This is a genomic window from Pseudoalteromonas sp. SR44-5 (assembly GCF_014163675.1).
In the GTDB taxonomy this organism is placed as follows: Bacteria; Pseudomonadota; Gammaproteobacteria; order Enterobacterales; family Alteromonadaceae; genus Pseudoalteromonas; species Pseudoalteromonas rhizosphaerae.
Window position 1 is genome coordinate 1 of the sequence record NZ_JACJDT010000011.1, and the last position, 57,671, is coordinate 57,671.

The window sequence follows — 57,671 nt, forward strand, 5'->3', positions numbered from 1 at the left end:
ACATCATCACATTGAGATAATGCTTTTTCAACCGCTTGAACTTTAAATTCTTGTGTAAATCGACGTCTCATTTTTATCTGCCTCTATTAAAAGTTAGAGACGACAACTATCCTGACACAGGGGGCCACTCAAACACCTGCAATACCTTCCAAAACGCCATTAAAGCAACAGCAAATCCTCTTTTTATATTTCACATGAAATAGAAGTAAACGATTGAATCAAAATAGGAACTCGGCTATGGTTAATGCATCAATAAAAATAAATTAAAAACGAGTAATTCTACAGGCTCGTTAGTTCTTCGTGAGAAATCGTATGAAATTAGCGATCGGAAACATAGTTTTTACTAAAGTGAAAAGTGAATACGATGAAGACTGGTATGATTGGCTTTCTTCGGAATTATCGATCCCTTTTCTGAACAACTCAAAGCTTCAGATAAGACTTGATTTCAATGATCAAGAATTAGATGAATTCAAATCTGAATTAGAGAAAACACTAAATAATACATTGGCTCTGGACAAAGATGACAGAGAATATCTCAAGGAGCACCTATTCGCATACTATAGAGACTTTGTCTTAGACGTCGGAGAAGAGTGCCTTGAAGATATGCCAGCTCAGGAGAATGAAGATGATATATTTGAGTTCGTACATATATCATCTTTATCAATTAGCAGAAGCTCTATAACTGAGGAATTTTTCTGTCAATTTACAGGTGGATGCGATTGGGAGATTGAACATGGGATTTCTATATCTTTTAAGGACGGGAAGAATCTAGCTAAAGTTGGGGGTTGTGGACACATAAATAACTCTGATGCTTACGCGGATAAATCCATGGATAAGTATATTTATTATGGCAATATCGTCAAAACATATGCAGCGGAATAGCACTAACAAGCGGTTGTAATCTGACCTCGGCAGTTGAGCCGGGAGTTGGTATGACTCCTACTTTTAAGTTAAACACACTGATCCTGTACTAGATCGAGTCAATATTAGCCCTGAGAACTGGTTAAAACTGATAACGCAGTTTACTCGTGTATTCCATGGTGCAGTCGGTCGACTATCTTCACAGACGAGCTATTGTGAAAGCTTAGGCTGGAAACGACGAGCGAACCTTAGTAACAGTGAAAGTTATTAGCCTAGCGCTGAATATCATTAATTAAACATTCACACCGCAACAATGCAATTATTTGGCTGTCTGTAATTAAAATTTTGATTCCGATAATCAGTTTTTATAAGTATTTTAAGCGTGGAAATATTTAGGTTTTTAGCTACACGGCAAGTTTTGTGGTTCAATTTTGAGAGATAAATTAAAGTGGGTATCTACATAAAATACTTCCTAAAACACCTGTAATACCTTTCAAAACGGCAATTAAAGCAACAGTAAATCCTCTTTTTATATTTCACATGAAATAGAAGTAAACGATTGAATCAATATAGGAGCTCAGCTATGGTTTAACCATCAATAAACATAAATTAAAAACGAGTTAAGCTAAAGGCTCGTTGGATATTACAGTGGGATAAACTATGGCTACACATTTGGTTTCAGAAGTGCAGCATCTTGATAGAAACCCACCAGAAATTCACTACCTAATGTTGGAAGAAAGTGATAATAAATATTATTTTCGAGCAGGTGAAGTCATTGGCAGAGGTGTCGCAAGTGGAGGAGGAGAAGCTAAATTCGATATAAGCTCACTTTTGAAAATGAATGGTTATGAAACGTTTTTAAGAGATACTGATTGCGAATGGATGCACGAAATTCTAATAAACGAAAACACAACAGAAAACGAAAAATACTTAAAAGTATTAAATCGGTGCAAATTGAAAAATATTAATATTTAACAAATTGCTCCACTCCAAAAATGCAGCTGAGCAAGGCGTTGAGGCTTTTTGAGAACGATATGACATCCACTGCATTCAAAAAATTAGATGATTTCCTTAACAAGAGCGATCACGAATCAATGGATTGGTGTGATGGCGGGGAGTCCGAAATGGCTGAAAAGCTTATCGAAAAATTTGACGAGCAAGATTGGAAAACACTTAGCGAAGTATCGCAAAACAGAAGTCTTCAATGGCAGGGCTGCTTGGTCAGTATTTTATGTCCTCAGTACGGAGCAGTTGCTCAATATATTCTCGTTAAAATGACAGGTAGCAAAAATCCCGACATTGCGTTTGCAGCGATGTATGCGATCTCATTTTACTGCGGTATAAACGCAAATTCTGCAGGGCCTTTTATAGATGACTGTATTGTACATGAAGAGTTTAGAGCCAAGCTTAGATTGAACTCAGAGTTTTTGGCATCCATTCCCCAAGTAGGTAATTTGGTGGGGCGTAATTATGAACTGTTACAAAGCATTCTACGCGGCAAGCCATAACAAAGAGCTGCTAACAAGGGGTATGAGGTAGCATCTTGCTTTTTGCTACTTTTTGTTTGAATGACCGAAATGACGCATATGCGACTGTCAGATTTGATTGAATCCCACTAACCAAATCTGACAGTTCAAGGTAAGGTTTATTCATATAACGATTTTGAACATTACCTCTTAAACCCCAGCTGTGGTTTAAATTTGCTGGTTTATACACTCTCTAATTTCATTCAAGGTGGTTTCTTTTACTAATTTACCGTCTTGAAAAACAACCTCTAGCAGTCCTTGTGCTTCTTCTTGCTCGGTTACGTCATCAAACAAGGTGAGCTCGCCATTGACTCGCTCTATTTTTAAGAGCCCTTTTGCTGATTTTTTCTTTGCATCAGTTTTAGGATCTTTAAAAATAGCTAAGCGTTCACCAGCTTTGACTACGCTCGTTGCTTTTACTGCTGAGCCATGTGTATCGCGAGTCACATATTGGTAGCTGTAAGAGCCAATACCTAATACGACTTTTGATGCAAAGCCTTTATCCATCAACCTTTGTAAAATTTGGCGTTGACGGGTTAGCGTTATAGCATCACCATAAATAGCGCCAATGTGTTCATCAAGTAGCTTGTAGCCTTTTGGTGTTGTTGTGCCACCAAATATATCCCATAAACATTCAATAAGCCCTTTTACTTCACATTCCATCAATTCAACGGTGTTGTTACCTTCAAAGCCAAAATATTGGCCATTAAAACGATATGCCTCAAAACCTTTTTGTAAGACATCTTTTTCAGCTTCATCTTGAGTGGCGAATAATTCACGGTAATCAGATATCGGTGAAATAGTGTAGCCTGTGAGTACTTTTACTGGATCACCTGAGTCTGGACGTATAACTAAGGTACCGTCGCGGGTCATAATTTCGTTTTTTAATTGCGGTAGGTAATCAGTTACTAATGTCCAAAAGTCCCACGTGTCGGAAACAACACTTAAAATTCCTTTTGGCGATTGCTCTTGCATCAAATATTTGAAGAACTCAACTTCACCTTCCATGATCCACGAACACGTAACCGAGTGTTCTGTTGCATCAACAGAGCAGCCAACAAGCTCATTATCAACATTAGCGCCGTAATATTTTTCGGCAAATAAAACAGCAGGAATGGTGTCTGTGCCTACCAGTCCTGATGCTAAATGACCAAAACCACTCATAGCGGCAGCATGTTTGCCGAACATCCCTCTAAAGCTAAAGTCATGCCCTTGGAAAGGTACAAACTCCATAGGCATTGCTGTTTTTTTTGCAAATTCTTTAAATACTTTTAAATAGGCAACAGAGGTTGTGGTACTTGTTTGGATTGGCCAGTTTTCGCAGCTTAGTACCGTTTCAATCATATTGGTTAACCATTGAAAACCGGCTTTAGTATTGACGATTGTCATAGGTGGAACTAAATAAGGGACTAGCGTTCCCTCTGGTAATGCTTTTATTTTCAATGGTAAATAACCTAAGTCATGTAAGTCTTCTAAATACTTTACATCAACGGTATAACCAAGCATTGAGCTCATAATACGTTTGTGATTAGCAACTGCTGTTGCCTTATCCTCTTTGAAAAACTCATTCCATTCTTCTAAAAGGTAGCTTTTAATAAAGTACTGTAGACCAACAAACGCCACTTTATCGTTATTTTCTATGTTACTAAGCTTTCCGCTTCTTGATGTGAAGTTTGCATATACTTCACTTACGTCAGGGTGATAAGCGCGGCTATGGAATTCTTTATAAACATCTTTTTGCATACTTGCAGCTATAATAGTCATGGTGTTTTCCTTACATCTCAATAATTTCTAAATTAATGTTGTTACTATGTTTAAATTCATTAGCGGGTTTAAATGAGTCAGTCGTGTAAATTTTGTCTATTAGTCCTTCAAAAACATCAAGCCCTTTTGAAAAAATACCATGGGTAATAAAAAGAGATACTTCAACTGCACCATTATTTTTTAGCACTTTGGCAAGCTCGATAAATGTTCTGCCGCCATCACAAATATCATCAGCAATTAGTACACTTTTACCTTTTACATCGCCAACAATTTCGGTTTTAATTATTTCGCCTGTTCTTAAGTTTCTGACTTTTTGCGCTTGGATGACTTCAGGTACTCCATTGAATTTTTCTGAAATCTTAATGGTTTTTTTGCTCGCCCCTGCATCTGGAGAAATAAGAGTCAGTTCGCCTCGCGATAAACGTTGGCTTAGCACTTCGCATCGAGTGAGCAGCGAAATTTGTTCAATATTGTTCACTTTATTTATTAAAGCTGGAGATACATCGCTATGGGCATCCCAAATAGTAACCTTTGCAAAGTTTAAGTTATTAATAAACTTTGCCATAACAGCAGCACCTAAAGCTTCTCCTTCAACGCATACTCTATCTTGGCGAGCATAAGGAAAGTAAGGAATAACAAGTTCAATAGGTGTGCTTTCATTTGTTAATCTTTTTAACGCATCGACAGCAATCATTAATCTAACCATGTTTGAAGAGTTGGTTAGCCGTTCAAAAATCTCTATTTTTTTAGAGTCTGAAAAATTAGCGGTATTAAATCTGACATGTTCTTCACCACCAGAAAAAGTGAAATTATCATAATCGATTAACGATTTACTTCCTGCTGAGTCATAGCTAAATACTTTCATTTTTTTGTCCTTTGAATGTTTGTGTCCTAACGACACAAATAAGTTATCAAATGTACTCATTACATTCAAGCTATTTTTTAAACTAAATTACTGAACTTATGATAGGTGTATGATTGTACTATAGGTTGAAATTGAGAAGTGTTTGATTTATTGTGTCATTAAGACATTAACTTAGCGTGAGCATATTGTGGCTAATCATTACGATATTACTGAATATAAAAACCCTTTATTTACAGTCGACAGTGTACTGTTCACAGTTAAAGAGGGCGCTTTAAAGGTTTTAATGGTAAAGCGTGCAAGCGAGCCTTTTGCTGGTAGATGGGGTCTCCCTGGCGGATTTGTAAATGTTGATATTGATGACAATGTTGGCATGACTGCGCTGCGTAAACTTAAAGAAAAAACCAGTGTTGCCCCTCAGTATTTAGAGCAATTACAAACGTATTCAGGAGTTAACCGAGATCCTAGAGGTTTTAGTGTTACTTTGGTTTATTTTGCATTAATTGCAGAGGCGCAAGTATCAACTCATATAGCAACTGTTGATGATGCAAAATGGATAGATCTAAATAAACTAACTGAATTACCTGTCGCTTTTGATCATAAGTTTATAATTGAACAAGCAAAAGAGCGGTTAAAACAGAAAGCGCTTTATTCAATGATCCCCGTATATTGTTTACCAGAGCACTTTACTGTTGGACAGTTTAAGTTAGTGATTGAAACTATTCTTGGTAAACCAGTACAGCGAAAGAGTATTATTAGGCGTATTGAAGCAGCTGATATGTTTGAAAAAGTCGATGAAAAAGTGAAGTCTGGTGGTCGCTTAGCGCAGCTATATAAAGTAAAACCTGATGTAGATATTGTGAACTTTGAACGTAACTTGAGTGTTTAATGTATAAGGTGAAGCGCTCCTAGACTCATTTATAAGAGCGCTAGTTTATTCCTGCTTATATGAGTATGTACTAGCTCAGACTAGATTATATTGAAGTATTTTAAAATCGAGTTAGACTGCACAACCATCTTGGCTATCAGTCCCCCCCGAAGAGTTTAAAACTAGGTATAAATCGGCAAGCTAGGTGTCTTGAGTTTCAAGGGAAGATCATTTACCTGATTTAATAGTGTAGTAAATCAAAGTCTTTCAGACAACATTGAAAGGTTATTCAATTCGGAGAAATAAAATGACAATGAAATTTAATATAGAGCATATAGCTTCTTACTACAAGTACCTTCAAGAAAGCAGTAACTATCCGAAGGATAGTCTTTATGAGCTTTTTCTAATTGGTAAACTCTACAGAGATAAAGACGTTGTAAAAGAAATTTCAGAAATCTTAGAAAAATACGCGGGTAAAGCTCAGTTAAAAGCTTTTAAAACCCGTAATAAGCTTCCTGAAAAATTAGATGATACCGGAAAACTCATCAGTACGCTTGTGCATTTTGCAGCTATAGATCCAGATTTTCCTATTGGCAAGCTATACAATATGCTGGGCTATACACGCTTCTTTTTAAGTGAAGAAAGCGTGGCTAAAAAAATAAGTAAAGACCCTTCTATTATTTTAAGACTTCAAGGCATAACTGGTTTGTACATAACTAATGTATTTGCAAGTGGTATTCCAGAAGAATTAGGAACATTAAGTGGAATAAATACGCTTGACATTAAAGGGCCGTATACAGTACTCCCTGATTCTTTCAGTAACTTTAAGGACTTAGAAGTCATATCGCTAAAAACCCCATATTTACAACAGTTTCCAGAATATTTCAGTCAATTAAAGCAACTTAAGGAGCTCACTATTGATCAGACTAAAGAAGGAGAAACGGTAACCTTAGAAATGCCAACCGACTTGCAGCAACTGAGCAACCTTGAAACCTTAAAATTAGAAGGCTTAACCACCACAAGTATTGATCAATTAAAACTTCCAACTTCTATTAAAATATTGGAATTGGAGGATTTAGAAAATTTAAAAACCTTACCGGATCTTTCTTCCTTGAAAGAATTAGAAGAAATAGAAGTTTTTGATTGTCCTAATCTTACCAAAATTCCCGATAACCTCCATCACTTAAAAACACTAAAAAAAGTACAGTTTAGGTATTTGCCAAAAATTAAAGAAGTTGATGATACCTGTGTATTTATGCCAAATATAGGTGTTATCCAATTAGATGGTTCTATACAAATCATAAATACTGGTGCAGCTCTACAAGTTTCTAAATTGATGCTTTATCGAGCAAGCTACCTGGCTTATATACTACAACATCCTGAAAGCTTTCCACATTTAAAGGAAATAGAACTCTATCGTATTGAAGAATTTTCTAACTATCCTTCAGGTTTTGAAAGTTTACCAGCGTTAGAAACTATTGCGTGTTTTGGAGTGAACGAATATGGTTCATTATTGACAAATATTGGTGCTTGCCCGAACTTATCTACTCTAAAAATATGGAATTCTGATATAGAAAAGTTGCCTGAAAATCTAAAAAATATGGACCTGCTAGACTCTTTAGAAATTCAACGATGTCCTAACTTAGTCATTGAAAGTGATAAACTTCCTCAAAAGATCAATAACCTCTACATTCTAAGTATTAAGGAGCTTGTTCCTGGAGAAAAATTAATACAAACTGAAAAAGCTTTATTTCAAACGTTGAGCATCTCTAATATGGTGGGATTTTTTAGTAAGATTGTTGCCGCTAGCTTAGATATATCTTTATATAATGAAACATCAGCCCCTACAACAGATTATTCGTCCTATTTTCCTAAGCCAGAATACTTAAAAAAACTACAGGTTATTTGGTCAACAGCGGCTATAAAAGATGTTTTAAAATACTGTCCTCAATTAGAAAAACTGTTTATAGAAAATCAAAAAGAAAGCGAAGCTGCACTTAATGTGCACCCTGCTGCTCAATTAAAAGGATTAGAATTAGGCTATTATAAAGCGCAAAATGTAAAAGAATTGCTTCAGCAGATGCCTAATTTACAAGCGCTCTCAATTGAAAATAACCAGGTTATAGAAGATTTTCCTGCAGTACAGCTTCCTCATTTAGAAAAGCTTTCCCTATCGCGTACAGAGGTATCATCGTTAACAGCCTTAGAGGCTCCCAAACTAAAAGATTTAGAGATTACGTTATGCTACTCTTTTGATAAAAAGGCTTATGCTCAGCTTAATCAATTTACAGCTTTACAGCGCCTTCATTTAATGGGCGTAGGCAACGATATTACAACCATACCAGAAAGTTTAATCAGCTTGGATCTTATCGATTTTAACCCAAAACATAAAATTGAGAAACTCCCAGAGTATGTTAAAGAGTTTTCTAATTTAGAAACCCTCTATTTGGAAAGGATACATTTTGTCGATTTCCCTAAATGGATTGCTGATTTAAAACATCTACAGTATTTAGGAATTAATGGTTGTACGTTTGAACATGCTATTCCTGAATATTTTCAGAAACTAAAGTTGAAAGAGGTGAAATACTTCATTTCTAAATTTAGTGGTAGTAACATATCATCTAAAACCTATCAAAATTTGATCACACCCAATTACACGAAACTTAAAGATGAGTTCAGTCATGAAAAGTTTTCTTTTCTTTTTAGTGCCGATTACTACTAAGATGAAAAAAGAGTTAGCTGAGTTAATATACAAAGCTTAACCGTTCGGTAATAGCCAAATTTAAAAACTGACGTTACTTCTGCATGGTGTTCTTTTTCTAAGGAGAACACCAGAGCACAAAAGTGACACCCATCTTAACGCTTTGCGCATCTTTAGCTGCTTTATTTTCTTGCATTTATAAATCGTTTTTTTCAACAATGCGCGGGGGTATTTCTTGTATTTTACAACAACAAAAAACAACAAATATAAATCTCTTGATTTACATTTAGATACAGAGTTAGACTGAAAGTATCAAAAAAATCAAAGGGTTTTCTGTCTGCAACTCGCGGGTTTAGATCCTTTGAATAAGTTGTTATGTTCTTGGGGGACATTGATGATCATCAGGAAGGTGGAAGAGAAGGACCTTGAAGCTGTAAGTGCAATTTGCATGGACTCTTTTTTGCAGTCTGTTGCAAGCACATTGTCTGATGAGGGGATTACAACCTTTTCGAATATCGCTGCGCGCGATGCATTCCTCGATAGGATGAGAGGCGATAACTTGATGCTGGTTGCTGAGAACAACGAAAATGTCGAGGGCGTCATTGAGCTTAAGGAAGGTCGCCATGTTGCGATGCTTTTTATTCGGCCGGAATCACAGAAAAGTGGTATTGGAAGAAAGCTGCTTATATCCGCCTTGAATCATGCTAAGGTTGAAACTGTTACCGTTAGCGCGTCGCTATCTTCAGTGACCGCTTATGAAAATTATGGGTTTGAGCGTAGTGGCGAAATCGGCGAATCGGCAGGCTTGGTTTATCAGCCTATGGAGCTCAAACTTAACAAGCCAATGCACGCGTGATTGCGACGTTATGTGACGATAGGGCTCTATGGAAACTGAAGCAATGAAAGATAACATGGAAAAGGTTTTAACACACCTTGAAAGTTTTCTGTGTGACTCAGAAGAATCAATGTTCAGTAGTAAAACACCTGAAGAGCTACTTGTTGTCGTTTCAGCAAACCTTGCCTCTGTTAAGTCTACTGGGTATCTTTCTAGCCCAGAGCAAATGGTCAACATGTTCTTACCTACTGCCTCCTTGCAAGAAATTGCAATGGATAATGGCTGGGGTAGCCAATACGTTGAGCTAGCAGATCATTTCGAGCAGGCTCTAGAATCGTGCAGTTAAAAGCACATAACAGCTTAGATTATGGCTGTGCAATCGAAAAGGCTTAACAAAACGTTGCAATTGACTTCGTATTGTCACGAAATGTAGTTTCCAACACGTTAAGACCAAATTTATCTTAATTATCTCGATGCTTACGGTATTAAAAAGTAATATCTTCTAAATGGAATAAAATTTTGAGTAGTAAAAATGTACTTTCGTATTACCGCGATTGCTATAAAGAAGATAGCACGGATTTAAACCTATGGGATTTGAGTAAATTAAAAAAACAAGACTGCTTTGTGCTTGAAGGAAGGGATGATGTAGGCTCAGGTTTTTTACCGCGAATGCCTATTCCTCAAGAGTTTGCTGAGCCAATAATAAAGCGTGTTGAGGTATATCAACGTGAACGTGTTTTGTTGTATGTGCGTTTTATATTAGTCGGCAAGCTTGAGATAAAAGGTGAGATAAAACAAGTTGTTTCACCTATCTTATTTAATGAAGCCGTGATAGAAAAAGATGATGATTATTACTTTTCGGTTATCGACTCTCAACCTGAAATTAATGAATCGCTCACCCAACTGTTAATGCCAGAAGCAGAACCTCTTGATGAAACTGCCGATATTCAATCAGCTTATTTTTGGACTTCATTATTAAAACAAAGCCCATTAGCGCTAAACGTATTTGAACTTTTAAATTATCCTGAGCTTGTTAATTATGCCAAAATAAAAAAAGCCTTAAAAAGTAAAAATTTGACACTTTTACCTGCCTCTATGCTGGTGTTTGTTGAACGTTCAAGCAGCAGTCGAGGGGTGATCCATGAGCTCGAAGAAATAATAGCCTCAAAGATGCTTTCGCCCCCTATAGATGCTTTAATTTCAAATGATTTGCCGCCGAACACGGCTAAGTCGTTAAAGTATGACTACTTACCAGGCTTATTGTCAGCACCACAAAAGAAAGTTATTTCGATTGCTGCTAATGCGCATTTAGGCTGTGTGTCAGGGCCGCCAGGTACAGGGAAAAGTTATACCATTGCCGCAGTTGCTGCAGAGCACATGGCGCGAGGTGAGTCAGTACTTATTGTCGCGAATAATGACCCGGCACTTGATGTGATTGCCGATAAATTGAATGAGAATTTTGCGTTAAGTGAAGTATCAATCAGGGCTGGGCAAAAAGAGTTTTTAAAAAATCTAAAAGCGTATATTGCAGACTTATTGTCTGGTTATTTAGCGGATGAGCAGGAAAAAGCCCCTGCTATTTTTGAATCAGAGCTAAAAGCACAAAATGTGTTACTTAATGATTTAGAGCAACGGTTTGATAAGTTTTGTCGCAAAGCGATAATCCGAGGTCAACGCCTTAAAAGGCTTGAAGATAAAGACATTCAATGGTTAAGCAATTTATATCTCAAGTGGGCTCAGCGCAGTATTAAAAAGCTTGCAAAACAGTGGTCTGCTTTAGATGAAATTAACGATCAACAAACAAAAAGAGAGCTGCTGGCTAGTCGTTATTTAACCGTGTTAAAGAATACTAATTTGCGAACGTTAGTTAACACTCAGCGTAAATCGCTGCAGGCGTTTAATCAGGCTATTCGCAGTCGTACTTCTAAAAGGCAGTTTGAGCTGTTTGATAATATAGAATACTCATCATTGCTAGCGGCGTTTCCTGTGTGGTTAGTGAGTTTGAATTCGCTGTATAGGGTATTACCCTTAAAGCCGCAAATGTTTGATTTAGTTATTATCGATGAAGCAACACAGTGCAATATTAGCAGTTGTTTACCAGCACTTTATCGTGCAAAACGAGCGCTTGTAGTTGGCGATACAAAGCAATTAAGGCATTACTCTTTTTTAGCAAAATCAAAAGAGGCTCAGCTTCGCACTAAGAATCAACTATCACTCTCGAGTGAGGGGGTTGTTAGTTATCGTGATAATTCAATTTTAGATTTGACATTAAATACACTCAATAGCGATCAGCAATTAGCCTTTTTAGATGAGCATTTTAGAAGTAAACCTGAGTTAATTCATTTTAGTAACCGCTATTTTTATCAATCAAAATTAAAAGTAATGCAGCATCGCCCTTGTACAAGCAGTGGGCATTTATTTATCCATCGCGTTAATGGTGAAAGAGATAAAAATGGCGTTAATCAGCTCGAAGCCAACGCTGTAATCGCGAGCATAAAACAGCAAATGAGTGATGATCGAGAAGCGGGTGTTTATCACAGTATCGGAATTGTTTCGCCATTTCGAAGCCAAGCAGATTTTATAGCAAAGCAAATAGACGCTAATTTTAGTGACGCTGAAATAATTAAACATAAGCTCAGAGCCGCCACTCCTTTTGGTTTTCAGGGGGAGGAACGCGATGTTATGTTGATCTCTTTTGCCGTCGATAATGATGCAAAACGTGCGGCAGTATATTTAAATAAAGCAGATGTTTTTAACGTGACTATAACGCGGGCAAGACAAGCACAGCATTTATTTTTATCCATTGATGAAACACAGTTACCAGAACATTATTTATTAAGACGTTACTTAGGCTCGGTAAGTGAGTTTGCAGCCGCTCATACGTGTTTGTCTGATGTCGATGATTTTCAACGCGATGTAATACAAGAGCTGATGAAATTGCAGATAGAAACATGGCCTGGGTATGCTGTTGCGGGGACCGAGGTTGATATTTTATGCCGCTACCATGGTCGCTACTTAGCAGTCGATCTGATTGGTTACCCTGGACCTTGGGCTGATTTCTTTGAACTGGATACCTATAAGCTATTTAGTCGTGCCAATATTGAAATGCTACCCATAAGCTATGGCTTATGGGTTGTCGATAGAGATACCTGTATGCAAGCAATTGTTAGTCGGTTGAAGATGAGTAACAACAAGACTTAATATTTATTTAGGCTTGTTGTGTACTGGCATCTTTAACTTCTTCAGTTTCGAACAAGTTTACTTCGGCACTTGATTGGCTGACACTGTTTTTTTGTAAGGCGATATAGAGATCTGAATGCACGTAGATGCCTTCTTTACCGGATGTCATACCAGCAATTTCAAACCATGATAGTAATTGCCGCTTTCTGCCAGCAAGTTCTAATCGAATACCACGTTTTTTAAATATCACGTCTAAATCGGCGAGCATGGCCATGACACTTAAATCTAAATGGGTGAAGCAGGGGACTGCGTCGATAATAACGCATTGCGTGTCGTCTTTTTGCCGCGCATATTGTTCTAGCAAACGCCGTTTAAAGTAACCGGCATTAAAGTAAGTTAAAGGAGAATTAAAACGATAAATAAAGACTCCTTGTACTGACTTTGCTTTATCTGTGGCATCAAGGCTCCTAACAACGCCCTTAATATCAACACCTAATATATTGTCGGTAGGGCGCATTACGGTGCGAATAAACTGGAATAACCCCAATAGTACAGCGAGAGTGATGCCTGGTATTACGCCAATAAATAACACTGCGAATAAGGTGGCTAGCGCAAGGTAAAATGCTTGTTTGTCTTTACGCTTTAATAGCCAAATGGCTTTTAAGTCTAATAAATGGATTGAAGCAATAATAAGCACAACACCTAATGCTGCACTGGGAATAAATTCTAGGGGAGCGGTTAAAAATAGGGCGATAACAGCAATAATTCCCGCTGCGATAATCGACACTAATTGCGTTTTACCACCGGAATCATCGTTAACAGCTGTACGAGAGTCTGCACCACTGACAGCAAAACCTTGTGATAAAGCAGAGCCAATGTTCGCAATACCTAACGCTCTAAACTCTTTGTCAGCATCTATGTCGTAACCATTTTTAGCTGCAAAACTGCGAGCGGTTAGCATCATACTGACAAAGCTAACTATTGCTAAGTTAAGTGCAGGCACGACAAGTTCACGAATAATACCAATATCATAAATAGGGGTGTTAAACACTGGAAGGCCACCAGTTACAGTGCCAATTGTGTTGATATCAAACTGCTTTAAATTAAAAACCCACACTAATAGGGCACCAAATGCGATAGCAAACATAGATGCTGGCCAAGTCGGTTTTAGTCGCTTCATGGCAAAAAAAACACCGAGGGTAAACAGGGCCATTAATAGAGTAGGAATGTGGGTTTGTGATAAATAAGTAGGCACACCTCCTAATCGTTCAAGTAAATATCTGTCATCGAAGGTAAAACCGAATACTTTAGAAAATTGGCTGACAATAATCGTAATTGCAACACCGTTTAATAAGCCCATTAAAATAGGCTTGGATAAGAAGTCTGCTAATACCCCTAATTTAAATCGGCTAGCAATAAAGCACCAAAAGCCAGTCATCGCGGTCATAGTTACAACGAGTTGCCAGTGTTTAACACTGTCCCCAGCTGCAAGTGGTGTCACCACCGCAGCAATAACCGCACATGTTGCTGCATCTGGTCCGACAATCAATTGTTTGGAAGTACCAAACAAGGCATATAAAATCATAGGTAATATGCATGAATATAGCCCGACAGCGGCGTTAACCCCAGTAAGTTGTGCATACGCGATAGCAACAGGTAGAGCAACGGCGGCAACGGATAACGCAGCCCTCACATCATCAGCAAACCACTTTCGTTCATAATGAAGTAAAGTGTTTAAACCCGGCATAAAATCATACAAACGCGACAGCACTAAAGTTTCCTTATTTAATCGTAAGCACACTTGGATAGTAAATTTAATATACCAACAAGTATAGCTCAGGGTTGAGGATTTTTTAATAAATAGCAGATACTTAGACTTAGGACTACTTTTGGTTCAGTGTTAAGTCTGATGAAAAAGTTTAAGGATATGCGATATTAGCTGGTTGGTGTTACCACATCGCTAATATCATACTAGATGGTGGTTAAGATAAAACCAGCGCAGAGCAATGGCTTTATCTTAGAGTGTGTAAATGCTTATTAGAAACTTTTAGCGTGCAGAGTATTGGTGAGCCTTTAATACTTCAAGAGAGACTACTTGTAACGATTTTTCATGGGTGGCCTCAAGTATAACCGGCGGAGCTACGTTTTCAGCAACCGCATGGTGCCAGCGCACGGCACATAAACACCATTTATCACCAGCCTTTAGGCCTGCAAAATCGTACATTGGATTAGGCGTTATCAAGTCATTGCCTTGTGCTTTTGAAAACTGTAAAAATTCATCAGTCATGATGGCACATACACTGTGGTTACCAACATCAGATGCAGGGACATAGCAAAATCCTTCTCGAGTGTAGCCTGTATTCCCGCAGCACAAATGCAAGCGCGTACCTAATACATTTAATTGATTGCTCATAAAACTACCTTGTTATAATTTGTATTGTTTTACATTGAGTCTGCTTTCAGACTATGTGAAAACGTGGTGGATGAAAAGCTGAATATTGATAGATAGCATGGAGATCACAAATAACATAGCCATTAAAAATATTAAACGTCAGTTTATTAAACTAATGGCGAGGCCAAAATCAGTTCAATATTCATTTATAGTTGCGTGTTGTGTGATTATTGTGCAATTGTGTTTTTGTTGGCTAGCAATTTTTACGTTTACTGTACTAGTAAAAATTTATTATGGTAGCTTTGCGGCTACTATACGTTTGTCTTATATCCAGAATCTATATATATGTGAATATGGTATTTGAATAGCTTTTGATTTCAAATAAACACTTAATTGTAATTGGCAGTATAATTACAGTTTTTATAAGCTCTCGATGTATCAATACTATGGAGCTTTACATTGTTACACGTGAGGAAAAATGAGTAATCTAAGTCTGAAAAATAAGCTGTTGCTATTAGCTATTTTGCCGCTCACGCTGCTGTTAATTAGTTTAATGGCCAGCTCATATTATTTAGAGTATCAAAATCAGCAGCAAAATTTTGTATCGTTTAAAACAAAATTAATTGCTGACAAAGAAAGTTTATTAGCAACTGAGGTTGAGATAGGCCGCCAAATAATTAATTACGAACTAGCCAAGGGGACTAAAGAAGATGCAAAAAATGCATTGCGAGATCTCACTTTTGGTAAAGATGGTTACTTTTTTATCTATGATACAAAAGGCGTTAGTATTTTCCATGCGTTATTGGGTGATGCAATTGAAGGGCAAAATAAAATAGCCATGACCGATCCTAATGGTAAAAAAATAATTGTTGGGTTGCTTGAGCAAGCAAGACAAGGTGGCGGTGCTTTTTATTATGATTTTCAAAAGCCTAATACAACGGGTTTAGTTGAAAAAATGGGCTATGCAGCGATGGTTCCTGGTACAGATTGGATGCTAGGAACGGGCGCTTATATGGATGATATTGAAGCTGAGCTAACAAAGTACCAAGCAACAATACAAGCTCATATGAATGAAAAAGTAACGACCCTGTTATTAATTGCATTATTTTGGGTGGTGTTGACGGTGTTTTTTGCCTTAATTGCGGCAAACAATATGGTAAAACCAATTCACAATATGGTGCAAAACTTAGATGATATTGCAAAAGGCGAAGGTGATCTGACTAAGCGCTTAGAAGTGCATAGTAACGATGAAATTGGTCAATTGGGTAATTCATTTAATGTGTTTGTTAGTAAACTACATAGCATTATCACCAATGTGGCAGATGTAACCCGTGATGTAAAAGATTCATCAAATGATATCAATACACAAACACAGTTAATTGAAAATCAGTTAGTAAACCATAATCATGAAACTGAGCTGGTAGCAACGGCGATCACCGAAATGTCAGCAACATCTCAGGAAGTCGCGCAAAATACCACACAAGTGGCGGTATCAACCCAGTCAGCCACGCAAGATGTTGCCAATGCTCAAAAATGTGTAGATGTTTCTTTAGAAGAAGTTTCAAATTTAATGAGTGAGATTAATCAAGCTGCTGAACAGGTTAATTCATTAAGTGAACAATCTAAAAAAATTAACAGTGTATTAAGTGTTATCGGTGGCATTGCTGAGCAAACTAACTTACTGGCCCTTAATGCGGCTATTGAAGCTGCAAGGGCTGGCGAGCAAGGCCGTGGTTTTGCGGTTGTAGCTGATGAAGTGAGAAGTTTAGCCAGTCGTACACAAGAGAGTACGTTAGAGATTAATGAAATGCTTAATGAGTTACATACGCTAGTCACGGCTGCGGTAAAGGCAATGTTGGCAAGTCAGCAAAGCTGTAATCGCTCAGTTGAGTCATCTCGCGCAATTTCTGAAAGTTTAGGAGCGGTAACCAGCTCGGTTACTACAATTAACGATATGAGCACACAAATAGCTACCGCTGCCACAGAGCAAAGTAGTGTAACTGAGGAAATTAACCGTAACGTTTTTGCGATTCAAGAAATCGTTAATGAGCTTACTCGTTCAATTAAAACAACCTCATCAGTCAGTCATCACTTAGCTGGTCGAGGGGAGAGTTTAGGCGATTTGGTAGGTCAGTTTAAGATCTAATATAAACAAAAAATAGCGGTATTATTGTTGAGCAGTAATAAATAAAGATCAGGCTTTAAATAGCCTGATCTTTGACTTTAAATATAAATGAATCAGTTTAAACTGAACACAAAACCGCTAGATTAGCTATTGAGTTTGCCCGTTGACGATTCTAAGTGTGCACGCACAAACCATTGAAACTGTTCTAAATCGGCAAGTTGGCTAATTAGCATATCCTCAGATACAGGATCGAGCTCTGATAGCTTGCCAATCGCACTTCGGTGATCGCCATTAATCCCATTGTATACTTTATCAAGCGCAACTAAATGATCTTTTACCAAGCCCTTACCAATTGCGTAATCTTGCCATGAACGACGATCAACTATCGATTTTGGAGTACCAACCGGAACTCCGCCCAGCGTAGCGATTCGCTCGGCGATGGTGTCGGTCATTGCTCTGATCACTTCAACCTGAGGGTCGAGCATTTCATGCACGCCAATAAAATTTGGGCCAACTACATTCCAATGAATATGTTTTAGAGTCAATTGTAAATCGATCAGTGCGACCATGCGGTTATCAAGTGTAGCAATGGTATTTTTTGCAGATTCTTCATTCATACCTGGGGCAGTAAATTCAGCGATTTTGTTTGTTTCGTTATTGTTACTCATTATTCCTCCTGATTTATAAGGAATGTTCACAGCGTCTAATAAAGTCTATGAACATGCGTTAGTTTATATAAAGCAATGGCTGTGCCGATAAAAATTATTTTTTAAGTTTCTGATATTTAATAATTTATATGTTTTTTGAAGTTGGGTGATGAAAGCATTTCTTTGAAATGCCATGAAAAATATGCACTTTTTTGTAAAATCTGCAAAATAAAAGATGCTGTTACGTGTTAGCGAATTACTTACTCTCAATAATAACTGTGATACAGAAGTGTATTATCATTGTTGATTAATCATCACTTACATATACTCAACCCATCTTGTTATTAAAGGAGAAGTGCATGTTGAGATTTTTTTCTATCGAGCAGGGGGTGATCAGAGAGTTAGAGCCTTCATCCGATACTTCTCTTGAAGCATCAATCAGAAATGCACACTGGATTGACACAATCAACCCAACGGAAGATGAGCGAAATACGCTCGCAAAAACGCTCAATATAACTTTTCCTGAGTCAGGGGATGTGCAAGAGATTGAAGCTTCATCGCGATGTTTTATCGACAATGAAGGCTTGCATGTGCACGCATTGTTTATGTCGCCCAATGAAGGACGTTTTAATACGGTAACAGTGGCCTGTTTACTTCAGGATAACTGTTTGCTGACCATTCGCGATGACGAGCTGGCTGACTTTCGATTGTTACGCTTAAGAGCACGTAAAGGTCAAGTAATGTGTGATACGCCAAAACAGTTATTGGTTACATTATTCGATCAAAAAGTCGAAAACCATGCTGATATGCTCGAGGATATGCATCATCAGTTAGAGAAGCTCAGTGCATATGTACTAGAAGAAGATGACTCTGATCTAGAAGAAGCGGTCAGTCGTATCGCGCGTTTAGAGGATGCGAATGGGAAAGTGCGTTTGTGTTTAATGGATACGCGGCGCAATATTTCGTTTTTAATACGTCGTTTAGGTGTACAAAATGAGGATCGCGAATCACTACGAGAAATTGTACTTGATATAGATACGCTAATGTCTCACTGTACCTTTTTGTTTGATAAGGTGAACTTTTTGATGGATTCAACACAAGGTTTTATTAACATTGAACAAAATCAAATTATCAAAACCTTCTCTATTGCTTCGGTGGTTTTTTTACCACCTACCGTAGTCGCCAGTGTATATGGGATGAACTTTAATATAATGCCTGAGCTGCAATGGGAATGGGGTTACCCATTTGCAATTGGCATTATGTTGCTATCGGGCTTTGCCCCTTATTTATTTTTTAAACACAAAGGCTGGCTGTAGTGTGTGCCAAGGACTACTTGGCATACACGATTACACGAGTTTATATTCATTTTATACGGATAGCGGTCTTATTATCACCTTGCATTAAGATAATAAAGCGGCCGCTAGGCGTACAAAGTCTGACGAGGTAAGTATACCCACGAGTTTATTTTTTTCAGTGATCACAGGCATGCAACCATGGCGGTTATCAACAAAAAACCGAGCAACATCTTGCAGTGGTTGGGTTGCTAGTACAGTGGCAAAATCGGTTGCCATAATAGTGTGTATTTTCGTTTGTTTTTCCTTTCGTTCAAGTGCGCTAGGGCTGTAATTAGCCATAATATTCATCACTTGGGCAATCATGATTTTTTGTGTCAACATACCCACTAGTTCGCCATTGTGATCAATTACCGGAATATGGCGGATATTTTTTTCCTTCATTAGATTATGTGCGTCGTGTAGGGTGTTTTCTGCACTTACGGCATATGGATCTGATGTCATTAAATCTGCAACTGTTTGGCTCATTTTGGCTCCTGTTAAATTACTAACCAGAACTTTGGTTAAAAAGGTTTACTAAAATAGCTACTGGAGACAGATTTATTATCCAGAGCTCATATTATTATTTATTCTAGCCTGGTTTTTTCTTATTGCACTTTATCAAGATCAAGGCTTTGTATTTTGTATAGAAATAGTTTTTAGCTTGGCCATCCATAGCCATTGAGGATAGATTTATTATCCGAAGCTCAGATTATTTATCTTTATGCGAAAAATTATCCCTGAGTGTACCAACCCAGCTTGAAAATTTATGCATCGCCGAGCTGCCTTTGCCCAGTAGCTCATGCATTTCTGCTTCAAAATGGATTTGTTCTTTACTACTTGGCTCTGGTAATGGCGGTAAAATATGAGCAAAGTAGGTTTTATCAAGCAGGCGGTGTAATAACCGCTCGCCAATAAAGGGCTTGCCGCTGTTGAGCGCTCTAGCTCCTTTAATTAGGTTACGAATATCATATTGGGTTGGGCTAATGTCGGGCACTTGTTTAGGGATATTAAGTAACTTATATACCCCAATACGTGCTGTACGAATAGAGGCTTCCATCGTGAATATAATATCGTTGTGGGTTTCAACAAATTGACCAATCAAACCTAAGTTTGTACAACCTTCAGGAACTGAGGTGGGTCTGTCACCAGCTGCACGAGTCATAAATTGAGCTGTGATATAAGGCATTAGCGCTGTACGTATCTTGGTATTGGCAATGATTTCATCAAGCTGCTGTTCAATGCCCAAATGGTAGCAAAGCTCCGTAATTATTTCTTCACCGCTACATTGTGGCATTGTTTTAACGATACGATTACCTTGTTTGTCCATTAATAAACCATAGACCCAAAGTACTAACGTATCATCGGGTTGATCTGGAAAATGAGGTTGGCGGTTACACGTTACACTCAATAGCCAGTTAGAGTCTGTAAAAGTAATAATGCCGCCAGTTACCGTGCGACCAGAGTAAGGATCGTTTACTGATAATGTCTTTAGCTTATCTATAAGTGGGGATGGCTTGCAAGTTAGTGTGGCTGACTCCCACATAGATTTATCAATATCGCCATAAAATTTTTCGGGTTTACCAAAAACAGCTGATTTCTTCGCGAGGTTTTTCCATAAATTCCACCCGCTATTTTCGCCGGGATCGTGTTTTTCACAGTTTAGCTCGGGCACATTTTGCATGTCGCCATAAGCGGTATGCTCTGTCATTGAACCCGTTAGTGCATAAACTAAATCGTCTGGAGCAACGTTAATATGCTGTGCTTGACCTTTTATAGTGGCATGGATCCCCGTTACGGTTTTTTTATTACCGGTAAATGTTATATCCAGATCGTTTACACGGCTTGCAAATTGAAAATTCACGCCTTTGTCTCGTAATAAATTAGCAAGCGGTTTAATAAAGGTATCGTATTGATTATATTTCGGAAAAAGTAAAACAGACATGTCGGCAAAGCCATCAATAGAATCAAGAAAGCGATGCAAATACAGTTTAGTTTCTAACAAGCTATGACAATTTTTAAAGGCAAACATAGTACGAAATAAAAACCAAAAATTGCTTTGTAAAAAACCTTTGCTGAAATAGTCTTCAATGCTGAGATCGTCAAGCTCTTCTTTGCGCTTGAGCATTAAACGGATCAGCTCCCATTGCTGGGCTTTATTCAGGCCAAAGTCACTTGCATCGAGTATCTCACCGCATTTATTTATTAAACGGGCTTGTGAGTAATTAGCGTCGTTATCATTAATTAAACGGTACTCATCAAGCACAGAATAGCCTTCGGGCAGTTCAACAGCGGGAACGTCTTGAAACAGATCCCACAAGGTGTCGTAATTCCAGTTCATTTCACGGCCACCACGAATAATATAGCCGTCATCAGGGTTACCCGCGCCATCCATTGAACCGCCTTCAATATCCATTTCTTCCAAAATGGTAATATTTTCAGCGCTCATATGGCCATCACGGATAAGATAAAATGCCGCTGCTAGGCCACCAATACCTCCACCAATGATCCAAGCATTACGTTTTTCTATACCGGGTGTAGGCAGCGTTTTATGACGTGCATAAGGAGCAATAAAATCATGAGGGGGCAAGGTATTAAGTGGTTTATTGCCCCAAAAATCAGCCGTTGCGTCAGCTTCATGTTGGAAATTACTTGCTGCGGTTGCAGAAATATTAAACTTCGCTATTGCTTTATTCGTCATTAGCCATCCCTCTTCATGAATATAGATAAGTGTCAGTACTGTTTGCAAGTCTCTCCATAATTGCACGAGGCAAGCATAGTCATGTTGCAGTAGATCAAAGTTTTAGTTCGCGAGGGGGTTTATAAGTTAGCTGCTGGAAATTGATTTGTTATCTGAAATTGAGGTTAACAATGGCAACTTAACCAAGTTGCCATTGTTAAGGCGTTTATTTGTTTTATTACTCACAGCATACTAAAAAGTACCGAGGCGACTAACAATACAGCCATAAAAATATTGAATGCTCGTAGGCGCTTGCGATCTTTTAGCCATACTTGTAGCTTTTGTCCGACTAACGTCCATGAGCAGACACAGGGTAAATTAACTATACCGAAAATAAGACCTACAAGTACCACTGCACCAATTCCTTTGGATGGGGCATAAACACTCACTGCACTTAATGCCATAGTCCAGGCTTTCGGGTTAACCCATTGAAATAAAGATGCTTGTACAAAAGAAAGAGGTCTAGTATCGCTATTTTTAGCACCGATAGGAGTTTTATTACTGGCAATTTTATAAGCAAGATAAAGCAAATAAGCAATGCAAAGCACTTTTAATAGCTGGTAACTCCATGGCACAAAGTCAAATAATTGCATGACACCTAAACCAACCAATACGAGCATGATCACAAAGCCAATTGTTACGCCGAGTAAATGTGGCAATGAACGTTTAAAACCAAAGTTAGCGCCTGAGTTCATTAACATCAGGTTGTTAGGACCTGGGGTGATGGAAGATACAAGTGCAAATAATGCTAATGCTGATACCAATTCAATATTCATTTATAGTTGCTCAGTTGATAATGATTGTGCAATTATATTTTGTATGGCTCGCAATTTTTGCGCTTATTAATCTATTAAAAATTTACTTTAGCAACTTAATATGAAAAAAGATCGAATTAACGACAGGATATTGCAAGAATTAAAGCGCAGTGGTCGAATTGCCAACGCTGAACTTGCTGATTTGGTTGGTTTATCCCCATCAGCATGCTTGCGCCGTGTACAAGAGTTAGAAAAAGCAGGTGTGATCAAAGGCTACCGAGCAGTTATTAATAATCAAGCGTTTGGACTTGGTTTTGTCGCGTATGTGGGGGTGGGTTTAAATGAGCACTCTACGAAATCACAACGAGCTTTTGAACAAGCACTTGAGTTTATTGATGAAGTTAAAGAGTGCCATAATGTCACAGGAGCATTTGAATATTTACTTAGAGTAGAAACCGCTGATATTAAGTCTTATAAAGCATTCCATGCTGATGTTTTAGGATCAATCCCACAGGTACGAACGATCACTTCGCATGTAGTGATGGACTCACCAAAAGATGAGCGGGCGTAAAGTAGTTGGATAATCTATCTTATTAATAGTTGAGGTTAATAGAGCCTTGCTCGCAAAGCTCAAAATTAAGGCGAATTAATTAAATATTATCTTTCATAGTAGTTACATGCGCCTTTAGTTGAATAACCATTTGGGCTTGCTTTATACCATCCAGATCCAGGGCTGGCTTGAGCACACATCCTATAACCATTTACTTTACTTGCATATACATACCATGGATCAGTAGCGGCAGATGCATTAGATGCTATTGCTGTAAATATAAAAGTTGCAAGCAACAAAGTGGTGTTAATTAATTTCATATCATCATCCTTATTTATAATTTAATATATTGATTTTAAATGAGTATTAAATTTAAAATCAATAGTGTACCGATATTAGCACTGTGTATTGTTTGCGTAAAGGGTTCTTTAAAAGCATGTGTTATGAAAAAATTTAGGTGTAGGGAATTTGCACATAAAGGGATTTTCATTTTAATAAGTATGCTGGCGTTATTTATGTTGCTTCGATTTAACATTAGGACATATTAAGGTAAGTTTTTGATAAACTTGTAGCCACATAGAAGTCACAGGCAATAGTCAGCTTTTTATGTGAAGAAGAGCCATTTTATTGTTAGAATGGCTCTTCTTTAGTTAAGAACTATAGTAACTATCATCGCTGATACGCAGTGCCATACAATCGCTGTGGCCGTTTATAATCATGCTTTTATCAACGCGTACGCCAGCACCGGCGTATTTACCTGCTGCGGTAAAACTACATATTTGCACAAAGTAGTCAGCTACTTTAGGAAGGGCAAATAACTGCTGGTATATTTGCTCTTGAGAGGCAAAATGACCCGTTGTTTTTTCTATTACGTGTTGTTGTTCATCAACGAGTTGAATATTTGCACCGCATCGACCAACAATCGGTTTAACGACATAGCCTGTTTGCAATAGCTCATCATTTAAATCAAATGCAGTATTGAGTAAAAACGGATGATTTGGAAATAAACTCCACAGTACTGGCAAAATTGCTTTATTACTGGGTATTAATGTCCATAGCGGCTCAAAAACCATCACATTTTTACGAAGTAATACATCGACCAAGCGTGGGGTTTTACCAGATTGCCAGTGCGGCTCAAAATCATCGCTTTGGGATTGATCTGCCTCACACTCTAGTCTTATTTGATCAAGAGCGGTTTCCCATGACCATGTTTTCCAAACGTAACTGAGTTTTTCGCCATCAGCATCAACAATATTGCCCGCTGCGTCCCAGTGTAAATCAGTCAAACCAATGATTACTTTGCACTCAAAACCAGCGGCTTCAATGGCTTCTTTCATAAACAATGCATGGTAATGTTCTTCTGGCTCATCATCTTGCAATATATGGACAAGGCCGTTTACTTCACTTTTTCGCCATGCCCTTACTAAATCTTTAAATAAATCATGGCCGGCATCAATGCCCGTTTTAACACCAAAGTGTTTGGCCCATTTACCTTGTACTTTGCCACTTTCCATATAGCACGATGCTGAATCGCAGTTGTATTCATAGACTTTCAAGCCTGCGGGAGTTAATGCAAAATCAAATCGACTGGTGATCAGTTGATTTAAGCGATTATCCCAGGATTGGCGGATCTTATTGAGCACCGCATCGGGTAAATTAAACTTTTTTAATAGCTCAGGATGCTGCAGTACATAGTCTGTTGCATGCATAAACAAGCCATGTAATTCATTGGTAGCATGTTCAATAGTTTGTTGAGCGGTTTTTGAAATTGTAAAATAATGATGTTGATCAGCATTAACTGAAGTCAATTTATGCCCATGCATCATCTCTACGTAGGCTGCTTCATCGTCATTGGCAATGTTAAGCCATGACTTAGTGGCTTGCCCATAATCAGTGGCATATTGGGCTTTTATGGCAAACAGATCAGTGCTTATTTCAGGCGTCGGTTCACTAAATTCGCTGTGCTCAGTTTGTGTCATCCAGCCTAAAATAGTGGCGTCACTGTAAGAGCACTCAATCCAGTAGTCACCTTCTTTTGTGACTTTCGCTTTGAGTTCGCGACACCACTGTTGATCTTGCGGCCATAGCTGATGGGCCACGTTTTGTTCAGCAAGACGAATTTTATCCTGATGTACTTCAACCACCACCGCAACATGGCCAGTTTCTTCAAATTCACCGCCTTCTTCCCAAATGAGTAAACTTCCTACCACTGGGTGGTGTTTTGCACCATTACGAAATGCTTGTAAAGGCAACCTGGTTTGATTGTTTATGTCACGCACTGAGCGTAGCTCAAAAATATCGTAAGCCATTGCAACATCATCAAAAATATAGCCATGATTGAGATACATCCAGCGTCGCGCAAATTCAACACATTGCCATTTATAGCCCATGTAAATACCATCGAGGTAACTACGATAGGCGCTACGGTTAGGATAAATTGTTTCGTCAGCTGTATCGTAATCAGACGAATAAACAGCAACATTACCAGGCGCATAACCTAATAATTCACCAAACTGACTGACAGGAACGCGGGATTTGATAGACAAAGTAATTCAAAATTAAGGAGTGATAATTTGCAGACTATAGGAGTGAATAAGGCCGATAGCAAGATAATAAATATAATCTTTCAGGCATTTTATATGTTGCTGCTAGATGCGTTAACCAACCGTTATTGCGTATTACAAAGAGCTCATTAATCACTTAATTATCATTTAGTTGATTTACGTCTTTATTGTCCCCATATTAACTAAAAACAGTCATTAAAGGGAAGTTATGCGTCATTATCCATTATATAAAATTGATGAAAAATGTTTACGTCGCTTAGGTCAGGGAGTTTTAAAAACTTATAATTTAAATAAAATTATAGGTTTAGATACTGAAAAAGCAATCGCTAAAGAGTGTGAAGACTTACTTGCGCTGAATGAAGATTGTAATGCAGAGCATTTTGCCGAGCTTCGTCAAAGGCGGGCAATTAGTGACAGCGTGCCAGATGATGATCTATACGCGCAAGTTGTAGAAGCTGATGATGGTAGCTTATTTATAGTCAGTGTTTGTCGTAATGATGATGACGAGACTATGTTTGAAGTGTTTAGTGAGCATCCGTTATCAGAACCATTACTTGCACAGCTGGTCCGCTATATTAGTAAGGTATTTTGCTGGTGTACGCCTAGATATATTTGTATATGGCCAGCACCAGGATCAATACCAGCCAAACAACTGCTAAGTTTGGCCGGTAGCCGCGCTGTTGATTCATTGTTAGCAGCACAAGATCCTAAACTGACTGTTGATGAATTACTCTGTGCAGATATTGCATTGCAGCCGTTTGAACTTGATAAAGATTGGCCTTGGTATGAGCGTGACTATACTCAGTTTTTAATGCAGCATCCTGAAATGGCAACAATAGTACCAATTAGCGAAAAAGACGATATCAGCGAAGCTATTGCAGCCGGATTGTGCAGCGCGGCGTTTTATAGAGGTAAGCCACTGGGTATGATAATGGCTGAGTCGAGCGATGAGCTAGGGTTTAACGGTTTACTAATCAGTGATATTTTTATTACTGGGCAATTTAGAGGACAGGGCTTTGCATCCCCAATGCAGCGTTTATATTATCAACAGCATATGCAAGATTTTGAATTTTTCTTTGGCTACATTCATGCTGATAATAAACCTTCGTATAACAATGCACTTAAACAAGGACGAGAGTTGCTGCGCCAAGAAGTGTACCTTCCTGCGCATTTATTCTTATAGTTGTTTTGCTATTAATTTCAAAAAAATTAATCAGCTAGAGTAAAAACTTGGTGTTGTCTTGTGGCAATATAGTGGTAATTAAGCTAGCCTTTTTATGGTTATTAGTTTTATTAAGTATGATATGAAGCCTAAACGTTTGACTCGTTATTTGCCGCTTAATTCATTAGTTATGTGCTTGGCAGCTTTGCCAAGTTTTTCATATAGTAATGAGCAAGATACTAACCTATTTGAGATCCCGCTTGAGAGCTTACTTAACATTGAAGTTGTGAGCCCTTCACAAACCGTAAAAAAGATAAGCCAAGCGCCGAATATTATTAGCTCAGTTAACGCCACTCAAATTGCAAGTATGGGCGCGCGAACGCTATCAGATATATTGAAAATGTTGCCTGGCGTACAAATACTATCGCGGCGAAATGGCCGAGACATGGTGTGGATCCGAGGCATTCCATCAGGTCGAAACAGCAAAGTAATGTTAACTATTGATGGCGTACCTCAGCGGGAAGGTTTAATTGGAGGCTGGTCTCCTGATGAACAGATACAAATAAATAATATTGAGCGAATAGAAGTTATCCGCGGACCAGGATCTGCATTATATGGTGGTGATGCATATTCAGGTTTGATTTCTATTTTTACGAAAGCAAAAGCGCCTGAACGAACTCGCATCTCAGCAGGGGTTGCCAGTTACGACCGTCAATCAGCTACTATCAATACGGGGAAAGAGTTTGCGGGCGGAACATTTGTTTTGTCAGGGCGACTCTTAGATAGCAAAGGCTATCCTCAACAATATGACCGCAACGGTTTTGCATCAACGCATGATAATAATGTTGATGCTAAAAGTCTGGGAGTGTCTTTACGCAATGAACAGTGGCAATTTGCTATAAATTATGATGATTACACGACAGAGTATCCTCATTATTCGTCAAATCAATATAAATCTCAACGCTATCAAACACTCAGTGCGCACATTCAAAATAAACTTAGCTTTGATAAATTATCGATAGAAAATCAATTGTATACCTACAAGGTGAAGCGCTACTTTGAGCGCACGATTACCGATCTGCAGGGCAATATTGATTTTTATTCTGACTCAGACTTGGATTCCACATCAAATGGTGTGCGCAGTCAGTGGAGTTACGCGTTTAATCCAAATCACCATGCTATTTTGGGGCTGACCTTTCAACAACGTCAAGTTGGTGAATATCATGAGACGATAAAAAAACAAAACGCGGTAGAAGTTAATGAGTATGAATCAAGGGTGATTCGAGATGGTGACTTAACACCATCAAGCCATAACCGAGCTATTTACTTTCAACAAGAATCACTATTTTTTGAGCAACGCTTAGGATTGACGGTTGGTGTGCGGGTTGATGACTACCCTGAGTTCAGCTCAGAAACTTCTCCGCGGATTGCTGTGACTTATCAAGGTAATGAACAGTGGTCTGGTAAATTGATATGGGGAACGGCTTTTCGAGCGCCTACTTTTTTACAGCAATATGAAGTGCGCAGTGACAATAATATATCAGGAAATCCAAATCTAAATCCTGAACAAATAGAGACATTTGAAGGTGAGTGGGTTTATCATTTTTCAGCTAATAATAATATTACTCTGCGCGGGTTTAGCAGTTACTTGAGTGAGTTTATTCAGTCTGTAAATGGTAAGCCTTACGAAAATAGCAGTGAGCAATTACACGTTCCTGGATATGAAGTTGAGTGGAATAATCAATATTATGCAGATTGGTCTCACTTTAACCGCATTAGTACTTCATTTAATTATACCCGAGTTAATTCAGAGCAAGCGTCATTGGCAAAAGATACATTAAATTGGCTGCTGTTTATGGAGGATGAGCAATTTTCATTTTATGCGGGAATTAATTACCTTAGTCGGCGTAACCAAAGCCTAAGCTATCATACCAGTGTAAAAGTGCCAGAAATTGCACAACGAGATAATAAAGGTAGCTACTGGACTTTGGATGCTCACTTGAGTTATCGCCCTAGTAAGCAAAGTGCGTGGCAATGGACTATTGGTGTAAAAAATATGTTTGATAAACAGCATTATAACCCTACCTATGCGCCAGATAGCTACTATGACGTAAGGAAAGAGCCACAAAGTTATGAAATGAGTGTGGCATTGTCATTTTAATAGGATGACCTGCTAGGTTATTTAAAACAGTTAATGCAAAGCGGGTTATCAAGGTGCTTTTTAAATTCAATGTTTGCTGATAGCCATGTTGAAGGCTAACTTGCTTGTATGGTCCTGGGCAACACTTGTCCTGCGAATAGATATAAATATTGACTTCATCCAATATAGAATATTGCAATATCTCTCCTAAATATGCACAACTTTAGGTCTAAAAATAAATCCTAACAGAGGTAATAGTTAACTTTAGAGCGAAGTTTTTTAATTTGTTGAAATAGTTTTCCTCTTTCGTCGGTCTTTGCATGTGGGCACTAATAATAATAATCATTTCAAGAGGTCGTGAGTAGGATGACTAAAGTTAAACGCAGTAGGTTGGGTATGCCAGCGATACTTTATCGAGGTAGCTTATTACTAGGGTCGATGGCTGTTTTTGCAACGGCGACACTTTATTTTGCAGGCGCATTTAATCGTGATGCAGTAACAGCACAAAAATTTGTTGATTTGCAGCAAGGTGACACACCACATGCCGGTTTTCGTCGTGCGCATGCTAAGGGTATGTGTATAACGGGTAATTTTGAATCAACAGGGGCACTATCTTCTTACTCGGTCGCAGAGGTGTTTAAAAAGGGCAGTACGCCATTTTATGGGCGTTTCTCAATTGCAGGTAATAATCCAACCGCGCCAGATTTAAAAGCACCGGTGCGCAGTCTAGCATTTGCAGTAAACAGTGGCACAGTCGATGAATGGCGTGTTGCTATGAATACGCCTCCTGTAATGGCAGTTGCTACACCTGAGGCATTTTTTCAGCAATTGCAGGCATTATCACCGGATCCTATAACAAAACAACGAGACCCAGAAAAAATAACAGCGTTCTTTAAAGCACATCCAGAAAGTAAAGCATTTAATGATTGGAAAGCTGACTATGTGCCTGCCAATAGTTTTGCCGCTGAACGTTATCATAGTATCAATGCGTTTTATTTACATAATGAGCTAGGTGATAAACAAGCTGTGCGTTGGGTTGCGCGTCCGCACAAAGCGACAAATAATGCTGCGCTGCTCGATACGTCATCGGCCAACGCACTTCAACAAGAGTTGGCATCACGTTTAGATCAAAACGCTGTTAAATTTGATTTAATTTTTACCTTAGCGGCGTCTAATGATGATGAAAATAATCCAACCATACCGTGGCCCTCAGATAGACAGACGATAAATGCTGGCACATTATCAATCGTTTCTTGGCACAACCAAGAAAACGCAGCCTGTGGCGACGCAAACTTTGATCCGTTGGTGTTACCGCAGGGTATGAGTGCGACAGCCGATCCGATTTTACGTGCGCGTGGTGCCGCGTATGCGCAGTCCTATCGTCGTCGTGCAAAAGAAACATTGTTAGGTGCTAAAGTTAGCGCAACAAACGGAGGTGAATAATGTCAGCAAATAAGGGTTACTCAGCAGGCAGTCGGTTATTACACTGGGTGATGGCGCTGATGTTAATATCGATGCTATTTTTAGGGTTATCAATGGTACAAAGCTTGGCCGTTTGGCAGGTTGAGGCTGTTACCTTACATAAATCTACTGGTATTTTAGCGCTCATTTTAGTTGTGCTGAGATTAATAAATAAAGTGCGCAGTTGCACGCCTACTTTACCCACTGAGTTACCTAGGTTGCAGCGGTTTGCAGCTCATATCACTCACTTTGGGCTTTATTGCGCGATGATACTGATGCCGCTATCTGGCTGGTTAATGCAAAATGCGGACGGGCGTGTGGTGCAGTTTTTTGGGTTATTTCAGTTACCTAATTTGCTTGACGCTGATATTAAATACTTTGCATTTTTCCGAGAAATGCATGGCATTGTAGCTTGGTTGTTTTTAGCAATGATTTTTATGCACATCAGTGCCGCGCTTTATCATGGTTTAATCAAACGTGATGGCGTTATGAGCGCAATGCTGACAGGCAAAAAGTAGCTGTAATAAAGCTCACTTAGGTATTCATTCCAAGAAAAAGGCCAGTTTTACTGGCCTTTATGCATTTTAGTTTATTCATAGCTGCGGGCTTTTTTGGTTTTAATTACGGCAATATAGCCGTGCCAGCTGGCATAGCTAAGTAGTGGCATAATCACTATAAAACCAGTAGCACCAGTGACAAAACCAAGGGCTACGAGTATAAAAATACATGCAGACCAAACAATCATCGCTGAAAAGTTGGTTTTAACGGCATTCATTGAAGACATAACCGCGGTCATTATATCGACCCGTCTTTCCATCATAATTTGTGGAGTAAATGCTGAAATAGCAAATACAGTAACCAGCAAAATTCCGCCGATAATGGTACCTAAAGTTAAAAAAGCGGAGAGTTCTTCAAATGTAGGATTAGCATGACTGGGGTAAAGTGCATGAACTATCGCTGCCAGTCGCATCCATATAATCATTATTACCATCAGTAAAATTGCAAATCCCCATTCACCGACCGGATTTCTGAACATTGATTTTAGAGAATGGCTAAGTGTTGGTGTGTGGCCTTTTTCTAGCTCCCAAGCAACATCATAGAGACCGACCGCAAATACTGGGCCGATCAGAGCAAATGCGACACTGGCTGGTAAAACAACTAAGTAGCTGTCAGTGAACACCGCGAAATAGACAATTGCCAGCGGGATCAGAGTGAAAACAATCCCATAAATCAAGCTTAAAATAGGGGCGCTGGCCATATCTTTAAAGGCCAGTGCCAGCCAATGAAATGCTGCAAAAGTGCTGACCTTATTGCACTCTAAACAGCGCGCAAATTCGGAGTGTTTATCTATTGTGTTTGTTGACGGCATAAGGAACTTCCTCTAAAGGCTACTCTTAAGGTTTAGAACATTTGGCCGCTATTTACAAATTTTCAATTAAGCTTTTTATGCCTCATAAGTGGGGGGAGTATCCTATTTAATGGGATATCAATTTTGACTTTGTTGAATGAGTAAAAGTAATTCTGCGGTTGCGCTGGCATCAGCGAGTGCTCGGTGATGGCTTATTAGGTTTAAGTCAAAATGCGCACTGAGGTTACCTAAAGAGTATGATTTTAAACCAGCAAACGCTTTGCGAGATTCAACCACAGTACATAATTTTGGCATTTTAAAGTGGATACCCGCCATTTCACATTCTTTACGAATAAAGCCGTAATCAAAGTTTACATTGTGAGCCACAAAAATAGTGCCTTTTAGTTTATTAAGTAAAGTCTCAGCTATTTCAGTAAAGCGTGGTGCAGTTGCTACCATTGCGTCATTAATACCTGTTAAAGACACTATAAACTTAGGAATGCGCATTTGCGGGTTGATAAGTGTTGACCAAGTATCAATTACTTTGCCGTGTTGCATTTTGACTATGCCAATTTCGGTGATCCGATTGCCGCCCTTTAAACTACCGGTGGTTTCAATATCGACCACGCTGTAAATACGATTGGGATCATTAACCCATTTTACGGCCGCAATGTGTACATTGAATCCAGTACTTTTTAGGCAATCAATCGTTGTTAACTGATTACGTCTTAATTTATCACCTGGGGCTTTTACTTCTTCAAAATGGAGTTTATTAGCATTTAGCACCATCAAATCAGGGTAACCATCTTTAAGCTGCATAAAGCGCATGGTCATATTCTTTAAGTGACTTTTTAGCGCTGCTAATGAGCTATTTAAAATCAGCACTTCTAATGGTCGTAATAGCTCGCTATGCCAGCGAAACAGCCCATTAGCTTGCTCAAAATAACGGGCGGCACTTTTACAAACGTGTTTTAGTAAATCATCCGGTGTTTGCCAGTTTGCTAGTAGTGCTTCAATTTGTTGGTGTTGGGTATGATAAAAGCAGTCGGTTCTCAATGATTGTGGAAACATATCAAACTCATTGCAAGGTGGGGTGGGAGTATCTATATAAAGCTCGCGCCAAAAAACTAAACCAAAAAGGCTCTGCCAAAGCGTATTTTCGGTATAAAAAACAGTTAACCCTTGTTGAGTGTAGTGTTCTGTAACACCTTGCTCTACATCGTTTCGATAAACTTCATCAATTTCAATAACACATTGCGTATCGGCGAGCATTGCACTTAAGCGAGAGCGAGTTTGCTTGTTAAATTTACGCATTAAAAAGTCATCAGCAAAATACAGTAAATCATCAGTGAGCGGATCTTCGATGATGGTTTCAAGCTGGATTTTTACCCACTCTTTATTACCTTGGCGGTATTGCTCGCGTATTTGTAATTCAGTTGCTTCAGCGCTATTTTCACAGGCATTTAAAAGTGTAAAACACAGCTCAATATTATATTTTTTTAGTTGTTGGTGAAGTCGTAAAAGGAGCTTGTTTTTAAGGTTGACTGCTAATGTACCTTCGGCCGGTTGATTAATAAGCTCAATAGCTAAAGCTTGATATTCGTCATCACTTTGCGCGCTTTTAAATGCCATGCGATAACGATTTAGCGCGTAGTTAGATTGCGCCTCTTCACGTGTATCAAAGCGAGCTAAACTTACTGTATGGTTTTCTCGTGTGGTTCTTAGGCCCAAATCACGCAGTACAAAGCTATTTTGATGGTTAATATCACCAGTGCTTAAGCGGCCTATGTATAGAAATTCAAAGTATTCATACACAGCAAAGCGGTTATTAATAACAAACTGGTTATAAAGGCAGGTTAAATGTTCCGGCTTAGTAGCAAAAAAATCGCAAGTCTGTGCTACTAATTGCGCTTTAGTAACGCTTTTTTTAATACTAGGTTGGATATCGAAAGGCGCAAGTAGTGCTAGCAATGCGGGTTTAGTTAGATGTGCGAGTACGTGTTGATAGTCAGTGTAATTTGGATGACTAATGAGCTGTGCTGTTTTTAGCTCTTCGAGTGCCAGTGCAGGGCTGTCTATTTCATTATAATTAAGTGTGGTGATTGCTACGAGTAAAGGTTTACGAGAATAAATGCGTGCCAGCATGCACTGGCCTTGCTCAGTAAGTCGGTTTGCTTTATTAATGAAATCGACGTGTTTTTGCTCTAATAAGTGTCTGCATTGAGTGTCGATAAATGTTATTAGCTCTTTAAAGTGGGCTAAATAATATTTTTCGGGTAATTCTTTTTTCATAACACACACCGTAACTGTATAAAAAAACAGTATCTAGCATTTGCTTTAAGTAATCAAGAGTCGGTTAGTTGTTTTAGAATATCAGCCATAACTTGATTGTTATATTGATGGACGATGCGTTGACTCTTAAAAAGCTGTGGTAATTCAATTAACAAAACGACGATGATTAAAAATACGCCAAAGCTATAAATAGTGAGTATGCCAATTAGCATCAGCGTTAAATTCACCGCACCACGTTGAAATCTACCTAAGTAAAAGTGGTGTAAACCTGCGGCAAAAAACCAATTCAGTACCGCATAAGTATCAGGGTCTTTAACGAGACGCTTTTCTTGCTGGTAAAATAGTTTACGCTGTTCAGGGGACAATGCATTTACCTCTGAACGAAGCTGCTCTTCTTGAGCATTTAGTTGTTCTGATGTCATGGCATTAATAAGCCTTAAGGAAGTGGATCGGATTTTACGGTTACACAGTCGGGGTTATTGCAACGCCGTATTCTTTTTACGCCAATAAACAGACCTTTCACTAGCCCATATTTAGTAATTGCTTGATGAGTAAACTCTGAGCAGGAAGGACTGAAATTACAACTAATATTAAAATGTGCCTTAGCGCCGCCATTTTTTTGATAGCGGCGAATTGCACTAAGCGTCATTGCTTTAAGCACGGTTTCTGCCTAACGTTAAGATCACAGCTTCGCGTGACCAAAATAGCAAAAAACGTTTGCTTTCGATAACCTGAAATACCAGTTGCCAGCCATTTTGTGCTTCATCATTAAGTGTTGCTTCTAGCCTTTTAAGTGGTAACCCGCTCGAACCTAGCAGCAATGTGCCACAGCCACCTTCAACAACATGCAATACTTTATATTCATTAAAATTAGACATCGAGTTTCCTATAGTTTGTTTTTTTTGATAGATAATTCTGTGATTTTAAAAGTGACACCTGAGACTAACCAGATATGATTTTCAACCTAATATAGCTGATTTTTGTATCATTTACTTAAAAAACAGCTGTTTTTCAATTTTTTTCGCAACTTTTTTCTAAGCCGATTTATCAACGCTAGTACAGTTACTTAGGGTCACTTAGCTCTCTTCATTTTAGCCTATTCACAGTTTGTCAACCTTGAATTATCAGTTCCATTACTTTAATCTTTATTTTTATTGAACGTTCAATTAATAAAAATATGCCTAAAGTTGGAATGGAACCTGTCCGTCGTCAGCAGCTAATTGACGCTACTATTAGTTCGGTTGCTGAATTTGGCTTACAAGCAACAACCATTAATAGTATCAGTAAAAAAGCAGGATTATCGTCGGGCATTATTAGTCATTATTTTGGTGGTAAGCAGGGCTTGATAGAAGCCACTGTGCGTTATTTATTAACCAATCTAAAACACGAGCTGATCAAACAAGTAACGCCAACAACGACCCCTGAGCAAAGGTTAATGCTGATAATAGAAGCTAACTTTGCCAGATTACAACAGCGCAGCGATACCACTAAAACTTGGTTAAGCTTTTGGGCGCAATCGATGCACGATGTTCAGTTGCATCGCTTACAGAACGTAAATAGCCGACGACTTCTTAGTAATTTAGTCAGCTCATTTAAACAATTGATGGGTGATGATGAAGCCAAACTTGCAGCGCAATTATGTGCGGCAATGATCGATGGCTTATGGTTAAGAGCGGTACTAAGTAAGTCTGATCAAGATCAATTTGCACATTGTGAACAGCTAGCAAAAAACTTTGTATGTTCACTTATCAAACAGTATGGAGCTTAATGTGACAACACCTGTTTATCAAAACTTTATCAATGGTCACTTTTTAAAAAATCAAAGTGGCGAAACATTTGCAGTTAAAAACCCAGCAACAGATGACGTAATTTATTATGTAGAAGTGGCAGATGCGTTTATTCAAAATGCGGCTATTCAAAGTGCTAAACAAGGATTTGCTGCATGGTCAACTATGAGTCCGATTGAACGTAGTCGTATCTTACTAAAAGCGGTTGCATTATTGCGCGAGCGTAATGATTTACTTGCAAAAATAGAAGTGCTAGATACCGGTAAACCATGGCAAGAAGCCGAGTGTGTTGATGTGCAAACTGGCGCTGATGTAATCGAGTATTTTGCAGGGCTAGCACCTGCCCAAGTTGGCCAGCAGCAAATGGTTGGCGAAGATTTTTATTATACCCGTAAAGAGCCATTAGGGATTTGTGCCGGAATCGGTGCGTGGAACTACCCGCTGCAAATCGCTTGTTGGAAATCAGGCCCAGCTTTGGCTGCCGGAAATGCATTTATTTTTAAACCTTCTGAAGAAACGCCACTTGGCGCAATTAAGCTTGCCGAAATATTCATCGAAGCGGGTGTACCTGCAGGCGTGTTCAACGTGGTGCAAGGTGCAGCAGAAGTTGGCCAGTGGTTAACACAATCAGCTGATATTGAGAAAGTATCGTTTACCGGCGAAGTAGGCACAGGTAAAAAAGTAGTTGCTAGTGCTGCGGGTTCATTAAAAGATGTCACCATGGAACTTGGTGGTAAATCACCACTGCTAGTATTTGATGATGCCGATATTTCACAGGCAGTAAGTGCTGCAATGTTAGGTAATTTTTATACGCAAGGTGAAATTTGCACTAACTGCACCCGTATTTATGTTCACAAAAATGTTTATCAGCAATTTATTGATGAGCTTAAAACACGCACTGAAGAAAATATTATAGCGGGCGATCCACTCGATCCTAACGTTAACTTTGGCGCATTAATTTCCAAAAAGCATCAACAATTAGTGATGAGCTATATCGATAAAGGCATCAGCGAAGGTGCAACGTTATTAACGGGTGGTAAAACGCTTAGCCCAGCCTCTGCACCAAACGGTTACTTTGTTGCACCAACGGTATTTATTGATTGCACTGATGATATGACGATCGTCAAAGAAGAAATCTTTGGTCCCGTAATGAGCGTATTAACGTTTGATGACGAAGATGATGTAATTCACCGTGCTAACGATACTCACTTAGGCCTTGCTGCAGGCGTGTTTACCAAAGATATTAAGCGCGCACACCGTGTTATTCATCAGCTGCAAGCAGGCATTTGTTGGATCAACAGCTACGGCAATTCGCCAGCAGAAATGCCTGTGGGCGGTTATAAGCAGTCAGGTATCGGTCGTGAAAATGGTATTGAAACACTTGATCATTACACCCAAACTAAATCGATTTATGTCGGTATGACTAATATAGAGAGCCCATTTTAATGACTGCACTAACGTATGATTACATCATAGTGGGTGCAGGGTCGGCAGGCTGTGTACTGGCTAATCGTTTATCCGAAGATAGCAGCAACCGCGTTTTATTATTAGAGACTGGCGGCAGCGATAAAAGCATTTTTATTAAAATGCCTACCGCGCTATCAATTCCGATGAATTCAGATAAATACGCGTGGCAGTTTCATAGTGAAGCTGAACCGTATCTAGATGATCGTCAAATGCACTGCCCGCGTGGCAAAGTGTTAGGTGGCTCATCATCTATTAATGGCATGGTGTATGTACGTGGCCATGCTAAAGACTTTGATGAATGGCAACAACATGGTGCACAAGGGTGGGATTATCAATCCTGTTTACCGTATTTTCAAAAAGCAGAATCATTCTATTTAGGTAAAAACGACTATCGTGGTGATCGTGGCCCTTTGGGTGTGAACAACGGTAATGAAATGGCGAACCCGCTTTATAAAGCCTTTATCAAAGCGGGCCAGCAAGCCGGATATGCAGCCACTGACGATTATAACGCAGCGCAGCAAGAGGGTTTTGGTCCAATGCACATGACCGTTAAAGACGGTGTGCGCAGCTCTGCAAGTCGTGAATATTTAGACCCAGTGAAGTCACGTAAAAACTTAGTTATTGTTACTGGTGCGTTGGCTGAAAAGGTGTTGCTTGAAGGCAAAAAAGCCGTTGGCGTGCAGTACAAAGTTAATGGCGATATTGTTAAGGCAAAGGCCAGTAAAGACGTTATTTTAAGTGCCGGTCCGATTGGTTCGCCGCATGTCTTGCAACTTTCGGGTATTGGCGACAGCGAAATACTTAAAGCCGCAGGTATCGAGGTTAAGCACCATTTACCTGGAGTTGGGCAAAACCTGCAAGATCACTTGGAGTTTTATTTCCAGTATAAGTGTAAGCAGCCAATTACCTTAAACGGCAAGCTTGGCCTTATTTCAAAGGGCCTTATTGGCGCGCGTTGGTTATTAAACCGCAGCGGTCTTGGGGCGACTAATCATTTTGAATCTTGTGCATTTATTCGCTCAAAACCGGGGGTTGAGTGGCCTGATATTCAATATCACTTTTTACCTGCGGCAATTCGTTATGACGGTAAAAGTGCTTTTGATGGCCATGGTTTTCAAGTCCATGTAGGGCATAACAAACCTAAAAGCCGCGGTGCAGTAACAATTAAATCGGCTGATCCATCGGTTGCACCTAAGATCCAATTTAACTATTTACAGCATCAAGATGATATTGAAGGGTTTAGAGCCTGTGTGCGTTTAACACGTGAAATCATTGAGCAAAGTGCATTTGATGATTACCGCGATGGCGAAATCCAACCAGGTAAAGAGATTCAAACAGATGAACAAATAGATGCTTTTGTACGTCAGGCAGTTGAGAGTGCTTACCATCCTTCATGTTCATGTAAAATGGGTGAAGATGAACTGGCAGTAGTAAACTCAAACACTCAAGTACATGGCATTGAGGGACTGCATGTGGTGGATTCATCAATCTTCCCAACAGTTCCTAACGGAAATTTAAATGCGCCAACCATTATGGTGGCAGAAAAAGCGGCTGATCTAATTTTAGGTAAGCCACCACTTAGTAAATCGCAAGCAAAGGTTGCTGTTGAATCTCAATGGCAAACTGTGCAGCGTAGTTCGGAGATCTAATAAAGTCACCTGCAGCATACTTTGTGCTGTGGGGCTTGCAGTGGCGCGCATCATAAGTTGTTTGTGGTGCGTTAATGCGAGACTAAAAACACGGAGACATAATGATGTATTTTCATTTATTTTGGGGAGGGAATTATGACCTTATGGCTTAGCGCAGGCATTATTTTCACCCTACTAACAATTGTTGCAATTTTAGTAAAATGGGGCAATGTAAAGTGTGTTGGCGTCACACCGGTAAGAACATTTACCTTTATCGCCATCTTATTCACATCAGGCTTAGATGTTGGCTTGATCATGTTTCCACTCACTGAGTTTGCAGGTTATGCAGACATAAAAGCAAGCCCAGAGTACGCGTTTGCCAATCCACTAGCTATCGAGTTTGGTTATTGGGGCTTTCTGATCTGGGGATTCTATTTCCTTACGTGCTTTTATTTCTGTGTAATAGAACCTAAAGTGAAATTTTTCGAAATTCCTTGGGTTAAATTAATCAATAATGTAGTTATTATTGGTACTTGTGCCTTCACCGCTTTCTTATTGCTCTCTAACCTACCTTGGTATTTACCTAGTCTAGGTGATGGTGAGTCGATTATTCCGTCATTTTATTTAATTGTATTCGCAGCTATTTGCTTTGCGGTGTATTCAAGCACCGATATTAAATATGTACGTTTTCTAAGTATTTCAACTACCTGGTTATTTATAGCGCTAATTGGTTTTATGTGGTTTGGCGCATTTATGGGCGAAAATGGCCAAGTGTCAGATTTTACAAATAATTTAACGTTAATTGGTAGTTACTTTGGCAATATTAATCAGTTTGTACTGCCACTCAATGATTACCATGAGTTTTATTTATTTTGGTGGTTTGCGTGGAGTATTATGATTGGTCAATTCACATCGCGTTTTGTCGGTGGATTAAAAACCTATCAAGTATTGGGGGCAATGTTAATTTTCCCTTCAATCCCAATCGCAATTTGGTTTGGCGTGCTTTATCAGTATCACGAAGCAGGTATTGCTACGCAAGGGATCAAAAATATTGCAATGGTATTTGTTGGCGTAGTGTTTGTGATCAACTCGCTTGATTCACTGATCCGTTTATACACCGACAATATGGGTATGACGGTTAAACGTTTAGGTAAATTTAAATATATTGCGCTAAATGTTGTCGCTCTTTCATTATTAACCCTATTATTTAAGCAGAACTTTCTACAAATCCAGTGGGTCGGGGTGTTAGTGATTGGTTTGTTCTTTGCGTGTGCAGCCTATATTGCCTATAGCAAAGTTAAAACTGTGAGTAACATTGATAGTTCGCCGAAAGACAACAAAATTGACTACACAAAAATTGAATCAGCTAGCTAGATATTAGCTTATACAGTAGCGAAGGAATTAACATGACAACACAAAAAACATTATTAGCAGTCGCATTACCGTTTGCACTTTTTTCAACCTCAGTATTGGCTGATTGGTCAGCAACCGTAACCGGTGCATCAGATTATACCTTTAATGGTGTGAGCCAAACGCAAAACGACCCAGCGTTACAAGGTAGCCTTGATTATTCATTTGGCGAGTCAGGCATGTATGCTGGCACGTGGGCGTCAAACGTTGACTTTGGTGACGACACAAATATTGAATGGGATGCTTACTTCGGTCGCTATGCGCAGTTAAATGAAGCGCTCAGTATTGATTACGGCCTTGCGTATTACAGTTACCATGGGCAAAGCAACTCAAGCGATGGTAACTACTTTGAAGCTTACACTAAATTTGGTTACGCAAGTGAGTTAGGGCAAACAGAGCTTAACTTTTGGTATAGCTGGGATTATTTTGGTACCGGCGCAGGTCATGTGATTTCTATGGTTGCACACACCATTGAACTTGCACCTAATCACGCACTGCGTGCCAGCTTTGATATTTCAAATTCACTCGATGGCGATAAGTTTGCATGGGATACCGATGGTAAATCGTATAACCACTATCGTCTTGCTTATCAAACAAGTTTAGCGGGTTTTGACATTGAGGTAGCGGGCGAGAACACCAGCCTAGATATTGATACTGCAGATGAGCGTATTGTATTGTCTATAGGCCGTACATTCTCACTATAATTACAGTGCTAGGCAATACTTTTTACATGCGCGGCATAAAGCCGCGCATTATATCTATAAGTCATAGATGATTCGTTATCATTTGTTACATAGAAAATAAACTATGTATTGATTAATCGGTGAAACATATAAGGCCATTGTTAAACCGTAAATTTAGCTATTCGTTGTTGCGCTTATCAGTGTTACGCAGCGAGATTTATAATGTCTCGCTATACTCAGTCATGATCTGTTCAACCCAGTTAGCGATACGCTCATCACTGTGTTCGTATTGGCTGTCTTCATCAAGGGCTAAACCAACGAAGTGTTTGCCATCTTCGGTGAGTGCCTTAGAGGCTTCAAACTCATACGTGCTGTCGTTCGGCCACAATCCTAATAAAGTATATTGTTGGCTACTTATTTCATCATGTAACATACCAAGTGCATCTTGAAACCATTGACCATAACCTTGTTGATCGCCCATGCCAAATAAAGCGATGGTTTTGCCATTGAGATCAACATCTTTAATGTCGTCCCAAATCGACTCCCAATCTTCTTGTAACTCGCCAAAATCCCATGTGGAGATACCAAAGATGATAAAGTCGTAATTTTCTGCATTTTTTAATGGTTCATCTTTGATGTTATGCAGGCTGACAATGTCTTGACCGATAATATCGCGAATTTTTTCTGCTGCTATTTCTGTATAGCATGTGGTAGAACCATAAAATAAACCAATTTGCATCGTATTTATCACTGTGTATTTGCCTGATATGATAGGCTGAAGTTTACCGTAAGGTATTATTAATTGATACCTTGATAACTATGAGAATAACTGTGACCACGTTACCTGATCATGAGTCATTAGACTCAGCCATTACAGATCACGACGAACTACTCGGTAATAGCGATTATCTTGAATCTTTTTTAGATAACCTCTATTTAGAACAACACGTAAGCGATAACACTTTATCTGCGTATCGCAGCGACTTGGATAAATTTTGCCACTTTTTAAAAGGTCAAGATTTGCTCACCGTGAGTGGCCAAGATATTGAAAGCTATTTAGCGCATCGTGTTGATTTAGGTTTAAAGCCTCGCAGTACGGCGCGCAGTATTAGCGCGTTAAAGCGCTTTTACCAATACTTTGTACGTGAAAAACACATTACTGATTCGCCAATGGTAAATATTGCTCAGCCTAAAGCGGGCCTATCATTGCCGAAAACGTTGTCAGAAAATGAAGTAGAAGCACTTTTGGCGGCGCCTAATGTTGAAGAGCCGATGGGCTTGCGCGACAAAGCTATGTTAGAGCTATTATATGCAACGGGTTTACGGGTTAGCGAGTTAGTTGGGTTGCGTATTGAACAAATTAATTTGCGCCAAGCAGTGGTGTTTGTTAAAGGTAAAGGTAATAAAGAGCGTTTGGTGCCGCTTGGCGAAGAGGCTATGTATTGGCTCGAGCAATTTTTAAAAGTGGGGCGCGCGCAAATGATCAAACATGCCACTGATTTTGTGTTTCCGTCAAAGCGTGGAGTCGGTATGACTCGACAAACTTTTTGGCATCGTATTAAACACTATGCTATTTTGGCAGCAGTTGAATCGCCTTTATCGCCCCATACGTTGCGCCATGCGTTCGCAACACACTTACTAAATCATGGTGCTGACCTAAGGGTTGTACAGATGATGTTAGGGCATAGTGATTTATCAACCACACAAATTTATACCCATGTAGCTAATGAACGGTTAAAATTGGTACATCAACAACATCATCCGCGCGCTTAGTGAGAATTTTTTCGTACTTCGGCGGTCTGAGTAGTTAAGAATTATCAGGATATAAGAGAACATTATGAAAAAGTTAGTATTAGCCGGTGCGATATTAGGCACCAGTATAAGTGCGTTTGCCAATGGCGTTGCAGCCATTCCTGATGCCAACGATCCAATCGTGACTAAGTTTGCAGAGCTAGGTGTTACTGTTAAGCAAATTAGCCCAAGCCCAGTGGCCGGTTTAAAAGAGTTGATCACTGATAAAGGCGTGCTGTATGCAAGCGCAGATGGTCAATACTTAATGCAAGGCACCTTGATTGATTTAAATAACCGTAACAATCTAACCGAGCAAGCGCTTAATGGCGTTCGTAAAGAAGGCCTAGCGCAATACGAAGACTCAATGATTGTTTACAAAGCTAAAAATGAGAAACATAGCATAACTGTGTTTACTGATATTAGCTGTGGTTATTGCCGTAAGTTACACCGCGAGCTTGATGATTTACTTGAAGCGGGTATTACCGTTAAGTATTTAGCGTTTCCACGTGGTGGTTTACAAGGCTCAGGCTATGCAGATCTAATGAATGTTTGGTGTGCTAAAGATCAACAAGAAGCAATGACAGCAGCAAAATCGGGCGCTGATACAAAAGTAATGGCCGGTTGTCATGCCCCAGTTGCAGAACATTATCAGCTTGGCCAAAGTTTTGGCATTAGCGGTACACCAGCAATTATTTTAGAAGATGGTACGATGATCCCAGGTTATCAGCCTGCGGCCGCATTAGCTGCTGCGTTAGACGCTAATAAATCGTCATAGTATTATGCTTTTTATAAAAAGGCCGTTAAGGCCTTTTTTTGTCTTTATTCCTTAATCTAAAAGTACCGCGCCTGCATGAAAAAATTAATTGTTGCTCGTGATCATCATGATGATTCACACCTGCCAAGCCATTTGCACCCTGTTATTAAACAAATTTATGCCAGCCGCCAAGTTAATCATGCCGATGAGCTAAATAATAGCGCAGCCACTTTACATGACTTCAAATTATTTAAAGACATAGATAAAGCCACCGCTTTACTTCAACATGCTCTGCGAGCGCAAAGTAAAGTGCTGATCGTGGGTGATTTTGATGCCGATGGCGCAACCAGCACCGCTACCTTAATGCAAGGCTTAGCGATGTTTGGTTTTGCTCATTTAGACTATTTAGTGCCAGACAGATTCAGCTTAGGCTATGGTTTAAGTCCCGCGTTGGCCGAGCAAATAGTCACTATGGCACCAGATCTAGTGATCACTGTTGATAATGGTATTTCCTGTATTGCTGGCATCGCAATTGTAAAAGCCGCGGGCATTAAAGTGCTGGTTACCGATCATCACTTGCAAGGCGAACAACTACCCAATGCTGACGCTATCGTTAACCCTAATCGCCATGATTGTGAGTTTCCATCAAAATCAATCGCAGGAGTCGGGGTTGCATTTTATTTATTGATTGCGCTTAGAAGTGCATTGCGTGATGTTGGTCATTTTGCGCAGCAACCACCGCCTAACTTAGCCGATCTGCTTGATATTGTAGCGCTAGGTACGGTTGCTGATGTGGTGGCACTGGATGCCAATAATCGCACCTTAGTTCACCAAGGTTTAGCGCGAATTCGTAGCGGCAAAACACGCCCAGGTATTACAGCGCTGATTGAGGTCGCTAATCGTAACGCAGCGCGTTTAAGCGCCAGTGATTTTGGTTTTTCGCTTGCACCACGCTTAAATGCCGCAGGGCGTTTAGATGATATGAGTTTAGGCATAGCTTGCTTACTAGCTACTGATATCAATCAAGCGCGACGCATAGCCGCTGAGCTGGATAGTTTAAACCATGAGCGTCGAGAGATAGAGCAGGGCATGCAACTTGAAGCACAAGCCGTGCTAGATAAGCTCGCTTTTAGCGATGAGCAAACACCGGATGCTATCTGTTTATATCAAGAAGACTGGCATCAAGGTGTGATCGGTATTTTAGCGGGACGTTTAAAAGAGAAATACCACCGCCCAACAGTAATTTTTGCTGGTGGCGACAACGGTGAAATAAAGGGCTCTTGCCGCTCGATTGAAGGCTTGCACATGCGTGACTTGCTTGAGCGCTTAAATACCTTGCATCCACATTTGATCAGTAAATTTGGTGGTCATGCTATGGCGGCCGGTCTGAGCATTAATGAGCAGCACTTTAGTGAGTTTAAACGTGAGTTTGAGCAGGCGGTAAGTGGGCAGTTAAGTGAAGAGCATAAACGCTGTATTATCTTAACCGATGGCGAGCTTGCTGATGACTGCTTTAGCATGGAGTTTGCAAATGTACTCAAACAAGCAGGGCCATGGGGGCAGCAATTTCCAGAACCCGTGTTTGAACACACTTTTGAACTCGTACAGCAGCGCATTGTTGGTGAAAAGCACTTAAAGCTGGTATTAAAACACCGTTCAGGGCGTTTGGTTGATGCTATTGCCTTCGGTATTGATGTGCGCGAGTGGCCTGATACTGAAGCGCGCTTGGTGAAATTGGCCTATCAGCTCGATATCAATGAGTTTAGAGGTAAATTTTCATTACAGTTAATTGTCCGTGAGCTGCAAAAAGTAGCTTAAAAAATATCTATTATCGATGCATAAAGTACTAATAAAACGCACGGTTTTTTGTTAAAATCGGGCGTTTTATTATTTAAAGCAAAATTTAAATAATTATTAGCATAATTTTACCTGGCGATTAGCCGCGTAAACCAGCCATTTTGGAGTAATGTACATGTTTGAAGTGAATCCTGTGATTAATCAAATCAAGGAAATTCGCGAACGTACTGAACTGCTTCGGGGGTACCTTTGACTACGCTCTTAAACAAGAACGTTTAGAAGAAGTTAACGCCGAACTTGAAGATTCAGCCGTATGGAATGAGCCCGAGCGAGCACAAGCACTAGGTCGTGAAAAGTCAGCATTAGAAGCGGTTGTTGAAACTATCGATAATCTAGTAACTGGTACTGACGATGTTGAAGGGTTGCTTGAACTTGCAGTTGAAGCAGAAGATGAAGAGACCTTCAATGAAGCACAAAGCGAACTGACAGACTTAAACGAACAGCTTGAAGGTTTAGAATTTCGTCGCATGTTCTCTGGCGCACATGACGCAAATGATGCTTACCTTGATTTACAATCAGGCTCAGGCGGTACAGAAGCTCAAGACTGGTGTAACATGTTATTACGCATGTATTTACGCTGGGGTGAAGCCAAAGGCTTTAAAGTTGAACTGGTAGAGGCCACTGACGGTGATGTTGCCGGTATTAAAGGCGCAACCGTGCGCTTTGTTGGTGAATACGCGTATGGCTGGTTACGTACAGAAACTGGGGTTCATCGTTTAGTACGTAAAAGCCCATTTGATTCAAGTGGCCGTCGTCATACCTCGTTTGCTTCTGCATTTGTTTATCCAGAAGTTGACGATAATATTGAGATTGATATTAATCCGGCTGATTTACGTATCGACGTATACCGTGCATCAGGCGCGGGTGGTCAGCACGTAAATACCACAGAATCTGCGGTACGTATTACCCACGTACCGACAAATACGGTAGTGCAGTGTCAGAACGAACGCTCTCAACATAAAAATAAAGCACAAGCGATGAAGCAGTTAAAAGCGAAGTTATTTGAGCTTGAGCTACAGCAGCAAAATGCTGAAAAGCAAACCCAAGAAGATGCCAAATCTGACATCGGCTGGGGCAGTCAAATACGTTCATACGTACTTGATGATGCGCGCATTAAAGATTTACGTACCGGCGTTGAAAACCGTAATACCCAATCGGTACTTGACGGCAATTTAGATAAATTTATTGAAGCCAGCTTAAAATCTGGCCTATAACCACCAAGCTAAAAAAGAGCTAAAAAATGACTGATCAAATCCAAGACGAAAATAAGTTAATCGCTGAGCGTCGTGGCAAATTAGACGCTATTCGCGCCAATTGCCCTGCTAACGGTCATCCAAATCAATTCCGTCGTGAGCATTACACGGCAGACTTACAGGCCGAGTTTGGTGATAAGAGTAAAGAAGAATTAGTAGAGCTTAACCACGTTGTGTCTATCGCGGGTCGTATCCTAGCTAAACGCGGACCATTCTTTGTAATTCAAGACATGAAAGGTCGTGTGCAAGCGTATGCATCAAAAGATGTTCAAAAAGATCTGAAAGAAAAGTACGGTCAATTAGACACCGGCGATATCATTGGTGTTAAAGGTGCGCTTAATAAATCAGGTAAAGGCGATTTATACGTAGAAATGACAGAGTATCAATTACTGACTAAGTCACTACGTCCACTTCCTGAAAAATTCCATGGCTTATCTGATCAAGAAACTAAATACCGCCAACGTTATGTTGATTTGATCACTAATGAAGCAACCCGTGAAACGTTCCGTATTCGTTCACAAGTAGTTGAAGGTATTCGTCGCTTCTTAGCAGATCGTGACTTTATGGAAGTTGAAACGCCAATGCTACAGGTTATCCCTGGTGGTGCATCTGCGCGTCCATTCGTGACTCATCACAATGCACTTGATATCGATATGTACTTACGTATTGCACCAGAGCTTTACTTAAAACGTTTAGTGGTAGGTGGTTTTGACCGCGTATTTGAAATTAACCGTAACTTCCGTAACGAAGGGTTATCAACGCGTCACAACCCAGAATTCACTATGATCGAATTCTACCAAGCGTACGCTGATTACATCGACCTGATGAACATCACCGAAGACATGTTGCGTACTGTTGCGACTAACGTATTGGGCAGCCCAATCGTTGTTAATACGACTAAAAACGAGAACGGCGAAGTGGTTGACTCAGTAGAGTATGACTTTGGCCAACCGTTTACCCGTTTAAGTATGGCGGATGCGATTTTAAAATATAATCCTGAGTTTGATGCCGCAGTATTTAACGACCCAGAAAATCACTTTGACGAATTAAAAGCGTACGCAAAGCAAGTGCACGTTAAAATTCCTGAAAATTGTGTGTGGGGCCCAGGTAAGTTCTTATGTGAAATCTTTGAAGAAACAGCAGAGCACATGCTTATTCAACCGACTTTCATCACCGGTTACCCGTGGGAAGTATCACCACTTGCTCGTCGTAACGATGAAAACCCATTTGTTACTGACCGTTTTGAATTCTTTGTTGGTGGCCGTGAGCTTGCAAATGGTTTCTCTGAGCTTAATGATGCACAAGATCAAGCTGAGCGCTTTACTCGCCAAGTGGAAGAAAAAGACGCCGGCGATGATGAAGCAATGCACTACGACGAAGATTACATTCGCGCGCTAGAGTATGGCCTTCCGCCTACGGCAGGTGAGGGGATTGGTATCGACCGTTTAGTGATGCTATTTACTGACTCATCAACAATTAAAGATGTTATCTTGTTCCCGCATATGCGCCCACAAGCTGACTAATGCTATGTTAGATTAAGTTGATATTATAAACGCCGCTTTAATAGCGGCGTTTTTGTGTCTGTAGCGGGTCCCGTCAATGGAAATTATACTGGCAATAATAAAATTTTAATTTTAACGTATTGAATTATGTGAAAATAAAAATTAATTATATAAAATCATCAAAATGAACGAGCATTATTTCTAAATTTAGCTAAACTATTGACTGAAAAAACAGCATAAAGCATGGTTTTTTAAACTCGCGTCAATCTAAAGGGCTTATATAAACGGATTTTATATGAAAGATAATAAACCTGATTCACCCTCTGAAGTACTCAGTATTGAATTACAAAGAGAAACCTATTATCGAGCATGTATTGCTGAATTTCAGCAATTAGGCTACCAAGATCAATATCTCGAACAATTAACTGACGAATTAGTGCCTGTTCTCGGTGTATCCGCTGATATTAAAACCTCTTAATTTGATTAACGATTAAACAAAGTTGACTCTTTTTTGGCTGTTATGGGTGTTCTCTAACCATACAGTTACTTTAAACAAGAAAAGTGTTTGACATATTTTCTGAAATCTTTATTATACGCCCCACAAGACGGAGAGGTGGCCGAGTGGCCGAAGGCGCTCCCCTGCTAAGGGAGTATAGGGTTTGTAGCTCTATCGAGGGTTCGAATCCCTCCTTCTCCGCCATTTATTTTATAAATGGTTATCTTGTAAAGTAAAGAATGGGCGCATAGCTCAGCTGGATAGAGTACTCGGCTACGAACCGAGCGGTCGGAGGTTCGAATCCTCCTGCGCCCACCATCCTTTACACACTCTGCTTAGAGTTTAAATAAGCAAGTAAAAGTGATTGGTTTAGTAAACCAAGCGGTCGGAGGTTCACTCTTTGAAGATACGTCCTGCGCCCACCATCTTTTACACACTCTGCTTAGAGTTTAAATAAGCAAGTAAAAGTGATTGGTTTAGTAAACCAAGCGGTCGGAGGTTCACTCTTTGAAGATACGTCCTGCGCCCACCATAATTTACTTATTAGTAAGAAACTCGAATTAGAGTATAAAAAAGTGGGCGCATAGCTCAGCTGGATAGAGTACTCGGCTACGAACCGAGCGGTCGGAGGTTCGAATCCTCCTGCGCCCACCACTTTTTATTTACTACTGAGAGTTATATTAGTTATTGCATACTAATATGTCAGATAAGGCATTAAAATCAAAATAGAATGTGGGCGCATAGCTCAGCTGGATAGAGTACTCGGCTACGAACCGAGCGGTCGGAGGTTCGAATCCTCCTGCGCCCACCACTTTCTATTAGTGTTAATTTATAAAGAGCCCGACACATGGTCGGTTTTTTTATCTTTAAAATCCGTAATAAGCTTTGTTATTAATTAGCTTAATGCGTCAGTCAAAGTAAGACTTTAAAATCAAAATAGAATGTGGGCGCATAGCTCAGCTGGATAGAGTACTCGGCTACGAACCGAGCGGTCGGAGGTTCGAATCCTCCTGCGCCCACCACTTTCTATACATTTACAGAAGGATGTAAGAAAGTATCAACCGACGAGAGTCGGTTTTTTTATGCCTGAAATTTGCTGTAGGCTCGGGTTTATCCCGCGCTTTTTAAAGTTGAAACCACCAACCGAGTGGTCGAAGGTTCACTCTTTGAAGATACGTCCTGCACTCACCACTTTCTATTACTATTAAAGTTAATAGAAGATAACCGACGAGAGTCGGTTTTTTTATGCCTGAAATTTGCTGTAGGCTCGGGTTTATCCCGCGCTTTTTAAAGTTGAAACCACCAACCGATCGGTCGAAGGTTCACTCTTTGAAGATACGTCCTGCGCTCACCACTTTCTATTACTATTAAAGTTAATAGAAGATAACCGACGAGAGTCGGTTTTTTTATGCCTGAAATTTGCTGTAGGCTCGGGTTTATCACGCGCTTTTTAAAGTTGAAACCACCAACCGAGTGGTCGGAGGTTCACTCTTTGAAGATACGTCCTGCGCCCACCACTTTCTATTACTATTAAAGTTAATAGAAGATAACCGACGAGAGTCGGTTTTTTTATGCCTGAAATTTAATAGAGCAACTGTCAATGAGGTTTGCTTTGAGATATGACAATTGTATGAACTTTTTATGGAGGCCGTTTTTATAGGATAATTTCATTTATCATATGCCTGTTATTTTATCACACTATGAGTTTTACGATGATCTCAAGAAGACAATTTATTATTAGTGCCGGTACACTCGCTTTTATGGGGCTTTCTCGTAGTACTTTTGGCAAAGTACCATTTCTTGACGTGAGTGAGCATTTAAGTGCCTATGGTCCGTTAGTGACTGATCCTAACAAGTTACTCGATTTACCAGCAGGGTTTAGCTATCAAGTTATATCAAAACTGGGTGATAAAATGGATGATGGCTTTACAGTGCCAGATAAAGCCGATGGTATGGGCTGTATTGCCCTTGATGATGAGCGGGTTGCATTAGTCAGAAACCATGAATTAAAACCAACTGATTTAGCAAAAGCAGATGTTAGCTTACAAACGCATAAAACGTCATTTGCTTATGACACTACTGCGCAAGGTGTTGCTTTGCCAGGAGGCACAAGTCATATTATTTATAATTTAAAAACCGGTAAAAAAGAGCAAGAATATTTGTCACTCACTGGCACGATCCGCAATTGTGCAGGTGGTATTACCCCATGGGGTAGTTGGCTTACTTGCGAAGAGACTGTTCTGACTAAAGCGGATGGCTTTAATCAAGATCACGGTTATATTTTTGAGATACCAGCCAACGCTAAAGGACTAGTAAACCCTGAGCCTCTCAAGGCAATGGGGCGGTTTAACCACGAAGCAGCTGCTGTTGATCCAACAACCGGTATTGTTTATCTGACAGAAGATAAAGGCGATAGTTTATTTTATCGTTTTATTCCTAATGAATACGGTAAGTTGAGTAAAGGCGGTAAACTTCAAGCTATGATGATTAAAGCACAGCCACAGTTTGATACTCGTAATTGGGTTACAGGGGTAATGCCTTTACAACACAATATGGCCGTTGAATGGGTTGATTTGGCGCAACCTGAAAGTCCAAAAGACGATTTAAGAATACGCGGCCACAAACAAGGCGCTGCACTTTTCGCTCGTGGTGAAGGGATACATTGGGGTGAAAAAGAACTTTATTTTTGTTGCACTAATGGTGGTCAAAAGCAGCTTGGTCAAGTGATGAAGTATCAACCATCAGCATTTGAAGGAACAGATAAAGAGCATCTAGCTCCAGGACACGTTCAACTATTTGTAGAAAGCACAGATAAGTCGTTATTTAACTTTGGTGATAATCTCACTGTTGCACCTAACGGGCACTTGATCGTTTGTGAAGATCAGTATACCGACGTGGTAGATAACCATTTACGTGGCGTAACACCTAGTGGTGATGTATATAATTTTGCCCGCTTAACAGCGCAAACCGAGTTGGCGGGAGCTTGTTTTTCTGCTGATGGCAACACCTTATTTGTTAATGTGTATTCACCAACAAAAACATTAGCGATCACAGGACCATGGCAGAGTTGTAAAGGCTAACTGGTGATTATTTAATGCTTATATACAAGTGCACTATGGCTATTTAGTAGTGCTAAGTGAGTTAATTTAAAATGCAGCCTTGCTGATCCGCTTCATACCTTAAAGTATAAACCGGATCAGCAAAGTATTTAGCTCAATTATTAATAACAATAACCAAACTAAAATAACAGGCTGAAGTTTAGGCGCAGGGTACGCGGCTCAATCGGGTGGAAGTGATTATCTTCAACGCCTTCAATAGGTTCACCAGCTAAGCGTGACGTGTAAAAGTAGTCAATATCGTGATCCGTACTATCAAATATATTTAATAGCTCAAGGCCCACTTTCCAATGCGTTTGTTGATAACTTACTAAACCATTAATGACTGTAAGCGGCTCTGAGCGTTTATCGCCATCACTACTGAGTATCCGTTTGCCAATGTGGCGTACGCGCAGTGAAGACTGCCACTGCTGGGTAATATGCCAATTAATGCCAGTACTGGCAACCACAGGCACTGCACCTTCAATTCGATCGTCATTTGAATCGATATCTAAGCGTGAATGTGTAAATGAGGCCTCGGCGTCTAAACTCAAGGCATCATTAAGCCAATAATACGCACTGAGCTCTAAACCGTAGCGTTTTGATGCATCACTGGCTTCAGTGTTACCCGCATCACCCACAAATAATAATTCAGAATCTAAGCTTAGCCACCAGAATGCTGCTGATAAATTAAACCGTTGTTGATCAAAGTAGCGTAAACCCAGCTCTGCGCCATTGCTTTGCACCAGTAAATCAACCTTATCAGCAGACTCAAGTGTCACCGGATCTTGTTTAATAGTTGCTCCACGTGCATCATTTGAATGATACGACTGACCCCAGTTGGCATAACCGGCTAGGTTGTCATTAAACAGGTAATTTAAGCTGGCTTTAAAGCTAACCAAATCATCATCTGCACTGCCTGAATTAATACTGTTATTGCTATCAACATCTGCGTCAAAGTAATCATAACGCACACCAAATGTGGCTTCGAGTGCTTGGCTTAAATTTACTTGTGATTGCCAATAGGCTGAGTAGCTCGCTTCGTCTACAGCATCTTCACGCACAGTACTTAAGCGTTGGCGCTGCTTGGTATTGTATAAACCAACTTGATCAATATCATCGCGGCGATATTCCACACCAACTGTATGCTGGATTAGCATATCTGCAAGAGTATCAGCAAATTGATAACTCAGTGCGCCACCACTAATTGTCCGGCTATCGACTTGTTGGAACTGATCGCCATGAATAGGATCATTTAAAAAGTAAGAGAAGTTAGAAAACAAGTCCATGTCGTAGTTGATCACATAGGCATTGGCTTTAATGTGCTGGCCTTGCCAGTTTGCCGATAAACTATAGCGACTAGAGCTGCCGCCTACGGTCGTATCGAGTGAACCTAGTGCACTGATAATACCTTGGTCTACAGCCCGTTGTGGAATTTGATCAGCGGAATTCCAGCTGTTGTCATAAGCCATTGCCGTGACAGATAAATCGCCATCCCATGCTTTACCTACATAGCGTACTAGGGCATTTTTTTTATCTACATCTTCATTGATATCTTGCCAAGGGCCATCATAACCTTGCCACTCACCGGCAATAATAATTTTCCCGTTAGCAATCCCAATTGAGCCTAATGCCATCACGCGTTGGTAATTGTCTTTGCCAATTGTAAAGTCAAGTTGTTGATGTTTTGGGTTATCAGCTAGATTAAATTCAGCACTGCCAGCGGTCGAAAAGTCACCTTGAGCGGCGCCATACGCGCCTTTTTGATAATCTATAGTCGAAATTGTTTCAGGAATAATAAAGTTAAGGTCGGTGTAGCCTTGACCATGCCCATGGCTACGCATATTAATTGGCATACCATCAATGCTGGTGGCAAAGTCAGTACCATGGTCGAGATTAAAACCGCGGATAAAATATTGATTAGCTTTACCTGAGCCGCTGTGCTGTGTGACGGCCATACCTGGGATCAGTTCTAGCATTTCTGCGCTACGTAACATTGGACGGTTTTCTATTTCACCTTGGCCAATTACGCCACTTGATGCACTAATAGCCTCACCAATAAGTCCCGTGCGGTGTCCGTATATGGTAATTTCTTCAATGTTTGCAAGTACATTGGTAGAGCAAAGTAAGCTACCAGATAGAATTAAAAAAGTGCGCATTATCATTTCCTTATAAATAGATCGAAGTGTTTATATTTAATACTAGTACGTTTTAAGATGTTAATCGGATGCAAATATTTGCTTGCTGTGGAAAATATGTTATTTTCAATAAAATATTCCAAAAATAAAAATCATAAGGAATTTAATTTTGATTGTAATGAAACTGAAAAAAGCGGGGCTGAATGTTTTCAGTGTGAGCTTAGTAACTGGGCTTTTTGGCTGTCAGAGTCAGCCACAGCAAGAGACTGTTGTATCGTTACAAGAGCAACATGAGACGTTCTATCAACAGGTGATGTTGGCTGCGCCTGTCTTACCGGCTGATTTAACAAATATTCCTATGCAGGCGCATTTAGTTGCTAATCGTGTTGCGCAATCGCACTATAAAACGGCGGCGCAGGTTAATTATAGTCAGTTAGGGTGGCAGCAACGCGTGGCAGCAGATTGGCACTATTTTGATATTCCGACATCGCAGGGTAAGTTGTTAGTAATTGATTACCAACAGCAAGGTAACCAACTAGCGTATCGTTATTTAGCAAATGGTACCCAGAATGATTTATATGAGCCATGGAGTTCATCTAAAATTCAAGCTTTTAGCGGTGCAATTGCAAAAGTACGGCAAATAAACCCAGAGCTTGGTGCACATGCGCTAATAGGTGATAGCAATGTTGCTGATTTGATCACTAGTATTAATAGCTACGAGCATTGTGGCAGCGCTGATGGAAACTCTAATGCAATAGCGAGCTACTTTATTAATGTTGCTGGGCGTGATTATTTAAGTAATTTATTTGTAGATAATTGGCTAAAGCTTAATGATTCTCGCATTATGTTTAAAGGTGCTTATGCTACAGAGATTTTTACTCCTAGCACGGTTCGTTGGCAAAGTACTGATAGTGATGTTATTGCTAGCAATATCGCTTATTTTACTGTTAATACCGATGATCCTGCTTATTTAGACTACCGGTGTGATGGCTGTGGTTTAACCGGTAATAAAGCCATGACAACTTTGGCTCAAGCTGAGTGGTTAAAACGTTTAGCAAGCCACACTCGAGAGCCCTTAACTCAGCAGCCTTTACTACAAGCACAAGACATTGATGTACTATTTAATGGCACCGGCAATACGGATGAAACCGCTAAAGTGGGTGGTATGATGCAAGGGCTCAGTCAAATGATCACTGACTCTTTAGCGCAAGCGCTTGCACCAGACGATACTCGCCCAGCAAAACAAATTTTAGACGAGTTAACGCAGGGGCAATGGCGAGTTTGGCAAAAAATAGGTTGGGGTCCAAGCGAAACACGCTCAACCACAGAAACTGTCATGTTGGCTCATGTTTACTTACCGTTTATTCAAGGTGGACGCGAATTTACCTTAGCGGCACAAAATAGTGTGCCAGGTGCAAGTGAAAAAAACTTAGTCGTGGTTGGCTTAAAAATGCAGGCGAATTTTACGCATGCATTTAAACAGTTACTGATACCGCAAAAGCAATAATAAGTAGCACACAGCACGACTTACCAAGCAAATTGATAATAGGGAACCTACGAATGCGACATACATTTATCGCCCTGAGTATTTCATTAGCAAGTATTATTACCATGGCACCCGTCATTGCGGCGGCTAACACGTGGCAATCAGATGTTATCGGGGTAACTCAATCTCAATTAACCCCGCAGCACTGGTTAAGCCAAGTGACAGATAAAACTCTGATGAGTGCAGCGCAAATCGCGGCATTTAATAAACAATTGATTGCTGACAATGAACATATTGTCGATCCACTCGATTTTGCCTCTCAGCTAACTAGTGAGCAGTTAAAGGCATATATACTCAGTATTAGTGCGGTACCAAAAAGCCCGCGTTTTTACCCTAATGGCGTGGCATTAAGTAATAAGCATTTTGCAAAATACCTAGCCAATTTGAATTTAGACGCTGTGGCAGATAATAATCAAGTTAGTTATGCCATGGTGGTAAAGCGCTCAGTCCTGCGTACTTTTCCAACGTCAGACCGAGTATTAAATAGTGGCTTAGATAATGACCTAGATCGTTTTCAAGAAAGCGGATTATTCCCCGGTGATACAGTGGCTATTTTGCATGAAAGTGCCGATAAGAAATGGTTACTTGTGCGCGCTTATAACTATCTAGCATGGGCGCCCAAAGCTGATATTGCGATATCGAATAAAAGCACACTTCGTGAATTTAAAAATAACGATGACTTTTTATTGGTAACTGGCGCAAAAGTAAATACCGCTTACGTGCCTAATGATACCACTACATCGCAAGTGCAATTGGACATGGGCGTTCGTCTGCCTTTAATGCCGGCAGATAAAACCCCTCATTTATTAAATGGCCAAAACACCTACGCTAATTATGTTGTGCAACTGCCAACCCGCGGGGAACAAGGTCAGTTAGTTATTAAGCCTGCCTTGATCAGTCGCAGCAGTGATGTGCATTTAGGGTATTTACCTTACACCCAACAGCATTTAATAAAACAAGGGTTTAAATTTTTAGGCGAACGCTACGGTTGGGGACACGACTATAATGGCCGTGACTGCACTGGTTTTGTTGGCGAAATATATAAATCATTTGGTCTATTAATGCCGCGTAATTCAGGTCAGCAGGGGAAGGGGGAGTATGGTACTAATCACCGTTTTGATAAAACCAGCAATGAAAGCGATAAATTAGCGGTAGTTAATAACATGCAAGTGGGCGATTTAATTTATATACCAGGCCATGTAATGATGTACTTAGGTGAACAAGACGGTCAACCGTATGTGATCCATGATGTTAAAGGGTTGGGTTATAACAAGGCTGATGGTAGTTTTTATTCAAGTTCACTTAATGGGGTATCGGTAACGCCTTTATTGCCACTGCGTTTATCGCAAACTCAGAGCTATTTAGACCGTACTTATAATATTAAGCGTATTCGCTAGGAGTTAAAAAATGAAGATTACGGCGATACGTTTTGCCAAACTTAAAGTGCCATTAGTTACGCCGTTCAAAACAGCGCTGCGTGAAGTGAGCTATATTGAAGACTTAGTGGTGTTAATTGAAACCGATAAAGGCGAAATTGGCTATGGTGCTGCGGCATCTACGCCAGTAATAACCGGCGATACTCACCAAAGTATCCTTAGCGTTATTAAACAATTTATAGCGCCAAAACTAATTGGTATGGAAATCGAAAACCTCAATCAAATTTGCCAAGTGATCCAATCAAGTGTGGTGGCAAATTACAGCGCTAAAGCCGCGCTCGAGCTGGCTGTGTATGACTTGTGGGGTAAATTATATCAAGCGCCGCTGTATAAATTGCTCGGCGGTGGTAGTCAAACATTACGAACTGATATCACTATTAGCGTTGATAATATTGATAAAATGCTCAGTGATTGTGCTGTGGCTGTAGCGCAAGGTTTTGATATTTTAAAAGTAAAAATTGGCAATGATTTACAGCAAGATATCGAACGAGTGAAGGCGATTTATCAAGGTTTTGGCCAGCAAACGCAAATTCGTTTGGATGTAAATCAGGGCTGGAATGCTAAACAAACGGTGTTTGCTTTACAGCAATTAGAAAGCCACAATGTTGAATTAGAACTTGTTGAACAGCCAGTGAAAAGTGATGATTTTAAAGGTTTAAAGTATATTACTGAGCGGGTAAATACGCCGATCATGGCTGACGAAAGTGCCTTTTCGCCCAAGCAA

The 57,671-nt window shown here is 39.8% G+C and carries 47 protein-coding genes and 5 tRNA genes (1 of these 52 running past the window's edge); 35 read left to right on the forward strand and 17 right to left on the reverse strand.

All coding sequences use genetic code 11. The annotated features are described in order from the left end of the window. Positions 1 to 312 precede the first annotated feature (312 nt). The 3 genes from H5154_RS08225 to H5154_RS08235 all read left to right on the forward strand — a co-directional run bounded on the left by H5154_RS08225 (position 313) and on the right by H5154_RS08235 (position 2,369). Positions 313 to 882, forward strand: coding sequence for a DUF6985 domain-containing protein (locus tag H5154_RS08225; RefSeq protein ID WP_182717984.1), 570 nt, complete (start codon positions 313 to 315; stop codon positions 880 to 882). 639 nt (positions 883 to 1,521) lie between these two features. Continuing rightward, positions 1,522 to 1,836: a hypothetical protein gene (locus H5154_RS08230; protein WP_182717985.1), complete on the forward strand. Its 315-nt coding sequence runs from the start codon at positions 1,522 to 1,524 to the stop codon at positions 1,834 to 1,836. A 59-nt stretch (positions 1,837 to 1,895) separates the two neighbouring features. Further along, the gene (locus H5154_RS08235; RefSeq protein ID WP_182717986.1) at positions 1,896 to 2,369 is read left to right on the forward strand and encodes a hypothetical protein; all 474 of its coding nucleotides are present in this window, start codon (positions 1,896 to 1,898) and stop codon (positions 2,367 to 2,369) included. Between the two features lie 186 nt (positions 2,370 to 2,555). Here H5154_RS08235 and H5154_RS08240 read toward each other — a convergent pair whose 3' ends face one another. Beyond that, on the reverse strand, positions 2,556 to 4,151 hold the full coding sequence (locus H5154_RS08240; protein WP_182717987.1) for a nicotinate phosphoribosyltransferase: 1,596 nt from the start codon (positions 4,149 to 4,151) through the stop codon (positions 2,556 to 2,558). 10 nt (positions 4,152 to 4,161) lie between these two features. Continuing rightward, a complete protein-coding gene (gene prs, locus H5154_RS08245; RefSeq protein ID WP_182718038.1) occupies positions 4,162 to 5,016 on the reverse strand; it encodes a ribose-phosphate diphosphokinase in 855 nt (284 codons plus the stop codon). A 187-nt stretch (positions 5,017 to 5,203) separates the two neighbouring features. Here prs and H5154_RS08250 point away from each other — a divergent pair, with 187 nt between their 5' ends. The 5 genes from H5154_RS08250 to H5154_RS08270 all read left to right on the forward strand — a co-directional run bounded on the left by H5154_RS08250 (position 5,204) and on the right by H5154_RS08270 (position 12,618). Next, positions 5,204 to 5,902, forward strand: coding sequence for an NrtR DNA-binding winged helix domain-containing protein (locus H5154_RS08250; protein WP_149981773.1), 699 nt, complete (start codon positions 5,204 to 5,206; stop codon positions 5,900 to 5,902). Positions 5,903 to 6,188: 286 nt separating this feature from the next. Then, positions 6,189 to 8,603 carry a leucine-rich repeat domain-containing protein gene (locus tag H5154_RS08255; RefSeq protein ID WP_182717988.1) on the forward strand — a complete coding sequence of 805 codons (2,415 nt, stop codon included), beginning with the start codon at positions 6,189 to 6,191 and terminating at the stop codon, positions 8,601 to 8,603. A gap of 373 nt (positions 8,604 to 8,976) precedes the next feature. Continuing rightward, a complete protein-coding gene (locus H5154_RS08260; RefSeq protein WP_182717989.1) occupies positions 8,977 to 9,438 on the forward strand; it encodes a GNAT family N-acetyltransferase in 462 nt (153 codons plus the stop codon). A gap of 28 nt (positions 9,439 to 9,466) precedes the next feature. Next, entirely contained in the window at positions 9,467 to 9,763 is a 297-nt protein-coding gene (locus H5154_RS08265; RefSeq protein ID WP_182717990.1) for a hypothetical protein, read from the forward strand. Between the two features lie 173 nt (positions 9,764 to 9,936). Next, a complete protein-coding gene (locus H5154_RS08270; protein ID WP_220493380.1) occupies positions 9,937 to 12,618 on the forward strand; it encodes a DEAD/DEAH box helicase in 2,682 nt (893 codons plus the stop codon). A 7-nt stretch (positions 12,619 to 12,625) separates the two neighbouring features. Here the strand turns inward: H5154_RS08270 and H5154_RS08275 are convergent, their stop codons facing one another. After that, positions 12,626 to 14,368, reverse strand: a complete 1,743-nt coding sequence (locus tag H5154_RS08275) for a SulP family inorganic anion transporter (RefSeq protein ID WP_182717991.1) — start codon at positions 14,366 to 14,368, stop codon at positions 12,626 to 12,628. Between the two features lie 276 nt (positions 14,369 to 14,644). After that, a complete protein-coding gene (locus tag H5154_RS08280; RefSeq protein WP_149981770.1) occupies positions 14,645 to 15,010 on the reverse strand; it encodes a DUF2237 family protein in 366 nt (121 codons plus the stop codon). Positions 15,011 to 15,467: 457 nt separating this feature from the next. Between H5154_RS08280 and H5154_RS08285 the strand changes: the two genes are divergently transcribed. Continuing rightward, the gene (locus H5154_RS08285; RefSeq protein ID WP_149981769.1) at positions 15,468 to 17,135 is read left to right on the forward strand and encodes a methyl-accepting chemotaxis protein; all 1,668 of its coding nucleotides are present in this window, start codon (positions 15,468 to 15,470) and stop codon (positions 17,133 to 17,135) included. A 122-nt stretch (positions 17,136 to 17,257) separates the two neighbouring features. On the opposite strand, the gene dps is transcribed toward H5154_RS08285, so the two are convergent. Further along, positions 17,258 to 17,782 (reverse strand): DNA starvation/stationary phase protection protein Dps, encoded by a 525-nt coding sequence (dps, locus tag H5154_RS08290; RefSeq protein ID WP_149981768.1) that lies wholly within the window; start codon positions 17,780 to 17,782, stop codon positions 17,258 to 17,260. A 338-nt stretch (positions 17,783 to 18,120) separates the two neighbouring features. On the opposite strand from dps, the gene corA reads away from it, so the two are divergent. Further along, positions 18,121 to 19,077, forward strand: coding sequence for a magnesium/cobalt transporter CorA (gene corA, locus H5154_RS08295; protein WP_182717992.1), 957 nt, complete (start codon positions 18,121 to 18,123; stop codon positions 19,075 to 19,077). An 84-nt stretch (positions 19,078 to 19,161) separates the two neighbouring features. On the opposite strand, the gene H5154_RS08300 is transcribed toward corA, so the two are convergent. From H5154_RS08300 to H5154_RS08310, 3 genes are all read right to left on the reverse strand, one after another. Further along, the gene (locus H5154_RS08300) at positions 19,162 to 19,581 is read right to left on the reverse strand and encodes an HPP family protein (protein ID WP_149981766.1); all 420 of its coding nucleotides are present in this window, start codon (positions 19,579 to 19,581) and stop codon (positions 19,162 to 19,164) included. Between the two features lie 223 nt (positions 19,582 to 19,804). Continuing rightward, entirely contained in the window at positions 19,805 to 21,793 is a 1,989-nt protein-coding gene (locus H5154_RS08305) for an oleate hydratase (RefSeq protein ID WP_182717993.1), read from the reverse strand. A 221-nt stretch (positions 21,794 to 22,014) separates the two neighbouring features. Further along, positions 22,015 to 22,608: a LysE family translocator gene (locus H5154_RS08310; RefSeq protein WP_182717994.1), complete on the reverse strand. Its 594-nt coding sequence runs from the start codon at positions 22,606 to 22,608 to the stop codon at positions 22,015 to 22,017. Between the two features lie 100 nt (positions 22,609 to 22,708). Between H5154_RS08310 and H5154_RS08315 the strand changes: the two genes are divergently transcribed. After that, a complete protein-coding gene (locus tag H5154_RS08315) occupies positions 22,709 to 23,158 on the forward strand; it encodes an Lrp/AsnC family transcriptional regulator (protein WP_149981764.1) in 450 nt (149 codons plus the stop codon). 86 nt (positions 23,159 to 23,244) lie between these two features. On the opposite strand, the gene H5154_RS08320 is transcribed toward H5154_RS08315, so the two are convergent. After that, on the reverse strand, positions 23,245 to 23,457 hold the full coding sequence (locus H5154_RS08320; protein WP_149981763.1) for a hypothetical protein: 213 nt from the start codon (positions 23,455 to 23,457) through the stop codon (positions 23,245 to 23,247). A gap of 330 nt (positions 23,458 to 23,787) precedes the next feature. Further along, positions 23,788 to 25,677, reverse strand: coding sequence for a bifunctional glutathionylspermidine amidase/synthase (gss, locus tag H5154_RS08325; RefSeq protein WP_182718040.1), 1,890 nt, complete (start codon positions 25,675 to 25,677; stop codon positions 23,788 to 23,790). Between the two features lie 232 nt (positions 25,678 to 25,909). On the opposite strand from gss, the gene H5154_RS08330 reads away from it, so the two are divergent. The 4 genes from H5154_RS08330 to H5154_RS08345 all read left to right on the forward strand — a co-directional run bounded on the left by H5154_RS08330 (position 25,910) and on the right by H5154_RS08345 (position 30,982). Then, positions 25,910 to 26,884, forward strand: a complete 975-nt coding sequence (locus H5154_RS08330) for a hypothetical protein (protein ID WP_182717995.1) — start codon at positions 25,910 to 25,912, stop codon at positions 26,882 to 26,884. A gap of 121 nt (positions 26,885 to 27,005) precedes the next feature. After that, a complete protein-coding gene (locus H5154_RS08335; protein ID WP_182717996.1) occupies positions 27,006 to 29,024 on the forward strand; it encodes a TonB-dependent siderophore receptor in 2,019 nt (672 codons plus the stop codon). 375 nt (positions 29,025 to 29,399) lie between these two features. Next, positions 29,400 to 30,446: a catalase family peroxidase gene (locus H5154_RS08340; RefSeq protein ID WP_182717997.1), complete on the forward strand. Its 1,047-nt coding sequence runs from the start codon at positions 29,400 to 29,402 to the stop codon at positions 30,444 to 30,446. Continuing rightward, positions 30,446 to 30,982: a cytochrome b gene (locus tag H5154_RS08345; RefSeq protein WP_182717998.1), complete on the forward strand. Its 537-nt coding sequence runs from the start codon at positions 30,446 to 30,448 to the stop codon at positions 30,980 to 30,982. Before H5154_RS08340 ends, H5154_RS08345 begins: the two co-directional genes overlap by 1 nt. A gap of 71 nt (positions 30,983 to 31,053) precedes the next feature. Here H5154_RS08345 and H5154_RS08350 read toward each other — a convergent pair whose 3' ends face one another. From H5154_RS08350 to H5154_RS08370, 5 genes are all read right to left on the reverse strand, one after another. Then, on the reverse strand, positions 31,054 to 31,833 hold the full coding sequence (locus H5154_RS08350; RefSeq protein WP_182717999.1) for a DUF2189 domain-containing protein: 780 nt from the start codon (positions 31,831 to 31,833) through the stop codon (positions 31,054 to 31,056). A gap of 117 nt (positions 31,834 to 31,950) precedes the next feature. Next, complete coding sequence (locus tag H5154_RS08355; protein WP_182718000.1) at positions 31,951 to 34,104, reverse strand: exonuclease domain-containing protein; 2,154 nt, start codon at positions 34,102 to 34,104, stop codon at positions 31,951 to 31,953. 53 nt (positions 34,105 to 34,157) lie between these two features. After that, the gene (locus H5154_RS08360; protein ID WP_182718001.1) at positions 34,158 to 34,526 is read right to left on the reverse strand and encodes a TM2 domain-containing protein; all 369 of its coding nucleotides are present in this window, start codon (positions 34,524 to 34,526) and stop codon (positions 34,158 to 34,160) included. A gap of 14 nt (positions 34,527 to 34,540) precedes the next feature. Further along, positions 34,541 to 34,753 carry a membrane protein insertion efficiency factor YidD gene (yidD, locus tag H5154_RS08365; protein WP_220491300.1) on the reverse strand — a complete coding sequence of 71 codons (213 nt, stop codon included), beginning with the start codon at positions 34,751 to 34,753 and terminating at the stop codon, positions 34,541 to 34,543. A 4-nt stretch (positions 34,754 to 34,757) separates the two neighbouring features. Further along, positions 34,758 to 34,982, reverse strand: coding sequence for a DUF4177 domain-containing protein (locus H5154_RS08370; RefSeq protein WP_145240804.1), 225 nt, complete (start codon positions 34,980 to 34,982; stop codon positions 34,758 to 34,760). Between the two features lie 299 nt (positions 34,983 to 35,281). On the opposite strand from H5154_RS08370, the gene betI reads away from it, so the two are divergent. The 5 genes from betI (at position 35,282) to H5154_RS08395 (ending at position 41,100) form a co-directional block, all read left to right on the forward strand. After that, a complete protein-coding gene (betI, locus tag H5154_RS08375; protein WP_145240806.1) occupies positions 35,282 to 35,872 on the forward strand; it encodes a transcriptional regulator BetI in 591 nt (196 codons plus the stop codon). A 1-nt stretch (position 35,873) separates the two neighbouring features. Then, on the forward strand, positions 35,874 to 37,337 hold the full coding sequence (gene betB / locus H5154_RS08380) for a betaine-aldehyde dehydrogenase (protein WP_145240808.1): 1,464 nt from the start codon (positions 35,874 to 35,876) through the stop codon (positions 37,335 to 37,337). Beyond that, positions 37,337 to 39,007, forward strand: a complete 1,671-nt coding sequence (gene betA, locus H5154_RS08385) for a choline dehydrogenase (RefSeq protein WP_182718002.1) — start codon at positions 37,337 to 37,339, stop codon at positions 39,005 to 39,007. The genes betB and betA overlap by 1 nt, the downstream gene beginning before the upstream one ends. A 135-nt stretch (positions 39,008 to 39,142) precedes the next feature. Next, complete coding sequence (locus H5154_RS08390) at positions 39,143 to 40,360, forward strand: BCCT family transporter (protein WP_182718003.1); 1,218 nt, start codon at positions 39,143 to 39,145, stop codon at positions 40,358 to 40,360. Between the two features lie 32 nt (positions 40,361 to 40,392). After that, positions 40,393 to 41,100: a TorF family putative porin gene (locus H5154_RS08395; RefSeq protein WP_145240814.1), complete on the forward strand. Its 708-nt coding sequence runs from the start codon at positions 40,393 to 40,395 to the stop codon at positions 41,098 to 41,100. Positions 41,101 to 41,296: 196 nt separating this feature from the next. On the opposite strand, the gene fldB is transcribed toward H5154_RS08395, so the two are convergent. After that, positions 41,297 to 41,818 carry a flavodoxin FldB gene (gene fldB / locus H5154_RS08400; RefSeq protein WP_149981789.1) on the reverse strand — a complete coding sequence of 174 codons (522 nt, stop codon included), beginning with the start codon at positions 41,816 to 41,818 and terminating at the stop codon, positions 41,297 to 41,299. Between the two features lie 80 nt (positions 41,819 to 41,898). On the opposite strand from fldB, the gene xerD reads away from it, so the two are divergent. The 12 genes from xerD (at position 41,899) to H5154_RS08460 (ending at position 51,812) form a co-directional block, all read left to right on the forward strand. Beyond that, positions 41,899 to 42,852, forward strand: a complete 954-nt coding sequence (gene xerD / locus H5154_RS08405; protein WP_220491296.1) for a site-specific tyrosine recombinase XerD — start codon at positions 41,899 to 41,901, stop codon at positions 42,850 to 42,852. 64 nt (positions 42,853 to 42,916) lie between these two features. Next, entirely contained in the window at positions 42,917 to 43,645 is a 729-nt protein-coding gene (dsbC, locus tag H5154_RS08410; protein WP_145240834.1) for a bifunctional protein-disulfide isomerase/oxidoreductase DsbC, read from the forward strand. Positions 43,646 to 43,720: 75 nt separating this feature from the next. Then, positions 43,721 to 45,442 (forward strand): single-stranded-DNA-specific exonuclease RecJ, encoded by a 1,722-nt coding sequence (gene recJ, locus H5154_RS08415; RefSeq protein WP_145240836.1) that lies wholly within the window; start codon positions 43,721 to 43,723, stop codon positions 45,440 to 45,442. A gap of 154 nt (positions 45,443 to 45,596) precedes the next feature. Continuing rightward, positions 45,597 to 46,695 (forward strand): peptide chain release factor 2 gene (prfB, locus tag H5154_RS08420; protein ID WP_145240838.1). Its coding sequence is split into 2 segments (ribosomal slippage): positions 45,597 to 45,671 and positions 45,673 to 46,695, totalling 1,098 coding nucleotides; the frame shifts between segments, so codons are not numbered across the junction. A gap of 26 nt (positions 46,696 to 46,721) precedes the next feature. Further along, positions 46,722 to 48,257 carry a lysine--tRNA ligase gene (gene lysS, locus H5154_RS08425; RefSeq protein WP_182718004.1) on the forward strand — a complete coding sequence of 512 codons (1,536 nt, stop codon included), beginning with the start codon at positions 46,722 to 46,724 and terminating at the stop codon, positions 48,255 to 48,257. A gap of 274 nt (positions 48,258 to 48,531) precedes the next feature. Beyond that, the gene (locus H5154_RS08430; RefSeq protein WP_145240843.1) at positions 48,532 to 48,714 is read left to right on the forward strand and encodes a hypothetical protein; all 183 of its coding nucleotides are present in this window, start codon (positions 48,532 to 48,534) and stop codon (positions 48,712 to 48,714) included. Positions 48,715 to 48,843: 129 nt separating this feature from the next. Then, positions 48,844 to 48,936: transfer RNA gene (locus H5154_RS08435), tRNA-Ser, on the forward strand. A 37-nt stretch (positions 48,937 to 48,973) separates the two neighbouring features. Next, positions 48,974 to 49,050: transfer RNA gene (locus H5154_RS08440), tRNA-Arg, on the forward strand. Between the two features lie 259 nt (positions 49,051 to 49,309). After that, positions 49,310 to 49,386, forward strand: a tRNA-Arg gene (locus H5154_RS08445). A gap of 80 nt (positions 49,387 to 49,466) precedes the next feature. After that, positions 49,467 to 49,543 (forward strand) — tRNA-Arg (locus H5154_RS08450). Between the two features lie 134 nt (positions 49,544 to 49,677). Further along, positions 49,678 to 49,754 (forward strand) — tRNA-Arg (locus H5154_RS08455). A 690-nt stretch (positions 49,755 to 50,444) separates the two neighbouring features. Beyond that, positions 50,445 to 51,812, forward strand: a complete 1,368-nt coding sequence (locus tag H5154_RS08460) for an alkaline phosphatase PhoX (protein WP_182718005.1) — start codon at positions 50,445 to 50,447, stop codon at positions 51,810 to 51,812. Between the two features lie 158 nt (positions 51,813 to 51,970). On the opposite strand, the gene H5154_RS08465 is transcribed toward H5154_RS08460, so the two are convergent. Next, positions 51,971 to 53,986 (reverse strand): TonB-dependent receptor, encoded by a 2,016-nt coding sequence (locus tag H5154_RS08465; RefSeq protein WP_182718006.1) that lies wholly within the window; start codon positions 53,984 to 53,986, stop codon positions 51,971 to 51,973. Between the two features lie 148 nt (positions 53,987 to 54,134). Between H5154_RS08465 and H5154_RS08470 the strand changes: the two genes are divergently transcribed. The 3 genes in view from H5154_RS08470 to H5154_RS08480 are tightly spaced (at most 53 nt apart) and all read left to right on the forward strand, a layout consistent with a single transcriptional unit that may run on beyond the window. Continuing rightward, on the forward strand, positions 54,135 to 55,472 hold the full coding sequence (locus H5154_RS08470; protein WP_182718007.1) for a hypothetical protein: 1,338 nt from the start codon (positions 54,135 to 54,137) through the stop codon (positions 55,470 to 55,472). A gap of 53 nt (positions 55,473 to 55,525) precedes the next feature. Beyond that, entirely contained in the window at positions 55,526 to 56,908 is a 1,383-nt protein-coding gene (locus H5154_RS08475; protein WP_182718008.1) for an NlpC/P60 family protein, read from the forward strand. 10 nt (positions 56,909 to 56,918) lie between these two features. Next, on the forward strand, positions 56,919 to 57,671 hold the 5' portion of the coding sequence (locus H5154_RS08480; protein WP_145240853.1) for a dipeptide epimerase. Its footprint extends 360 nt past the window's final position; 753 of the gene's 1,113 nt are visible here — the first part of the coding sequence; its start codon is at positions 56,919 to 56,921; its stop codon lies off the right edge, out of view.

Bases quoted from the DNA above. Each gene is read 5' to 3' on its own strand.
- betI (WP_145240806.1), top strand. From the start codon at position 35,282: ATGCCTAAAGTTGGAATGGAACCTGTCCGTCGTCAGCAGCTAATTGAC.
- H5154_RS08265 (WP_182717990.1), top strand. From the start codon at position 9,467: ATGGAAACTGAAGCAATGAAAGATAACATGGAAAAGGTTTTAACACAC.
- H5154_RS08340 (WP_182717997.1), top strand. From the start codon at position 29,400: ATGCCAGCGATACTTTATCGAGGTAGCTTATTACTAGGGTCGATGGCT.
- H5154_RS08330 (WP_182717995.1), top strand. From the start codon at position 25,910: ATGCGTCATTATCCATTATATAAAATTGATGAAAAATGTTTACGTCGC.
- lysS (WP_182718004.1), top strand. From the start codon at position 46,722: ATGACTGATCAAATCCAAGACGAAAATAAGTTAATCGCTGAGCGTCGT.
- H5154_RS08280 (WP_149981770.1), bottom strand. From the start codon at position 15,010: ATGAGCAATCAATTAAATGTATTAGGTACGCGCTTGCATTTGTGCTGC.
- H5154_RS08315 (WP_149981764.1), top strand. From the start codon at position 22,709: ATGAAAAAAGATCGAATTAACGACAGGATATTGCAAGAATTAAAGCGC.
- corA (WP_182717992.1), top strand. From the start codon at position 18,121: ATGTTGAGATTTTTTTCTATCGAGCAGGGGGTGATCAGAGAGTTAGAG.
- H5154_RS08310 (WP_182717994.1), bottom strand. From the start codon at position 22,608: ATGAATATTGAATTGGTATCAGCATTAGCATTATTTGCACTTGTATCT.
- H5154_RS08350 (WP_182717999.1), bottom strand. From the start codon at position 31,833: ATGCCGTCAACAAACACAATAGATAAACACTCCGAATTTGCGCGCTGT.
- dps (WP_149981768.1), bottom strand. From the start codon at position 17,782: ATGAGTAACAATAACGAAACAAACAAAATCGCTGAATTTACTGCCCCA.
- yidD (WP_220491300.1), bottom strand. From the start codon at position 34,753: ATGACGCTTAGTGCAATTCGCCGCTATCAAAAAAATGGCGGCGCTAAG.
- H5154_RS08430 (WP_145240843.1), top strand. From the start codon at position 48,532: ATGAAAGATAATAAACCTGATTCACCCTCTGAAGTACTCAGTATTGAA.
- H5154_RS08305 (WP_182717993.1), bottom strand. From the start codon at position 21,793: ATGACGAATAAAGCAATAGCGAAGTTTAATATTTCTGCAACCGCAGCA.
- betA (WP_182718002.1), top strand. From the start codon at position 37,337: ATGACTGCACTAACGTATGATTACATCATAGTGGGTGCAGGGTCGGCA.
- H5154_RS08370 (WP_145240804.1), bottom strand. From the start codon at position 34,982: ATGTCTAATTTTAATGAATATAAAGTATTGCATGTTGTTGAAGGTGGC.
- H5154_RS08465 (WP_182718006.1), bottom strand. From the start codon at position 53,986: ATGCGCACTTTTTTAATTCTATCTGGTAGCTTACTTTGCTCTACCAAT.
- H5154_RS08355 (WP_182718000.1), bottom strand. From the start codon at position 34,104: ATGAAAAAAGAATTACCCGAAAAATATTATTTAGCCCACTTTAAAGAG.
- fldB (WP_149981789.1), bottom strand. From the start codon at position 41,818: ATGCAAATTGGTTTATTTTATGGTTCTACCACATGCTATACAGAAATA.
- H5154_RS08460 (WP_182718005.1), top strand. From the start codon at position 50,445: ATGATCTCAAGAAGACAATTTATTATTAGTGCCGGTACACTCGCTTTT.
- H5154_RS08395 (WP_145240814.1), top strand. From the start codon at position 40,393: ATGACAACACAAAAAACATTATTAGCAGTCGCATTACCGTTTGCACTT.
- xerD (WP_220491296.1), top strand. From the start codon at position 41,899: ATGAGAATAACTGTGACCACGTTACCTGATCATGAGTCATTAGACTCA.
- H5154_RS08235 (WP_182717986.1), top strand. From the start codon at position 1,896: ATGACATCCACTGCATTCAAAAAATTAGATGATTTCCTTAACAAGAGC.
- H5154_RS08230 (WP_182717985.1), top strand. From the start codon at position 1,522: ATGGCTACACATTTGGTTTCAGAAGTGCAGCATCTTGATAGAAACCCA.
- H5154_RS08360 (WP_182718001.1), bottom strand. From the start codon at position 34,526: ATGACATCAGAACAACTAAATGCTCAAGAAGAGCAGCTTCGTTCAGAG.
- H5154_RS08335 (WP_182717996.1), top strand. From the start codon at position 27,006: ATGAAGCCTAAACGTTTGACTCGTTATTTGCCGCTTAATTCATTAGTT.
- H5154_RS08240 (WP_182717987.1), bottom strand. From the start codon at position 4,151: ATGACTATTATAGCTGCAAGTATGCAAAAAGATGTTTATAAAGAATTC.
- recJ (WP_145240836.1), top strand. From the start codon at position 43,721: ATGAAAAAATTAATTGTTGCTCGTGATCATCATGATGATTCACACCTG.
- dsbC (WP_145240834.1), top strand. From the start codon at position 42,917: ATGAAAAAGTTAGTATTAGCCGGTGCGATATTAGGCACCAGTATAAGT.
- H5154_RS08255 (WP_182717988.1), top strand. From the start codon at position 6,189: ATGACAATGAAATTTAATATAGAGCATATAGCTTCTTACTACAAGTAC.
- H5154_RS08320 (WP_149981763.1), bottom strand. From the start codon at position 23,457: ATGAAATTAATTAACACCACTTTGTTGCTTGCAACTTTTATATTTACA.
- H5154_RS08225 (WP_182717984.1), top strand. From the start codon at position 313: ATGAAATTAGCGATCGGAAACATAGTTTTTACTAAAGTGAAAAGTGAA.
- H5154_RS08260 (WP_182717989.1), top strand. From the start codon at position 8,977: ATGATCATCAGGAAGGTGGAAGAGAAGGACCTTGAAGCTGTAAGTGCA.
- H5154_RS08345 (WP_182717998.1), top strand. From the start codon at position 30,446: ATGTCAGCAAATAAGGGTTACTCAGCAGGCAGTCGGTTATTACACTGG.
- H5154_RS08475 (WP_182718008.1), top strand. From the start codon at position 55,526: ATGCGACATACATTTATCGCCCTGAGTATTTCATTAGCAAGTATTATT.
- prs (WP_182718038.1), bottom strand. From the start codon at position 5,016: ATGAAAGTATTTAGCTATGACTCAGCAGGAAGTAAATCGTTAATCGAT.
- H5154_RS08300 (WP_149981766.1), bottom strand. From the start codon at position 19,581: ATGAGCCAAACAGTTGCAGATTTAATGACATCAGATCCATATGCCGTA.
- H5154_RS08390 (WP_182718003.1), top strand. From the start codon at position 39,143: ATGACCTTATGGCTTAGCGCAGGCATTATTTTCACCCTACTAACAATT.
- H5154_RS08285 (WP_149981769.1), top strand. From the start codon at position 15,468: ATGAGTAATCTAAGTCTGAAAAATAAGCTGTTGCTATTAGCTATTTTG.